The organism is Amycolatopsis sp. NPDC043885 (assembly GCF_056435685.1).
Genome location: NZ_JBWKEA010000029.1, coordinates 1 through 52,499, shown reverse-complemented (window position 1 = coordinate 52,499; position 52,499 = coordinate 1). Strand labels below are relative to the sequence as shown.

The window sequence follows — 52,499 nt, the reverse complement described above, 5'->3', positions numbered from 1 at the left end:
CAGCCGATGAGCGGCACCGATTCGACGTCGTGGCCCGGACCGGTCGACGGCGCCCCGTACACGGAACAGTCCCTGACCGCGCTGCGCCTCGCGCGGGCAGCGGTCGAGGCCGCCGACGCCGCCGCCGGACTGATCCCCACCGGACCACCCGGCCGGAACCACTTCCCCGGCCTCGGCCTGTCCGACGCCCTGACCGTCGTGGGCCGGGCGCGGGACGTGCTGGACGCGGCGGTCCTGACCGAGCGGGTCCACGGCACCGGCTGGGACGTCATCGCCGAGACGATCACCGCCGACACCGGCGAGCAGGTCACCGCCGAGGACGCCGAGAAACGATGGGGCCACCTCGAAACCGAGTGGGAATCCCAGCAGCGGCTGGCGTCCTTCCCCGGCCGGACCAGCATCACCGGGATCCCAGACGAGCTGCTCGACCCGGACTACTGGATCCAGCACGTCGACGCCTGGCTCACCCGCCGCCGTGAGGATCCGGACGCGCCCGGCCCGGGGCAGGTGTCGGATCGGATGCGGCGGATGGAGGCCTTCGCCGAGCTCGCCCACCAGTCCCGGCTGCGAGACCAACTGCGCGCTGGGAACCTCGCACCGACACCGGCGCTGCTCGCTCCGATCTACGAGCGCGAAGCCGAACTCGCCGACGCGATGGCCGCCGCCGGCCACGACAGCTACCGCGACCTCGCGGCGAAGGCACGCACCCGCGCCGCCGAAGCCCGCGCCCGCGCGACCAGGAAGGACCGCGACGATGCCTGAACTGCGTGAGGATGAGACGGTGCGGATCCTGATCCCGAACCACCCCGATCTGGGCAAACACCCCTGGCGTGCGTTGGATTTCGCCCACCACCTGCGGCACGCGACCGACCCGGACACCTACTTGCCCGGCGAGGATCCGTGGCGGCTGCCCACCGCGCTGACCGACCCCGCCGTCGCCGACGCGCTGGAAGCGATCCTGCAGCCCTCCTGGATCCGCCGGATCGACGACGACACCGCCTACGACGACCCGGACAGCCCGCTGATCACCTTCTCCACCGCGACCACCGCCGACGCCCTCACAGCCGGCGGCGTCAGCCGCATGGGGGTCTTCGTCGCGACCGCCACCCGCGACCAGCTGAACCTCCTCACCGCCGCACGCGCTCTGCTCACCGAGGCGAAAACCACGCCCGTACGCTCGCGCAGCCCCTGGCAGCAGGAGATCGCCGACTACGTCGACGCGATGGTCGAGGGCGAGGAGAACGACGAGATCGAGGCCTCCATCTCGTCGTGGTTCCTGATGTTGCGGCTGTTCGACATCGCCACCGCCGAGCACCCCGTCCTCGAGCACCGCCCCGACCGGCTCCTGGACACCACCGGCCGCCTGGTCCCCCAGCCCGACCCGGCCGGGACCTCCCCGGCCGCCGACACCGCGCTGCTGCTCGGCGTCATCGACACCACCGGCGGCCGCGACATCGCCCTCGACACCGCCGGCGCGGACGCGCTGCGCCGCCTGCAGACCGAATGGCACACCGCCATCTACGGTGCCGACTCCACCACCGGCAATGCAATCCTGAGCTCGTTCCTCTACTGAGCAATCCCCGCTCCAGCAAGGAGAATCGACGTGCACGAGTCCCCGGCGACCGAAGGCCAGGACCCCGGAGCGGCGACCGGGCACCGCGACTGACCACCGTCTGGCCTGAAACCCGCAGAATCCTGCGCTCTTCCGTGGTGAGGTTCTGCGGGGCATGCTCGCTTCGTGGCCACCTCGAGGCCGAGGCGTCGGCGCTGCGCCCAGTGCCGACAGCTTCTCCCCCGCGGCGCGAGCTCGCGCCGCCGGTATTGCTCGCCCGCATGCGTCGCTCGGGCTTACCGGGCTCGCCGTCGCGCCCAGCTCGCGGATCTCCGGCAACGTGGCCTGATCAAGGCCATCGCCATCACCGGCCCGCCCCCGCCGCACCGGCTCCGTGAGGCATACGAGCGTTGGTGCTCCTACGAGGAGACGACCCGTGACCTGGCCGCCTCGATCATGGACCGGGCGACCTGCCCGGTGTGCGGCACGATGGTTTGGGCCGGTGTGCGACGGCGCATCGATGCCCGCTACTGCTCTCCGGCCTGCCGCACCACGGCCTGGCGCCAGCGGCGATCTCGATGACGCACAGCCGTCACCACCAGCCGCGAACAGCGCCAGACCGTGACGGCTTCGCGTCATTCTGCCGCGCCAGGACAGGCAGCGACCGCCGAATGAGCCGCACCCACGGATCGAGCACTGGTCCTGGGTGGATCGGCCCCTTGGGTTCACGACGAGGAACCCTCACTTTTGCTGAACTCACGGAAGCTTGACAAATTTGTTGCGTTTCGCGCCCCTATGCCGATATTTCCGGTGTGACCGAGGCTGCCGCGCAGGAATCCGCACCCGAGGAGGTGTGGCCGCTGCTGCGCGCCTGGGTCGAGGAGATCAGGAACGAGCCGTTCTCCGACGCGGTGTCGCTGGATTCCCTGCGCGAGGCGTGGAACGCCCGCCAGCGCTCGCTGGCGGCGACGCTCGCCGAGGACATCACCAGCAACGACGCCGATCCACCTCCGTGGGTGCCGGACGAGACCTGGCCGTTGTCCTACGAGCACACTCGCCGTCTTCAGCACGGTGGCCGGATCCCTGGCTGGCATCCGCCCACCGCCGCCTGAGCAACCGCGTGTCCTGGTGTTGTCCAGTTTGTGTCGTGGAATGCCGGGCCTGGCCGGTGCGGCTGTGCTCGGTGCGGATCGGGCACGACGGCGACGCGCAGTGGTGGCATGAGCCCGGCCTGCTCGTCCACGCCGACGACGCCGATCGACTCCCCGATCTGGCCGAGGTCGCCACCGAGCTGGGCCAGGACCGTTTCGTCGTCACCGGCGCGGGCAACACGACCGCATACCGGCTCCGGGCCCCGGCGGGCGGTTAGACGGCGTGCCCGTCGACGGCCAGCATGTCCGAGCACCGTCTCGGCTGCCCAAGGGTCATGTCGGCGGGCAGCTGCTGGGCGGCCCAGAACGCCCGCGCCGTCACCGTGTCGTCGATCGTGGTCGTCGACCACCGGTAGCCGCGGCCCCGGACCAGCGCCGCGGTTAAAAGGACGGTGCCGATCCCCCGCCGCAGATACTCGGTATCCACGCGGATGTGTTCGACGACTCCCGCGCGGCAAGGTCCACACATCTGGACGTCCAGGTCCGCGATCGTGGTGCCCCACAGCTGCAGCATGATCTGGCCGACGCCGCCGCGCACGAGCGGCGGCCGCGCGGCCAACCCCAACGCGGCCGACGTCGCCGGCGCCTCGTCCCGGAACCGGAGATCCACCTCCAGCCACATCGCGCGCGGAAGCCGTAGCCAGAAGCACAACTCACAGGTCCCGGTCGGCAGATACAGCTCATGGTCATAGCCGCTGCTCCGCCCGGCGATCTCCAGGTCGTGCCCGTTGAGACACCGCCGGTGCCGCACCGCGGGCCGCACGACACAGCCGCCGTTCCCGAAGGGATTGTGCGGCGGCAGGACGGACATGCCCGCAGTATGCGCCACATCGAACACGGGTTCGAGTTATGGGGTGTCCGGTAGTGAACACGTCATAGCCGAAACGGACTCGTGTCGCTGATCGCGGTTCAGGCATCGATGGTGAAGCCGGGACGGTGGCTGTGCTGCTGTTCCAGGTCCGCGACACGGTCACCGAGTAGCTGATCGAACTCGGCGAGCTTGCTCCGGGCGACCCCCAGTGCGCGATGCTCGCTGGTGGCGTCGCTGTCCCAGCCAGCCTCGCGGGCCTGCGCGATCAGGTGGGCGATGTCGCGCTGGATCTCGTCAAGTTCGGTGCGGGAGACCGCACCGGCGCGGGTGCCGCCGCTGATGGCGGCGGAAACGACTGACAAGTTCCGGACCGCTTCGCGGACCTGGCGTGGTGTACAGACCTCGACGGCGAAGGGCTCGGCCTCGTGGAGCTGCAGATAGCGGCCGTAGCTTCGCGGTTCCTGCTCCGCCACTTCCGGCGGAAACGGCGGCTGCCATTCTCCAGCCCAGTCGCAGGCGTGCTGGTGGTTCCACACGGTCACGCGGAACCACAGCTCCTCCCACTCGTAGCCCTGGTCCGCGCGCAGGAGACCGAAGCGCCGAGCCAATACGGCGCGGGCGAGGTCTTCGGCGGTGGCGGCCCGCTCGATCCCGCCCGCATCGCGGTCCCCATGGACCGGGTGCAGTTCATACGACCAGCTACGGCCGTCGTCGCTGGTCTCGATCAGCCAGGTGTATTCATCGCCGCGGTCGGCGGGAAGGGTGCTGTGGGCCACCGGTCAAGTCTGACCCGCGCGCACCAGGAACGAACTCTGCGACGTCGCGATGCCCCACCAACGTGTGAGCTTTGACCTGTGCCGTTGACCAGCAACGACGGCTTCGCGCGTGATTCGCCCGCTCGGCCGCTGGCTCCCGCCGAGCGGGGCTGCGACCGTGGAGATCATGGCCGTGCCCGAGGAACCGCCGACGTTGTTCGCTCTCCCGTTCACACGCGACGCCGCGCGGGAGCCGCTGGGGCCGTTCCGTCGTCGACTGGCCCACCACCGGCCTGTCGAGCCCGTCGATCCGGAGACACCGGAGGCGTGGGCGGCCGCGCACGCCGGTGCCCGCGGCCGCGCTCCGTCCGGCAAGGTCCACCTGGTCACCGGCGACTGGCTGCCGGTGTGCGGGGCCGGGCTGAACGGCTGGGATCCGCAGAGCCTTCAGCCAACCGACGACGACGTCACCTGCGTACGATGCGGCGGGATCGAGCAGCGCCGCCACCCCGACATCCAGCTCGCGCTCTTCTGATTCCGGGCTTCCGATCGTGAAGATCGGGCAGAACGTGCAGGTCACGGCGGAAACTACCTGATCCGGACTTGCAGCCATCGACACGTCACCGTGACGGCACGACAGTCAGAGAGCATCCGAGAACACTGAGGGCCAGGCCGGAGTTTCGGCCTGGCCCTCAGTGTTGTGCCCACCCGCCCGGCGGGGGTGCCGGGCGAAGGGATCATGCCGTGTCGACGTCGGATGTGTGGGCGGCGGCCCGGCAGTCGGGGCGTGCTGCCGGACCGTCGTCCCGTCGTGCATCGCCGACGCGGCGGCCGAGCGTTACCCGTGGGCCAGTGGCCGGTCCGGGTTGTCGCGGACGGTGATGTGGACGGGGCCGATGTCGATGCGGGCGATCCCGATCGCGAGCATCGAGCCGGTCGCCAGCACGGTGATGGCCGCGGCGACGGCGACCGCACGCCGGGCTACGGTCCCGCTGGTCAGAATCCGATCGGCCAGGGTGAGCAGACCATGCCGCTCACCGCACCGCTCATCCGGTCCGACAGGGTGATTTCCGCCCTGTTGTTGATCTTCGTTCTGGGGTTCCTGCCGCCGGTCGCGCACAGGAGACGGGTCGCCGTTGGATGCTGGAATCCGCTTCTTGCGCGGACGTAACCTCACAGTCGTTCCTCTTCTCGATGTCGGGGGCCTGCCCGGCCGGCACGCTTTCCACGGCCGTTGACCGGCCGGGCAGGCCGTACACGATGACGTCGGCAGGAGGAACGACGACGTCCCCGGGGCTACTACCCCGGGGACGTTCACACCGGCCCTCCCACAGGCGTCACGCCAGAATCTAAAGCCGCCGCCTTCACATTCACCCTGGTCTCGCGGTGCTCATCGGCGGCCGGTACAGGAATCGCGAACAACGGCACGAACGGATACGACCGACCGATCACGAAGATCTGAGCTCATACACGTCAGTCGACGACGACGCGGCTTCAAAGATCTTGGACATTGCGCTACCTGGGTGAACATGGGCTCGAATCAATGTGGATCTTGATTCCTCGGCACGACGAGCGGCCGCACATCCACGATCAACGGGCGCCCGGCTAGCTGGTGGGCAGTACGCGGCGGCGGATAGGCGGTCGTCGGCGCGGGGGCCACCCGTTCGGGCGCAGATCCTCCCCAGCCCCGCCTCGTACCGTCGATCACGCGAGGGATCGGGGTTGTGTCACACGGTGACCGCGAGGAGGGATCGACGGTGCTGGTGCGGATTCAGCGCGGCACCGGCGCCACGGCGCATGGCCTGTCCGGCGCGGAGGAACGCGTCGTCGGGCTGCTGTCGTCGTGGACGGGCAAGTACCACCTGCCCGGACTGGCGCTGGTGAACGTGAACGTGCCGGAGAAGACAGCGGTTCGGCAGGTCGACGGGCTGATCTTCACCCCGGCCGGGCTGATCGTCGTCGAGGTGAAGGGCTTCGTCCGCCCCCAGCCGGGCACGCTCACCGTTCCGCCGAACGGCCCGTGGACCGTTGGCGGAGAACCGGCCGCCGTGCACACCCTCACCGGGCTCACCCCGGGCGATCAGGTCAAGGCCGGCGTGTACGCGGCGAAGGCGGCGCTCTCCGGGATCGGCGGTGCCGACGGCACGTTCGTCACCGGCCTGGTCGTGCTCGTCCCGCACGACCGCGGACTCCAGCTCGGCGACACCGGCCGGGCCGGGCTCGGCATCCACGTCACCCTGGCCACCCAGAAAGACCTCCGGCGCGTGATGCGCCGGATCACCAGCCGAACCAGCAGCTGGACTGCCGACGCGGTCCTGGCCGCCTGCCGCGTCCTGGCGCTGGGCCACCTCGCTCCGGAGCGCACCGAGCTGCTCGCCGAAGGCTTCCTCGACCAGCCACCGGCGCCAGTTCCGCCCCCGGTGCCACCGCCCCGCACCGCCAGTCCGGCCCCGGCCAGGACCCGAGCGGACTCCCCGGCCAGGACCGCCTCGACGTCGACGAACGCCTGGTCTCGCTCCCCCGGCCTGCCGGCGAAGCCGCCGCCGGACTTCGTCTTCGACCCGATCACCCCGCCCACGCCAGTGGCTCCTCAACCGCGAGCCGCCGTGCCACGGCGACCGCCCGCACACCCGGCGGCGAGGCCTGCGCCCGTCCCGGCTGAGCGTCCGGCGCGACGTCGACGTGTCCCGTGGGGGCTGCTGATCGCGCTCACCCTGATCTGCACGATCGGCCTCACCGCTGCGATCCTCGTCGACCAGATGTTCGCCGGCCGATGAACTCGCGGCAGCGTGTCCAGAGCTGCCTTCCTGGCAGTCAATGTCCGCTGAGATGACAATTGACCGCGTCCCGCTCAGCCGCCACTCGCCCGGCGGAGCGATTCGGCCGAGACTCTAAAAAATTTCTCCGACCACCGAGCTCGGATGGCTGCCCTGACCTGCACGAAGGCGCTACCTGCGGTTATCGGGATCAGCGGGGAAATCTTTCCCCCCACGCTGGGGGAAAGACTCGTTGAAGGCAGACCCGAATAACGACAAGCCACCCATTGGGGCACGTGCAGCCTCCGACCCCTACATGTAGTCTCCTGGCAATCGAGCTCCCCCTGGAGCGCCTCACATCATGTGAGGCGGGGCCCGCCCCCAAGGCGGAACCCCTTGCCGGACCTCACGGTGCGGCAGAAGGGAGCCGTGCCGTGAACGCTTACGGCCGCGGTGAACCTGCCCCTGGCAGACGCCGTAAAAAGCGGAAGAGCCCGCCCCGGAAGCCAAGAGCCTCCGGAGTCGAGCTCTACCTGATAGCTCTGACAGTGGCTGAACGTTTGTCGGCGTTGGCACACCACTGGCTGAGCTGAGTACCGCTGCGTGGCCGTCTCTCGTTGGAGCGAGAGGCGGCCACGTTGCTGCTTGTCCGACCCGAATAACCCCGGGTCACTCTGGACCATAGCTCAGTTCCGGACGAGAGTCGAAGCGTGGCCACCTCATCGTGTGGGACGCAACGCCCGGACCACCACATCTTGTAGCTGCCTCCGGCTTAGCGCTGCGGGTTCCGCTAAGCGCAGTGTCGCGAGCGCCAGCCGGACGCCAGTCCCACGGCCAACCCGATGCCCTTCTTTTTCTTTTCGGCAAGGGAGTCTGGGTAATCGTTGGCTCCCCGGCAGCGCCGTGAACTGCGGAAAGCCCTGCCACAGGGGGATCCAACTTAGGTGGATCCCGGAGAACGAGGCGGATCGGCAGGGTCGGCGGTACCCGGAGCGGAAGCGGTCCTCGACGTCGCGTGGCCTCGGTCATGCGGTGCGGAGCAGGTACTGGCCTCTCTCGGCAAACCGATTGTGATACCTGAGGTCGAGGAAGTATCACCGCCGATCTGGTGTGCTACTTAGCTTCGGCAGCGGTGGTCTACCGGCCCATGCCCATGCCGTGGCCGCGGTCTTGGCCGTAGTGCTGGTCGTAGCGGTGCGGGTCGTAGCGCTCGTCCTGACGTGTGGCGCGTTGTCGGGCGGCCCGGAGCGCGCGTTCGGCCTGCAGCTCGCGTTCGGTACTGCGGAAGCGGTCTTCGGCGTCGTGCTGGCTGTCGGGCATGCGAGTGCGGAGGTCGGCTTCGTCGCGCAGTTCGCCGAGGGTGGTGCCGGCGCGGTCGGCTGTGTGGCCCGCCCGGTCGGCCTGGCGGTGGAGGTCGTCGACGTCGCGCTGATCGGCGGCCTGGGCGGCGTGGCGGTTCCGGTCGTGGTTGTCGGCGGCGAGGCGGGCTTCGGCGCGGGCGCGGTGGAGGCTGCCGGGATCGTGGTCGTGCTGGGTGAGGGTGTTCATGCGGGTGCGCAGGTCGGCGGCGACGGCCTCGGCCTGGGCGGCGGCCTCGCGCAGGTCGGCGGCTTCCTCGTGCAGCCGGCCGCGCAGGCTGGGGCGGCGGAGGGTGTCCCAGCGGGTGAGCTGGTCGGCTTTCCGCGCGCGGTCGTCGGCGTTCGCGGTCGCGACGCCGGCTTCGGTCACGGCTTTCTGGTGCTCGCGGGCGAGGCTGTCGTACTGGGTGGCCAGGTCGGCGCGGGCGGTCAGGGCGGTGACGTGGGCGTCGAGGTCCCGCACCCGCGGCCCGGCGCCGGCGGCGACCTGCGGTTCGAGGTCGGCGAGGCGGCGCGTGATGGTCTGCTGGGCCTGGGTGGCCTTCTCGATGCGGCGTTGTTCGCGGGCGATCGCCTCGGCGAGGTCGTCGCTGGAGAGGGTGCCGTGCGGACGTTCCCGCCAGGCGTCCTTCCACTCCCGCTCCTGCTGCATCTTCTGGAGCCTCTCGGCCTCGATCCGCTCGACGAGCTCGGGGTGGGCGGCGATGAACTCCTCCCGTTGCGCCAGTAACTCCTGTTCCCGGTCGGTGTCCCCGGCGATGCTCGCGCTGGTCAGCCCCATCTGCAGGCCGGTGTAGCGGATCCGCAGGAGGAGCTCGGCCCCGCTGCTCAGGGCGGGCTCGGCGACCTCGGTGTTCTCGGCGGGGTAGCTGGTCTCGTGCTCGGCGCGCCAGCGGTCCATCCGCTCCCACATGGCCTCGACCGGTTCCTCGGCTGTCTCCTCGGCCTGGTCCTGTCTGGCCTGTTCGGTGGCGGCCAGGGCATGGTCGTCGACGTCGGCGGGGTCGTCGGCGAGCGGGGTGTGCTCGGTGGCGGTGAGGTGGCGGGAGACCCAGTCGCGGGCGGTGTCGGCGGTGGTGTGCGGGAGCAGTTCGGGGTCGTCGTCGGGGACGCCGAAGCGCTCGCGGTAGGCGGCGACCTGCCCGGCTCGGTGGATCCAGGTGTCGCGGTCGAGGGGGTCGAGCGGGACCGGTCCGAGGTGCGCGGCCCAGGCCGGGCTCACATCGGCGGCCTGTTCGCCGAGGTGGCGGACGCGGTCGGCGAGTTCGCGGGCCTTCTCGGCCAGCCACTCCTGCAGGTCGGCGAGCTCGCGGGGCGCGGTCGGGTCGACCGGTGGGGGTGCGGGGATCCAGCCGGGCAGCAGCACCGGCCGCTCCCCCGCCCCCTCGGCGCCGCCTGCCGTGGTGGGGAGGTCGGGTTCGAGGCGGTGGTGCAGGACCTGCGCGATCGAGTGGGCTGGGTCGGCCGGGTCGTCGAAGGGGCGCTGGGCGGCGCGGCGGGCGAGGACGTCGCCGGGGTCGGCGCCGGTGTCGCGCACCTGGTGCAGGATGTCGGCGAGCGCGGGCCACGCCGGGTCGAGAAAGATCTCGTCGGCGTAGGCCGGGAGCGCCTGGTGCACCCAAGTTCCGGCGTCGGCGAACGCGTCGGGACCACGGTGGACGTCGAGGGCGTGCAGGTAGGCGGGGACGGCGACGTCGAGCCGGAACGGTTCCTCCAGCGCGTTCCGTAGGTGCTCGGTGGCCGAGAGTTCGGCGCCTTCGCGGCGCAGGATCGCGGTCATCGCCGCCGCGGCCGGGTCGTCGTTGCGGTGCCGGTAGAAAAGCTCACCGGGCAGGGTTTCGGGTTCGCCGGTCTCGAGGATGGTGTCGGTGTCGAGGTAGGCGTGGTTCTCCTCGACACCGCGCGAGAGGGCGACGAGGGCGGCTTCGCGGACGGCGATCGGGGTCAGGTAGCCGCGGGAGACGTCGACGGTGAGGCCTTGGGAGCGGTGCACGGTGGCGGCGTAGCCGAGCTCCACCTGGGTGGCGACGTAGGGGGCGGGGAGGGTGATCTCGCCGCGGTGGCGGACGTGCCGGACGGTGAGGGAGCCGTCGTCGTGGCGGGCGGTGACGTCCCACAGGTCGCCGTTCTTGACATAGTCGGTGGGTCCGAGGGCGAGGCGGCGCTGGTTGTCGCGGGTGACGATCCGGTCCCCGACGCCGGCGGCCATGCCGTCGCGCAGCCGCACACCCTCGGGTTCGACCTCGCCGGTGGCGCGGCGGTCGGTCTGCGCCCGCCCGGACAGCTCGCGGACGACCTCGGTCGAGTCCGACATCATGATCGACGCCCGTCCGAGGGTGGTGTCGGTGTTCCAGTCGGCGTAGAGCTGGTCCAGCACGGCGGTCCGGGTGCCGCCGTGCAGGCGGCCGTGGCCGCTGTAGAAGCCGACCGCCGCCTTGTCGCCGACGCGCAGCTGCAGCACAGCGGTGGCTTCGGCCGGGTCGCGGAAGCGGTGCAGGTGGGTCAGTTCGGTGCCGCCGTGGTCGTGGTGCAAAAGCCGCAGCGCGCCGCCGGCCTCGACGGCGGCGAGTTGGCGGTAGTCGCCGACCAGGCGGACGACGGCGCCGCGTTCGGCGGCGATCGCGCGGACGGCGTCGAGGGTGCGGGTGCCGCCCATCCCGGCCTCGTCGACCAGCACCATGTCCCCGGCGCGCAGGTCGATCTCGCGGCCGTGGGCGTGCAGGGTGACCAGCCGGTGCATGGTGTCGGCCGCGACGCCGAGCTCGGTGCCGAGGACCTGGGCGGCTGCGGCCGAGGGAGCGAGGCCGATGATCCGGCCGCCGGTGGTCTCCCACGCTGTGCGGACCGCGCGCATCGCCATCGACTTCCCCGCCCCCGGCGGGCCGATCCCGACCGCCAGCGCTTTTCCGCAGGTGACGAACTGTTCCACCAGCTGCCGCTGCCCGGGATCCAGCGCCCGCCCGGTCCGGGCCTCGTGCGCCGCGATCGCCGCGTGCACGTCCCGGGCCGCGACGACCGGGCCGGTCGTGGTGCGGGCGGCGTCGAGGAGGCGCTGTTCGGCGTCGAGGATCTCGGTGCTGGTGTAGCGGGTCGCGCCGTGGCGCTGGTAGATCGATTCGCCGTCGGCGCGCTGCAGCAGCGTTGGCGGCGGGGTGACCGCGACCGACAGTTCGATGGATTCGGTGCCCAGCGCCGTGGCGACGACCTCTTCGGTGACCCGCTCGCGGTCGGCGGCCGAGGCGAAACGATGGGGTTTGAGCTGGCGGATCGCCTCGGACCGCACGTGATACACCGACCAGGTCGACCGGTGCCGCGAGACGACGTCGACCACTATCGCCGCCACCTGCCCGACCTTGACCGGCTCGGCGGCCGCGGCCGCGCGGCCCATCGTCGCGGCGAGAACCCGATCGAGGTTCCGGCCGGGCAGCATGCCTTCGGCCGCCGCCCGCCAGGCATCGCGCTGCTCGCCCAGAGTCGTGCCGGCGGTGGCCTTCTCCGGCCGGTCCTCCAGCGTGGCCTGCTGCGCGAGGCGCATCTGCACACTGCGCGACGGGGTATGGCCGTAGGCCCGCACGTACTCGCCGACCAGGCGCTCGTAGTTGTTCTCGACCTGGTTACGGCGGGAGGAGAACCCGGTGATCAGCTCGTCCGGGACACCGGCGATTTCCCGCACCGGCCGCTTCCCGTCGGGCTTGGGCACGTTCTGCCAGGTGACGCCCAGCCGCTCGGTCAGGCCGTGTTCCATGGCGGCGTTGTAGGTCTCCGACATCGACACCGCGACCCGGTGTACCTGCCGCGAGTCGATCGTCCGCCATTTCCCGTCGACCCCGAGCACGCGGTTCGCGACGACCACGTGGGTGTGGAGGTTCGGGTCGCCGCAGCGGGAATCGCGGTGCTGGAACGCGACCGCGACGAAGCCGTTCGTGTCGATCTGCCCGGCCCCGCCCGCACCGACGCGGGTGAACGCCGCCTCCTTCTCGCCGTAGGCGAGCGCCGTCCGCCACGCCTGCTCGTGAACCTCTTCGATGGCCTGTGCGACGTCCGGTTTCCCCAGCCCCCATAACACCGACGCGGATTTCGGCGGGGTGAAGACGAGATCGAAACCGGTGACGGGCTGATCGGCCTTGCCGAGCTCGTCGACGAGGAAGCGCCGCACCACCGCCGGTTCCGGCGGCGTACCGCCCGGCCCGGCCAGCATCTCCGCGGCGATCTTCTCCTTGATCTCCCGGCGCTCGGCCACACTCGGACGGCGATCATGGATGACCGCGAACCGGTCGTAGCCCTCCTGCACGGCGACCCCGAGCGGGCTCTTGCCGCCCTTCGGTGGCGCGAACCGCCGGCCCAGCCGGGCCCTGTCGATCGCCTTCGCGTACGGCATCCCGGCGTCGATCCAGCGGGCGACCATCGCGTCGGCGTCTGGGTGAAGACCCTCGCCGAACAGGGCACGCATGTGCTCCTCGGTGACCTGGCCGGACATGCCCAGGTCCGCGATACCCGACCCGACCCACTGGCCCGGCGGGGTTCCCGAGGCCAGGTAGTAGTCCGCCAGCGACTGCCCTGGCTCGCGCTCCATGTCGAACGAGGCGACCTGGTCGGTCAGGTACGTGTAGCCGTCGCCCGCGTGCAGGACGTGACACGTCATCGTCATCCGGGTCCCCCAACCCTTGCGGGGCCTCCCTACCCCTCAAGATCCACCGTACGCCCTGTCCCTGACCAGCGCCTTTGCATCCGCACACTTTAGTGCCAGAGGTGTGGTGTCGGCTAGGGGGCGCCGTACGGGCAAGTTGATCACCGGGCAGCACGTGGGCTGCGGCGTGCGGGCGTCAAGCACCAGGCACGGCGGTGCACGGTGCAGCGTAGCCGGTGCGATGGTCGGCATGGGTGCGGTTCGGGCGTGATGTCGGGAGCCGTACTTAACGTGGATGACGCCGCATTCCGACGGCCGCAACGATCGTTCTGCCCTGGAGGCCCCCCGCCGTGCCCAGTCCGGACCCGTCAACGTCACACCCCGCTCCGTCCGAGCCTGATGACAAGGGCGCCAACGTCCCTGGGCAGGTAGCCGGCGACGACCAGAACGAAGTAGTGGACCTGGAGTCTCTGCGAGAACTGAACCGCTCGGCGAGCGACCTGGCCGCAGCGGCCTTGTCGACCCTCAGCGGAATCCAGAAAGCGCACATCGACGTCGGCGAGCAGCTCAGAGAACAACTCCGCGACGTCGCTCGCACGATGACCCAGCAGGTGATGCCGGATTCACTGCGAGAAAGCCTGCGCGCCGCCAAGCAGTGGAAACAGACCGTCGAAGTGCCACTCCTGGACTACAGCCGCCAGTTCCGATTCCCCTCAGTGGATAGCTGGCTGCGGCCGATCGCCACCGAGATCGGCGAGATCCTCGCGCCCCTGCGCACGATGCACACAGATCTGCTGCGCGGCAAAGGCCCCGGCAACTGGGCCGAGCTCAGCGACGAGGAGATGACCGGCGTCCTCGACCTCGCCAAGGCCGGGCTGCCGGTCACCTGGGTCCCCGACGCCCAGGTGCTGAAGGCGCTGCTCGCGGCAGACGAGGATGACCGCGCCACAGTCCTCCTCTCCCACAAGGACGACATTCTGGCCAGCTGCCGTACCACCGTGGCGACCGTCGCGAACGACGATGGTGAGCTGCGCGAACTCGCTCTCGCCGTCGGCCAGGTTGTCGATGCGCTTGCAGGCGGCCACGACGCCGCGGCCCAGGCTCTCGCCGCGAACATCGTCGACACCCTGCTGCGGGTAGCGGTCGCCGAGCCGGTCAGGTTCAGGTACTACGCCAAGGTCAAGGAGACGATCAACGACATCCCCTACGTCTTGCTGCCGTGGGCGATCACCCACTGGCCGGTGCTCGAGGCGCTGAACAACTACGACGGCGTCGACGAGGCGCCCACCGTGTTCAATCGGCACGCCACGGCGCACGCCGTCGGCCAGGCTCAGTACTCACGTGCGAACGCACTCATCGCCACCATGCTCGCCACCTCGGTCCTGCGCGAGGCGCATCACGTCGAAGTCACCGTGCGGGACCTGAAGGACGAGACGAAGACGATGTAGGCGATGTGCCCTGTACGCGCTCTGAACTAAGGGCGATCGGGTGATCTTGTCGGGATTCGTGCCTAACCTGGGGTGATGGCGAAAACATCAGCAGCAGTGCAGACCCGGCGAATCGCCCGGGAGAGGATGGCGGCGCAGATCGAGGCTGCCCGTAAACGCGAGCAGGAGTCCATCGACCTGCTCACCGATGTCATGACCGCGCAGAAACGCCGGGATGAGGCGGAGAAGGACATGGCGGCCGGAATTGTCGGCCTGGCGAAGCTAGGGCACACGACCAGCGGCATCGCTGAAATGACTGGCCAGACCGTGCCCGAAGTCAACCGCCTTCGCAAACTCCCCAGCGACTCACCGCCGACGACGCAAGACCCGACGACCAAGCCGCCGATCCCGGAGCAGCCGACCAGCGACCGCATGCCGAGCACCCCTGATGGTGACGGTCAGAGCGAACTCGCGTTCCCCTCAGGCAGAGCCTGACCAGCTCATGCCGCTGATCGCGCGCCTGGAAGACGTCGGGATCGTGGACGCGACCGCACCTGATCTCGGTGTCACCGGCGCGGCGTGGGAGCAGCTGCATCGCGTGGTGAACCCGCGGCCGCCGCTGACGTGCGTCGGCTGCGGCCGCCGGGTGCACGCGAAGGTCAGCCCCGCTCCGCTGTCCCTGCGATATTTCGCGCACGACGCGGCCGCCGCCGGCTGCGCTCTGGCTGGTGAGTCCGCCGCGCACCGCGCGCTGAAAGCGGCGCTGACGGCCGCGGTGCGGCGCGCGGGCTGGCGCGCCGAACTTGAGGTGCCCGGCCCGGGATGGCGAGCCGATGTCCTGGCCTCCGCCTCGGACGGCTCCCGGCGGGTGGCGTGGGAGGCGCAGCTGTCCGGCATCAGCGTCGACGACATCTCCGCCCGCACCGAAGGCCTGCGCGCCGGCGGGCTGGAGGTCTGCTGGGTCGCCCGCCGCCGCGTGGCGTGGCTGGGACACGTTCCCGCCGTCCAGCTGTGCCCGGCGCCCGCCGAGCACGGCGTCGATGACCGGCTTGAGGTCGTCGATGGGCTGCACCGCTTCGTCCGTCGCTGGTGCGTACCGGCGACCCGCTGCGAGATCCGCGGCCGAAAGCGACCGTTCCCCGGCAGGTGTGTCGGCCACAACCGCTGGGAACGTGTCACCGGCATGCCGTTGGCGAGGTTCGTCGCATTGCACTGCGCGGGCCAGCTCGTCCGCCACGAGCCCCGCGCCGGGCTCACTCCCGCGCAGGAGAAGGAACGGCTTCGTCGCGGCCGATGGACCTGGACCGCCGAGCACTACGTCCAGGCCGAGGAGAACCGGCTTCCTGACCACCCCGTGACTGGCCCGGCACCGCCACGCGAAACGCAGGCCAGCAGGGACTGGCGTGCGCGGTGGCGTGCCGCCCTGCAGGCACGGGAAGCACGCATGGAAGCCCTGACAGAGCCCGTCATCAGCTACTTCGAGCGCACCCGCTCCGCCCGCCCCCATCTCGACCCCGGCGCCCGCCGCGACTACGCCGACGGTGTCCCGGTCTACCTCGGGCGGGAACTCGTCGCGATCGTCGAGCCGCTGGGCCCGCTCATCAACACGCTCCCGCCCGGCGTGCCGATCATCGTCGGCCACCCCGACGAGCTCCGGCGGATCACGGCGACTGTGCGCGACCCCGAGCGCACCTTCCTCCTCCTGGAGACACCAGACGAGGACACTCGCACCCGGTGAGCAGGGGTGATAGCTCTACGGACCTGCGAGTCCTATCAAGCCTGCCTGATGACCTGCGCCGGGACCAGGGTGATCAGTGCCGTGCAGGGCCGGCGGCCGGGACAGCGTCGACGATGTCGAACGCGTCGATGCGGACGACGATCTCGTGGGCGATAGTGCGTGGGAGAAGCTCGCTGTCCCAGCCGATCCACCCTTTCCGGCGGCGGCCGAGCAGCTCGACGGCGTCGACGGGGGTGTTGTGCACGATCCCGGACACGCCCCACACCGTGAACGCCCGCACGGTGAGCAGGGCCGATCCGGCCTGGCGCAGCGCGGGGCAGTAGCGGCGGGACGCGGGGACGCAATCCAGGCAGGTCGGCGGGGTCGGGGTGCACCGATGCCCGCCCTCGCCCATGTCGGCCATCTCCGGGGTGGGCAGCAGCCACGGCACCGCGGCCGGATCAAGGCCACGGCTGCAGACCTGACACGCCGGGCGCTGCATACAGTCCCGTTGCCGTCGTTCGTGGACGCGGCCCATGTGGGGCATCACCACCAGGTCCTCGTCGTCGACGCGGGGCTCGTTGCGGTACCAGAGCACGCCGCGTTCGTCCCGGTCGCCGGGCTGCTCGTCGGCGAAGGCGACCCGCCACACGCCGTCGGTCAGCGAGACCGTAGTGATCGGTTCGTATCCAGGCTCGCCGTCCCAGGGCACCAGGTACGGCACCGGCAGGCCCCGGAATGTCGGCAGGTCCTCCACGCGCGGCGGCCGCGCGGCCCCGCCGATGCCGGCGTTCACCGCTGGCCGGGGCGGGACTGCAGCAGGTGGTCGAAATTGTGTGTCTCGTCGAACGTGTCGCCGGCGCCGAGGGCGGCGGCGAACATCGCGTCGAAGTCCGGATCCGGCTCGGGTTCGGGGAGCGCGTCGACGGCGGCCTCCATGCCCGACAGCGCCTCCGCCTCGCTGCGGGCCGCCCGCTCGTCCAGGGCGCGGTGGATCGCGCGGCGCCCGCGCCTGTTGACGCCCCGGTCGACCACCAGCCAGCTGCCGTCGGTCCCCTGCTCCACGACGTACCGCGGATCGCTCGTCGCCACCTCAGCCCTCCCCCATCGCCCCTCGCGCCTGGCTCTCGTCGTCCTGTTCTACCGCCCACCCGGCCTGTCGCCGTCCCGGCGCGCCCACACCACGGTGGCGCAGCCGGGCTACCAGTTGTTCAGCCGCCATTCCAGGACGCCGGGTGCGCCGCAGTGGCGGCAGACCTCGTCGACGGAGAACGTCCGGCCCGGCTTGTCCTCGGAATGGGGGCCGTCGCACTCCTTTGAGCACACGTTCACCCCGATCCACTGCATGCCCCGCTCGTCGACGCGGTGGTAGGTGCGCAAGCTGTGTGTCATGACCGCGGGCCTTGCGTGTCGTTGATGCCCGCCTGCAGCGCCAGCAGCAGCGAGCGCGCGGGCACGATGATGTCGCGTTCGGGGCGCGGGGTCCGGTTGCCCGCCTCGTCCACGTCCACGAGCCCGAGGTGGACGTCGTCGCCGGTCACCGACACGCACAGCTCCTGCCCCGGCGGATCCAGGTAGCGGCCCTCGTCGCGGTCGCGGACGGTGATGTAGATGTCGGTGATCATGACGTTGATTGTGGCGAACCAGATCCGCCCCGGACAGGATCCGGAGTGGCGCGCGGGCCGGGCTGGGGGATCTCCGGGTCGTCCGGGCCGGAGTAGAAATCGCCCCGGTACTCCCGGCGCGGCACCGTCGGCATCCACACCGGGCCGGTGTCCTCGACCGGCGCCTCTGCCCGAACCTTCTCCAGCACCGCCTCGACGAGCTCGCCGTAGCGATCGCGCAGGTCTTCGGCGGGCCGGCCGGTCATGGTGGCGATCGCGGTCCAGGACATCCCCTGCGCCCGGTCGCAGGCCAGCGACATCTCCATCACCCGCTCGGCCCGCTCCAGCATCCGCTGGGCTTGCCCGGCGCGGCTGAGGCCGCCCTTGCTGAGCTTGCGGCGCGTGGTGTCGGACTCGACGTCCATCTCGCCCACCAGCGCCGACAACTGATCGGCCAGCGCGTGCTGGACCGGAGGGCGCTCCACTGCCCACATCTCCAGTGGGTCGCTGGCGGCGGGATCGGGGTGATCAGCACGGGGCATGGCCGGAATTGTGCCCGACCACAACCGACCCGGGAGGTTTCTGCCCTGGATCCCACTGTCGTGTGGCCGGTTGCGGAAGGAGTTGAGCAGGCTTGATAGGCGCAATAGATAAGAGATGCCTATCAAGCCTGCTCTATACCTCAGCCGCGCTACTTCTGAGGCGGGAACGCCACGGCGAAGAAGTCGTTCACGCGTTCCGCTGGAATACTGCCGTCGAGCAAAATGGACTTACGCAGGGACTTCTCGACCACCTCGGCCGGGATCTCCAGGGGCTCTTTGCCGGCGTCGCGGACGATGGCCCCGAACAGGCCTGATGCCCGTCCGGGTGCCTGCTCGATGAACCAGCCCAGCGCGTGGCCGGTCTGCCGAGTGAGGCCGATGTAGCCGGCCGTGGCCATCGTGTTGCGGACGTACTGCAGCTCCCACAGCACGCCCTGCTGGATCATCCAGGCCAGGTCGTAGACCGTGGGCGGACACCTGGGTTTCAGGGGTTGGTTTGCCGCATGCCGTACAGGCCACTGCTCGGATCGGTGATGTGGCTGTTGTGGACGCGGGAGCCGGTGTCGGTGAGTACCAGCGGGTCTTCTGCTGTTCCTTCGTGGCCGCAGGCTCCGCAGTCGTTGCGCTGGCCGTTGTGGTCGCGATCTTGCTGGCGTGTGCTGATCCAGGTCATGTGTCGGGACCTTTCCGTCGCTTCCTGGGGGTTTGAACAGGTTTGATAGGGCTGTTTTTGCTGATAGCTCTATCAAACCTGCTTGGCAGATCAGGTGTGCGCTGCGTCGCCGTCGGCGATGGTCAGAGCACGGCGAGCAGCGTGGCGGAGATGCCGAGCGCGAGGCCGTGGAGGGCTTGGTCCGCCAGGTACATGCCGTTGAGGCCTCCGCTGTTGAGGGCGGCGAAAGCCGGGGAGCCGGTGTGTTCGAGGAGCCACCGCACCGGCCATTTCCGGTCCAGGAGCGCGTGGGTCAACGCCGAGACCGCGAGGGCCGCGGCCACTCCGGCCGGCGACCAGTGCAGGGGCAGCACGAGCCAGGCCAACAGACCCAGGACGCCCAGGGTCAGGTGGTACTGGGCGATGTGGGCGAGATTCGCCGCCCATCCGCCGTGCCTGGTCGTGTCGCCGTTCGCGACGTCCTCGGGTGTCGGCGCGCCTTTGCGTGCGGCCTGCCGGTCGGTCTGGCCGGTGATGTGGTCGCCGAGGTTGTGCGCGATGTGGAGCACCGCCCAGCTGGCGGCGAAGGTGGTCAGGGTCGTCAGGTCGTCGATGGGCGTCATCGTGGTCGCCTCCAGGCGGGTGAGCTGGCCGGATAGGGGCCGCAGGTGTGCGGGTTCTGCGAGACGTGCGAGGCACAGCACATCTCGCGTGGGCACATGGGGTTAGAGCATCGCTTCGGCGATGTCGGGATCAAGCTCGCGGACGGTGGTGAAGCTGACGTCCCCGGCCTGGTGGACGTCGGCGAGCGCGTCGGCGTAGGGACTGGTGGCCGCGGCACCGAGGACGTCGCCGAGGCGGGCGAGGGCGCCGTCGGCGAGGTCGACCAGCTGCTCGCGGATCCGGTCGAGCTGGGCCAGGTGCTCGGCGAGCTGCCGACGGTCGAGCTGGCCGAGGACGGTCAGGTAACGGGCGGTGGGCACCGCGTCGACGGTGTGGCAGAAGCGATCGATGGCGGCGGTGACGGTGGTGATCACGGAGTCGGTCATGAGGTCCTCCCTGCTGGGCCTGTGGCGCCTGCGAGACCTATCAACCCGCTCGAATTCGGGTCTTTCTGGTGTCTTGAGCTGGGTGGATAGGTCTGTGAGACGCGCTAGGCCTGCTGGTGGTGCGTGGCGTGTGGTGTGAGGTCGAACAGCGGGACCATCTGGGACTCGTCGGCTTCGCGCAGCCGTCGGGCGCGGGTCTGGAGATGGTGATCGCGGTCGTGGTGGAGGTGGCAGCCCTGGCAGAAGGCGACGAGGTTGTCCTCGGCGCAGTGCTCCGGGACGTGGTCGCGGTGCGCGGTGGTCAGCACGACCTCGGACCCGGTTCCGGCCGCGGGCGTGCCGTGGCGATTGCGGCAGCGCCCGTCGACGGCCAGGTGGTGAGCGGGGCGGCCGCATTCACCGCGGCATTCGCAGCGGCCGCCGGCGCGTTCGAACCGGATGCGGTAGCTGATCATCGGCCAGTCGGCGGGGTAGCGGTGCCGGTTCTCCGGATGGATCGGCATGGCCACCTCACCCGGCCCGGCGTCGCCGATGCGCCCCTCGGCACCGCGTCCGCCCAGGTGGAGCGGCACTCGCGGACTTGCTAGACCTCGCAGGGTCACGGCAGATATCGAGGATCGCAAGGTCGCGAGGTGTGTCGGACGCGCGCGGGGCGTGCAGCCGTTTGAGGACGGTATCGACGAAGTCCGGCCGCGCGGCCGGGTGGCCGGGTGTGAGGTTGCTGGCCATCCAGGCCCGGATGGCGAACGGCGGCATGCCGGTGTCGTCGCGGGTGGCGATCTCGGTGACGAACGGGGCGGCGGCGTCCGGTGAGCAGCGCAGGAGCCCGGCCGCGTCGCGGATGAGGACCGCGCGGGCCTCGTCGGGGGTCACCGGACGCCTCCGACCTGGTCGGCCAGGGCGGTGAGGTGGTCGGCGAGCTGCTGCAGGACCTCGGCGGTGACGTCGAGGACCACGGCTACGCCGTAGAAGAGGGTGCTCATCGGGCCGTCACCCCGTCCAGCAGCGCGCCGAGGGCGTGCCTGACGGCCTGGTCGGTCCACGCGGCCTCGTCGTGGCCGCGGGCTTCGGCCCGGGCCTGGGCGGCGGCCTGCCGGAGGGCGGCCTCGGTAGAGGTGTCGACGGTGTCGGCGTGGACCTCGAGGTGGTCGGCGACCGCGGTGGCCAGGGCGGCGGCCGCGATGTGGTCGGATCCGGCCAGCGGCTCGGGCCGCAGCACCAGTTCGTGGTAGCGCAGGGCCAGGGCGTTGGCCAGGGCGAGATGGTCCGCGCGCTCGCGCGCAGGGTCGATCGAGTGAGACACTGGGATCTCCCTTTCGAGGGTGTCGGCCGATCCCTGGAGCCACGAGCTGGAATTCTGAAGCTCCCGGGGTCGGCTTTTCTGTTGCCCGCTCGGCGATGGCCACCGGCGGGATGGGTCAGCCGTCGACGTCCTCCTCACTCGCGGGCGGCTGGTAGGGGACGAGCCGCGCGACCGGCTTGTTCTCCGAGCCCCGGAGGATCACGTACTCCTCGCCACGCCACTGGACGTCGTCGAGCACGGAGGCCCAGTTGTCACGTGCGGCGCGGGACAGGATCTTCTTCATGACTCCGATGGTCCCAGTGGTACCACTGGTGGGCAATCCATCAAACGGGGCTAAAAACGCCTCTACCTGGCGTGATAGGCCTGATAGGTCACGCAGGGTTGCCGTCATTGCGAGTGACGCGAGGGTTGAAGTCCTTCGCAAGCCTCGCACCTGCGTTTACGCTGCTGCCCATGCTCATTACCGCTGCGATCAACCAGAAGGGCGGCGTCGGGAAGTCCGCTCTCGTCGCCGGCACCGCTGGAGCGCTTCTGGCTCGCGGCCGCCGGGTCCTCGCGATCGACCTCGACCCACAGGGCCACCTGACGACCGAGGCCCTGAAACTCAAAGAGGCCGCGAGCGGCGACAAGGCCGCGAACATGTTCAACGCGCTGCGCGGCACGTACAAGGGACAGCCGTCGAAGCTGACGGTCCGGCACTCGGTCCACACCGCCGCCGACGGCTCGGTCGGCGTCCTCGACGTGCTGCCCACGACGTTCGACATGTTCTTCCTCGACCGCGAGCTCTACGCCCGCACCTCCCAGATGGAGAATCGGCTCAGCTGGCTGATCCAGGCCATCGCCGACGACCTCGCGAGCCGGGACGCCGCCTACGACCACGTCCTCATCGACTGCCCGCCCGCGCTGAACATCCTCACGGAGAACGCGCTCGTCGCCACCGATGGCGTGCTCCTGCCGGTCCAGCCCGAACGCAGCTCGATCCGCGCGCTGCGGCTGCTGCTCGGGCAGCTTCGGGTCATCGAGGAGAGCAACCGGCTCGCCCAGCGCACCATCTTCGGCCTGGTCCCGTCGGTCTACCGGCGACCGCTGGCAGGGATCAACATCGCGATGTTCAAGAAGTTCGAGGCCATGCCGCTGGACATCCTCGCGCTGTTCCCCTCCGCCACGGTCGTTCAGCAGGCCTGGGCCACCGGCACCCCGGTCCCGCTGTTCCAGCCCGAATCGCCCAGCGCCCAGAACTACCACCGGCTGGCGATCCGGCTCGACGTCGCCGCCGGCCTGTCCCCAGCGTCCGAGTGGGACGCCCTGCCGCCCGTTTCCGAACTCACGAAGATCACAGAGGACACCACCGCATGAACAAGCCCCCTAGCTGGCAAGACGCCGTCAACGAAGACGGCGTGGACCCGCTCGTCGACGCGCTCCGCAACCGGGGCGGCGGCGGGAGCGGCGGCTCCGCGCCGAAGAACAAGAAGCAGCCCGTGCCCTCCAGCTCGGCGAGCGAACCCACCACCCGGTCCTGGTATCTCGCCCGCGAGGTCGCCGAGGAACTGAGTGAGGCCTGCGACGAACTCTTCTACGACCTGCGCGGGGCCATCCCCAAGCACGTCATCCTCAGCCACCTCATCCGCGAAGGCCTCCGGCACAAGGCCAAGGTCCGCGAGAAGCTGACCAAAATCGCCTCATAGTTCTGCGAGACCCCGCACACCTGCGAGCGCCGTGACCGAACCCGCTTCGGTCACGGCGCTCGCGCGTTCACCAGGCCTGCCCTGCCCGCGACATATGCGCCTCCGGCGAGCCCTCGCAGACCTCGCAAACCTTGTCGCCGAGCCCACCCGTCACCCCTCGGAAACCGGCGCCCCTGCCCCCTTGCCCCCTCTCCGGGCACAGGGGGGCAGACGTCGATCAGCCGCGGCCACAAGGCCGGGATTTCCACCTCTGACCGGGTCAGCCGCAGGGGGTCAGGTGCCCCCTCGGTGCCCGGGGCAATCGGGAGGGGGCAATCAGCGGCTCACCAGCGCAGTTGCCCCCTGTTGCCCCCCTCATTTGCCCCCCTGCCCTGGCCGCCCGGCCACCCCGGCGAAGGGGGCACTGCCCCCTCACCTGACCGGGCACCGTGCCCGGGGGTCACCTGCCGGGGGACACCAAGGGGGCAACCCCACGGGGCACGATCGCCACGGCCCCGGCAGCTGCCCCCCGGCCAACCCGGGACCGCCCGGGGGGTCACTGCCCCCTGCAGCGGCACCGCCGGCCGAGCACCCGCGCCGTCATTCTGACCCGGCCACTGCCGGGGTCACGCGGAGCGGACCCACCAGACCGCTGACCCCTCACCCCGCCCCGTCCCTGGCCGGGCTGACCCGCCTTGACCGCACCCCGGCCGAGGCCCGGCCTTAGTCGGTCTCGCTCGGCCGAGATGGGCTCCCGCGGCCCGGTCACCAGCCCGGCCGCCGACCGGTGCGGGAAGGCCTTGGCAGACCCGCCAGCCGGTCACCCTCTGTAGACGAAACAGGGGTTTCGCTGAGGGTTTCGTGGCGAAAGAACGGAGGTTTCGCTAGCATCGGCCTCGCGCGCGCACGCGACGCGCGCTGCGCGTTGGCCCTCCAACGACCCCCGAAGTCTTCCCGCGCGAAACCCGCACACACGCGCATGTGACCGACAGTCACCACTCACTCAGACCTGCTTCGGTCCTCCACGGCCCGTGAAGACGGCCGCGGCCCGCGGGCGCATCCCGTCCAGTGCCTGTTCGCGACGGTGATCAAGACCTGGTTGGCCGACACCAGCGAAACGATCTTCAAAAAAGCCAAGTCGTATAACTTGCTATACAGCTTGGCATTTTGAGGGCTTGAGCCCCCGTCTCGCGACCGCAGAGGCACGCGAGCAACAAAAACGCCGCAGAGACGGCCTCGGGGCCAGGAAATCCGCTCCAAGATCGCCTCCGCCGGGCCCGAATCGCGCCACAATCCACCGATGGCGCGGCTGCGACCGCAGCCCTGCCCGAACGCCATCGGATGCATTTCCGCTGGTAGAGGCCATTTAGAAGCGTGCAAGGTCGGTGAAGCGCCCATAGTGGAGCTGGTGCGCGACGGTCACTGTCGTCGTGGGCCCGAAGCGGTTCTTGGCGACGATGAAGTCGGCTTCACCGGCGCGGGGATCGTCACGGTCGTGGGCGTCGGGGCGGCTGAGGAGGATGACCATATCGGCGTCCTGTTCGAGCGAGCCGGACTCGCGCAGGTCCGACAGCAGCGGCCGCTTGTCCTGCCGCTGCTCGGGGCCGCGGTTGAGCTGGGAGAGCGCCACAATCGGGACCTCGAGCTCCTTCGCCAGCAACTTGAGCGAACGCGACATCTCTGAGACCTCGACCTGGCGGGACTCGGCGCGGCCGCCGGCGGTGAGCAACTGCAGGTAGTCCACGACGATCAGCCCGAGCCCTTCGGGCTTGGCGTGCAGCATGCGCGCCTTCGCGCGGATGTCGGTGACCGTCATGTTCGGGGTGTCGTCGATCATCAGCGGCGCACCGCTGATGCGGTCGTCCCAGGCCTGGTTCATCCGGTCCCAGTCGGCGGGAGTGAGGCTGCCGGGCTCCCGCATGTCCCCGATCCGCAACGGCGTTTCGGCGGCGACGATGCCCTGCACGAGCTCCGTGCAGCTCATCTCCAGGCTGAAGAACGCGGTCGGGACGCCCTGCTTGATGGCGGCCGCGCGGGAGAGGTCCCTGGCGAGCGAGGTCTTCCCGATGCCGGGCCGGGCCGCGACGATGATCAGGTGCCCTGGGTGCAGCCCGTTGGTGACGGCGTCGAGGTCGACGTAACCGGTGGACAAGCCCGGCTTGATCCGCCCAGACTGCACGTCGTCCAGGTGCGACGAGAACGCCGCACGCAGATCGCCAATGCGGGCCTGGCCGCCGTCCCGGCGGCCCTCGCTGACCTGGTCCAGGAACGACTGGGCCCGGGTGAGCAGGTCGGACGGGTCGCCGCCCGACTCGTTCGCCGCAAGCGCGGCCTGCGTCATCCGCGTCCCGGCCTCGTAGGCCCGACGGAACGTGGCCTTGTCCCGGACCTTCTCGGCGTGGTGCACCACAGCATCCGACACGTACAACGCCGCGACGAGGGTGTACAGGTACGGCGCCCCGCCGACCCGGCTGAGCTCGCCGCGGTTCGCGAGCTCGCGCTCAACGACCATCACGTCGTGCGGCTTGCCCTCGTTGAACAGGTCCAGCACGACGTCGAAGATCGCCGCGTGCGCGGGCCGGTAGAAGTCGGCGCTGCTGATCAGGCCCGTGACTTGGCTGATCACGGTGGCGCTGCGGGTTTCCATCAGGCCGCCGAGGACGACCTGCTCGGCCTCGTTGTCATGCGGGGGCTGCGGTGCGTACTCGGGATCGTGGTCATCGTCGCGGGCGGCCGGGCGGTGCGAGATCATGTCGGTGGACATGCGCGTTCATGCCTTTCTCGTGTGTCCATCGCCTGGTCCGCCCTGCACGGCTGACCAGGCACTTTTCACTTTCCGGACAGGGCTAGCTAGACGCCTGGGTCGACGTGCCGGGCTTCTGGAACCGCCACAACTGATCGGCGGGGAAGCAGTCCGGGCACGGCTCATCCGTGGCCTGGACGAACCGCTCGTTCCACGCCGCTTCGGCAGGGGCACGGCAGGTCCCGCACTTGGCCGGACGCACCGAAGCGTTGGGGACCACGGGCTGGTCGACAACCACGTCACGACCAGCCGGACGCTGCGCGGACGTCGGCTCCATGACCTCGGGAGCAAGGTCCAGCAACGGCAACGGATTCCGCGCCTCAGGCTCCGGAGTGATCCGCGCCAGCCAGGTCGGCAGGTTCGCCGCGCTGAACGCCTGCTCCGCGTACGTAACCGGGGATTTCTTCGCATCGGTTACCGCGGCCTGCCCGATCTGCCGGACCTGCTCCAACGTCAGCGAAGTACGCCCCATCGCGGCCAGGATCGCCGCCAGCAGCCTGTTCGTATCCCCCCGGGACAAACCCTGCTTCTGCCCACGAGCGGCGTACCAGGCCTTCACCGGGAACGACCGTGCAGCTTCCCGCACCTCCTCGACCCACGCCTCGTCCCTGCCCGTGGCGGGCGGCTCCGCCGTCCCGCCCGGCACGGGCTCCATCGAGATCGATCCTTCGATCTCTCCTTCGGAGATCGAAGATCGATCAGATCGATATTCCCCCCCTGCAGGGGGGATGGGCTGACCTGCGGAAACCCGTCCATCCCCCCCGGCGGGGGGTTGGGTCCCGAACTCCATCCCCCTCCCAGGGGGAGTGGGCTGACCTGCGGAAACCCGTCCATCCCCCCCGGCGGGGGGTTGGGTCCCGAACTCCATCCCCCTCCCAGGGGGGATGGGCTGACCTGCAGGTTGTCCGAACAGCTCGCGCTTGCGAATTCGGATGGTGCGCGGCTTGGAACGCTTGGTCCCGGTCCCGGCCGAGCGCTCGTGTGCGAACTCGGCCTCAGCGATGTCCTCGGCGATCGCGGCGTCGATCTCTGCCAGGGTCCGCGGCCCGCGATAGTTCGGCGGCGGCGACGGGAACACGAGGAGCTCGTTCTCGATCGGCCGCCCCTGCGCGTCCCGGCGAGCCTGCCGACGTCCCGTCTTCGGGTTGACCCCGCCATCCAGGATCCTGAGGAAACCGATCCTCTGGAGGTAGTCCGTCAGCCACTTCGCCTTCTCCGGCCGCTCAAACCCGCACAGCAGCGCCAGCCGAGTCGGCGAGAGCTTCACGGCCAGATCGCCGTGCACCCGCACGCAGGAGGCCATGAGGAACGCCACCGCAGTGCTGACCGTGTTGGCCGACGACGCCACGGGCGGCGGGTCAAACAAGATGCACGCGGTGACCCACAACGGAACCTCGCCCGATGTAGGACTCTCACCCCGCGAAGTGCCATGAGGAGAATCGGCGCCCAGGTCCGGCGGGAACGTGCCCCCGGCCTGGTTCATGAGCGCGGCATTCGCGGCAAGCAGGGCTGTTGGGCTGTAGTTCACGCCGACACCTCCACAGCGCCGAAACGCATGGCCGCAGTCCTGATCCGCCCCACGGGATCGCCATGTGGTCCGAAGTCGAACCACTCGCCGTGAGTCCGGTACTGGCGAAAGTGCGAGTGAAGCTGCTGCTCGACAGTGCGGCCGCCTTGAGCGCACCACAGCAGGTCCAGGGGCATCGGCGAGGAGTTGCGGAGCTGGCTCAGTCGCTTTGCCAGGTCTCGGGTGAAGCCGATCTTGAGACGTGTGTGGTCGTTCACCCCGATCACGTAGACGAAGGTCCCGCTGCCCTTGTCACCGCTTTGGTTGGCGAACAAGGCCGGGCGATGTCCGTCTTGCGCCTCGTCCAGGACCAGGTTGAGCTCGGTGTCAGTCCGGGGTCCGATGTAGGCGTCTGGGGGATCGATGGAGATCTGGAAGGTGTCGTGGTCACGTCCGCGGAGTGCGGCGGGGAGCACCTTCAGGAAGCCGATCAGCTCCAGGTAGTCGAACAGCCAGTCGAGCTTTTCTGGATGATGCGATCCGCAGCGTCGAGCGATGCTCGTCCGGTTCAGCTGGAAGGAAACCTGTCCGCCGACTTCCTCAACGTGGCTGGCAATGAAGGCCTGAACTGCAGGAAAGACAGTGTTGGCCACCGTGGTGGTGAGTTCGGAGCCATTCGCCCGTCGAGGGGGCAACAGCCGCACGCAAGCGGTGATCCAGATCGGAATTGAGGCGCACTCAGGGGAAGCGGGAGCAGGTCGCAGTGGTGGAACTACCACGTCTTGCGGGAAATTCACGTAGGTCTCCACATCGTTCGTGGAGCCCAGGGGTGATCTGCGGCTGATCTTTACTGCAATCACGCGAGGATGCAGTAAAGTACGAAATCGCCGGGAGATCCCCCAGGCTCTTTAGGACGCTCCGCGTGACTTGGTTGGCTGCCGTTCACGCGGGGCGTTTCTGCTGTTCACGGGCCGTGTAGCCAGGGTCCGGGGAGGGCTGATTGCCAGTCGGACCTGGGGCTTTCGGCCCAGTCTGTGGCTAGATCATGCGACCGCCGCCTCTTCCGGAGTGGCCGCGTCCAGCAGCTGGCGACCCTTGTCGCCGGCGAGCTCGACAAGCTTGTCGATCAAGTCCTCCGGCAGGACCCTGCCCAAGGGCTTGTCGTGGAAGGTCAAGGGAACGGCGTGGCCAGCGCGGAGCGCGCGGCGTAGCGCGCCGGGTCGCCGTTGCACGTTGGTCATCTCCATTGAGAGGCCTCCTTGATCATCGGTCGGGTGCAATCTAAACCAAAATGCGTAATTCCGCTGGGACGGGTGCAGCTCGGCGTGTCGCCGGGCGCGGATCATCTCGCATGCTTGCGAGGCCTCTCGCTTTGGATAGGCATGAGAGGACTGGTTGGAGATCTTCTACGCCTGCAGTTCGGGGCGCTATGAGTCTGACTTAGGTATACGATAAGTAGATGACTGCGGATACCTCGATGACGACGGTGAAAGTGACGGCAGCAGCGCGTGATCGCCTGGCCGTGCTCGCGGCCGAGAAAGGGCAGTCGATCGGCGCGTTCATCTCCGGCGTCGCCGAGCGTCTTCCGACCGCAGCCGAGCTCGACGAGCGAGACGAGCGCACGCGCCAGGCCTTGAAGAAGTTCGGGATCGCGCTGGCGATCAGCGAACGCGCCGAGGGCGAGGCGCTGTGGGCGGCACTGGACGCCGGCGACGACGACGCCCTCCTCAAAGACCCCGACGCATGAGGTCCTTCGTGCTGGACACGGCCGCGCTGGAAGCCCTCGGCGCTGGCAACAGGGTGCTCTCGAAGCTGCTGTACGGCACGCCTCGCGACGTCGACGACGTGGTCCTGGCTCTCTACCGCGGTCCGCGCCTCCTGGTCCCGGCGATGGCACTACTGCACGCGGGTCGCCAACGAACAGGCCTGACACGGCATGTGTCGGTGCTGGAGCCGCTGCGTGTCGTCCCGCTGGACGCCCCGGCCGTCACCGCGCTGTGCGAGTCGCTGGCCGACCTGGCGCCGGACGTCGGCCACGTCGTGCACACGGCGGCGACGCATGACGCCTCGGTGATCACGCCGAGGCCGGAGTCGTACCCGGAATCGGTCCGCGTCGTCCGCCTGCCGATCTAGACAGTCGGAATGCGGCGGTCGTCCCACGTGATCCGGCCGCCTTTGGCCTTCGCCCAGCTGAGTTCGCGCACCCCGACCCGAGCCAGAATCTCGGGTGCCCCAGCCGCGTCCTGTCGGGGACGGTGAAAGCGGGTGACCAGCGGAACTCCTCCGGTGACGTTCCGGCAATACTGCCCAGCGGAGACCCCGCACTTGGAGCAGGCCACTCCAGCGCACGCATTCCACGCCTGACGCAGTGCCGCATCGACGGCGGCCGGTTCGGCTGTGACCTTCTTCGGGCTGAGGCTGAAGTACTCCATGCTTCAAGGGGATCAGCAGACCGCACGCATGGCAACTGTGGCCCGGCTTAAGTTCTTGGCTCTTTCGGGTCGATTCGTTCGTGGCCAAGACCAGCGGAGATGTTCAGCAATTCCTCTGCTAGGACTCGCAGAATTACGAGATCTAGCAAGATGGCAATGGTCAACGGCAAGAACTGCGACACGGACGGCATTTAGTCAATCGCGTGTTGACTAAGGTGCGGTCAGGTCACACACTCAGTCGTGTTCGTCCGTTCGACGAGAGGGTCATGGGCACGATGAAGATCACTTTGGTGGCGGCGGTCTGCAACAACGGCCGAACCTGCCCGAACATCAACACGAGTGACCGGGGCACCGTGGTGGTCCAGGGCTACATCGCGGCCCGCGACAGCGTGCCCGGCTTTACCCTGTCCGCCTCCGACGCCGTGGTGGAAATCCCCGTCGGGCTCCTGCCGGACGGTCTGGTCGCCGCCGGCACCCGGATGTACCCGACCGGCCGCGGCACCCTGCTGGTCGTCGGCCCTCGGGTGGTTGACGCCGAAGCGCTCGCCGAGCTGCAGCTGCCCGAGGGCGAGGACGCCGTCGAGGTCGCGGCCGTGCCTGGAAGGATCCCTGCCCATGCTGGATGAGGAGCAGCTCGGCGCTTACATCGACGCCCGGTTCACCCGGCGGCTGTTCCGCCTGGAAACCCACGACTACCTCGACGTTGGCAGCGACGGCGACGACTTCCAGCGTTACCTCGCTGGGCAGCCCGGTCCGGACATGGCCCGCAAGAACGCCTGGCTGGACGTGCTCCGGAACGAGGTCGCCCAGGGTAAATACACCTACCGCGTGCACGTCGTGCGCTCCCCGCTCACCGACTACCTCCGGTTCGACTTCGAGTGGGGCTACGTCCACAACGAAGAGGCCGGCGAGCGGATCGGGATCCTCGACCTCGCCGAGCGCGACGCCCCGAGCGAGCTGATCGACCACGACTTTTGGCTGATCGACGACGAGCACCTGGTCCTCATGCACTACGACGACCGCGGCCGCTTCACCGGCGCCCAGCCCGTCGACGACGTCAACGAGCTCGCCCGCTACCAGGCCTGCGCCCAGGCCGCGTGGTCTGCCGCGCAGCCGTTCGGCGACTACTGGCGCGGCCACCCCGACGCCTGGCGAGACAGCCACCACGCCGCCTGACCTCGCTGATCCAGGAGATACACCGTGACCACGCCGACCCCGCCGCTGTCGACCGCGCTGCGCACCCTGCGCGAGGACTTCGGCATCAGCGGGAACGAAGCCGCGAAGCGAGCCGGGCTGTCCCAGAGCAAGGTCTCCCGAGCGGAACGCGGCGCCTTCGCGCCGAGCCCCGAGGACGTCGCCGCCCTGTGCCGCGTCTACAAGGCGCCGGCCACAGTCCGCAAGGAGCTCATGCAGATGGCCCAAGACCTCAAAGAAGCCAGCCACAGCGCGCGGATGACCCTGCAGCGCGGCGGCTGGTGGATGCAGGAACGCATCGGCAAAATCGAGCAAACCGCCGAACGGATCCGCGAGTTCTCCCCGTCGATCATCGTCGGCCTCGTCCAAACCCCGGACTACATCCGCGCGCTCTTCGGCGACTCCCTCCCTGAGGAAGACCTCGAGCGGACCATCCAGGCCCGACTGCTCCGCCAGGACATCCTCACCAGCGGCCGGACCATCGACATCGTCATGGCCGAAGGCGCTCTCCGCTGGTGCATGGGCAGCCCCGACGTCATGGCCGGACAGCTCGCCCACCTCATCGACATCAGCCAGGCCGGACACGTCAGGCTCGGGATCATCCCCTCCACCACCCCGGCGACCGTGCCCGCCCTCCACCCCTTCGCCATCTACGACTCCCGCGCCGTCCTCGTCGGCACCATCAACGCCACCGCCCTCATCACCGACGCCCAGAACCTGCGCGACTACGAGGACTACTGGACCGAGATCCAAGACCTGATCACCTGGGGCGACGACGCCCGCACCCACCTCGACCGCATCAGACAAGACTTTCTTCAGGAGGCCTGACCAGGCCTTTTTCGCGCACAGGCGTAGTCAATCTCGCATTGACTAGATGTTGATTGAGAACTCCAGAGTGGGCATGAAAAAGGGGTGGGACCAGGTGACTCCTGGTCCCACCCCGATGCAGTGAAGACGCTACCTACCTGTCGATGTCGCCGAAGAGCTGAACGGCGCTCTGGTCGGTCGATAGTTGGAGTCGGTAGACCTGGCCTCGTCGCAGTGTGGCCGGATTGAGCTGGGCAGGCCAGGTGTCGCCGACTGGTTTGCTGAAGGCCCCTTGGAGATGCCAGCCGTCGCCGGCGTCATGCAGTAGCGGCCTGTGGTGTTGGCTGACGCTTACCGGTGCGACGGTCGGGTCGTGGATGTCGGCGGTGTGGAGCGGGTTGGTCTTCCAGCCGTCGACGATCCGGCAGTACTCGTGGCCGAGCTGGTTCCCTGCTGAGTCGACTCCCGTGTACCCGTACAGGTCGACGGGCAGTATCTCGGCCGCGGACTTCCTCTCCGTGCTGGGCAGCGTGAGGACAGGCGCGAAGTCGGTGGCCGTGGAGATGTCGAGGTCGGGACGGGCGGCTTTGGACAGTTCGAACAGGGCACCAGAGTGGCGACCAGGTACGTCCACGGTGCGGGTGAGTGTCGCGCCGAGGCTGAGGTAATAGTTCTGCAGCTCGACGTTGGTGCGCCAGACGTCCCACCTCAGCCACAGCACGCCTCGGGTGCCTGCGTAGCCGGCAGCCCAGTCGATCAAGAGGGCGCCAAGTCCTTCGCCTTTGCGATCAAGGCGCGTGGCGAGCTTGGACAGGTAGAACGCGGGGGCTCGTCGCTCTTCGATGGTCCAGAAGTCACTATCCGCGACAGTGGTCAGCGTCAGGGTCGCTACGGGCTGCCCGGCCTCCGTCAGCAGCCAGGTCTCGCCGCGGTTGATTGCGTCGCGCATGACGGGTTCGAACTCGCGAGTGTTCCACTGGTTCGTTTCCCGGGTGCGCAGCCAGGCTGTTCGTGCGTCGAGCAGGGACATGACGGCCGGCAGATCCGAGATCGTCGCGCGGTGCATGAGGTACCGAGCAGAGGTCATTTCTCCACCTCGTAGGTCAGCTCCCAGCGGTCGGAAGGGAAGGCGCTCGCCATCAGGCGAACTGGCTGGCCGGATGCGGTGTAGCTGGTGCGGTCGTGCCGGATCACGGGAAGTCCGCTGGAGATCTCCAGCTCGGAAATCTCTCGTGCGTGCGGCCGGCGTGATCGGATGCTGTCGCGGTGGCGGACCATCTCGTGACCATGCTCGCGAAGGACATGGCGGCCACCGCGTTGGATGTCTGTGGGATCGGCGATCTCGGTGCCCTTGACCAGGTCAAAGGGGAAGTATGAGTCCGTGATGCAGTAGGGGACGCCGTCGATAGTGCGCATCCGGCGTCGCGCGAGCACCAGATCGTTGTCCGCCAGATTGAGCGCGGCTTTGATCGAATCCGACGGGACGATGGTTTCCACTCGGATGTGCTGGTAGGGCCGTCCGCCCTGAGCTTCGACGGCGTCGGTGAAGGCGTCGCGCCCGCGATCATCCGCCTCGAGGACGTACATGGGGAGCTCGTAGCGTGCGAGCCGGAACACCGATGTCCCGCGCCTGGTGTTCGACTGCAGGTACCCGTCCTGATGCAGGAGTCCCAGTGCGTCCCTGATGACGGTTTTGGAGACGCCGTACGTCTCGGCGAGCTCCTCCCGTGTCGGCAGTGGATCGCCGTGACGGAGTGTGCCGCTGTCGATCTTCTCGGCCCACTCGGCTGCAATCCGCACGTAGGCGGCTGTCTGACTACTGGATGCCATCGTCTCGGATCAGCCCTCTCAGCCTGCTGTTGACCTTGGTTTCCAAGTTTAGATGTATCAAATATATCCATAGGTCTTGCGTGATCCACAACAAGCGAGCTACCGTCGGTTCAACACATTCGACACATCAAAAACGTTGAACGTGTTGGTCGGTTCTCGCGGGTCCAATCCCCGGGGCGCCGCAATTCACGCGGGTCTGCGCCCGTGGTGGTTCGCTCCACTCCCCCGGTTCTCCGGTGAGGACTCCTCTGAAGACGCGAGGAGACGCAGAAATCTTCATAGGACCGCGAAACCTAGGTCCCTACGAGCGCGTATTTCCAGCCCGCCAGGACGGTAAGCCCGAGCGATGCGCGCCTAGGTATCCCCGAAGTCGAGGCGGTCCCTTTCTCTCACGTTCTTGCAGGTCAGACCGATCGATGCCTGCCGGTTGCCCACCCGTCACTTCCCCGGCGGGTGGGCCTCCGGGAGTCACCCACGAACGGAGATCGCTATGAGCGCCACCCTCGCCGAGTACGCCGCCGTGTTCACCCAGGTCGAGTTCGACCTGCTGTCCGCCACCGACGACCGGCTGCACGAAGTCTTCGAGCAGTTGGCGCTGCTCACCACCACGAAGGACGAGCGCGTTCACCGACAGCGCCTCGCCGAGCCGCGGTTCACCGCGGCCGTCGTTCCGCTCCCCGCCGGTGCCGACCACGACTATTTGGAGGAGGCAGCATGATCACCGAGCACGTCATCCGCGACGTCGGCCTGGCCGACCCGCAGCCCGTCCCGCCCACCACGGTCCCCGAGCCGGTCGGTTCGCCACTGCTGGCGATGGCCACGATCCTCACCGCTGGCCTGATCGCGCTGTTCGGCTCCCACGAGCCGACCCAGCTGGTGGCCGCGCTCGCCGGTCTGGCCGCGTCGTTCTGGCTGTACCGGGTGTTTCGGGCCCGGGGACAGGTGCAGCGATGAGCGCCCCGGCCACGGATTCCGTAGACCTCGGCGCGTTGCAGCACGACGTGATCGCCGGTGCGGTAAGCAAACAGCTGCTGGTGCACTGCGAGACCATCCTCTACCGCAGCGGCAACAGCGTGGATCCCGTTGGTCTCAAAGCGCGGATCGATCAGCTGAAGGCCGAGATCGCCGAGGAGTTCGACGTCCTTGTGCACATCCAGGACGCCTTGCGAGCCACCTGACCCGGCGCTCCGGCACCGGGGGACCACACGCTCTCCTCTGCGGAGGAACCCCGAGCGCGTGTGGTGCCCAGGCCACCGGATCCCCCTCGATCACCACCCGGCAGGATTTCCCCACCCGCACGAGAAGGAAGGACGCCCCGTGCCCGACGCGAAGCACCTCGGCCCGGCCGAGGACCAGCCCGAGGACGTGTTCGCTCAGCTGGCCGCTGAGCTGGAGAAGATGCCCTCCCAGCTCGACGACGTCAGGCCGGCCACGTCCCCACCCGCACCGGCCGAGACCGAACAGGCCGAACCGGAGCCGGAGTCGGTCGCGGCAACGCCCGCTCCCGTGCCCGTCCCGTCTCCCCCGCCCGCGCCGCCCGCGCCCGTCGCGGTGGCGCCGGTTCCTTTGCCGCAGCCGATCCCCCGCCCGGCCGATGAGCCACCGCCGGTGGAGGTGAAGAAGCCGGAACCGCCGGGAGAGAAGCACTTCCGTACCGCCGGGGCGCTCGGCGTCGGCTACTGGATGTCGGTCGGTGTCGGCGCGGTCGGTCAGATCGCGTCGTTCGGCTCGCTGATCGCCAGCGGCCTGGACGGCAAGATGAAGATCCTCGGCTACGTCGCGGCGGCGTTCGGTGCGGCGTTCGCCGAGATCACCATGATCGGCGCCGGATCCTCGTCGCTGAAACGGCGCTACGCGGGCGGGGCATGGAAGTCCTTGCTGCTGATCGCCTGCCTCGTCTGCGCGTACGCGACCATCCTTAACGTCCTGCACTGGGCGCCGATCCAGATCGGGTTGGCGGTGATGTTCGGCGGTGGCTCGCTGGTCGGGTTCGCCGCGCACACCATGGCCGAGCACCTGGCGGCCAAGGACTACGAGACGCAGCTCGCCGCGTACAACGCCGCGGTCGCCGAGCGGAACGCCAAGATCGAGGCACAGGCCGCGTCGCGGCGCCGCGCCGAGGAGAAGGCGTTGCGGGAGGCGGTGAAGATGGTTCCGCAGCCGAGCGCCGAGCCCGCACCGGCCCCGGCCGCGGCGGCGCCGGTGAAGCAGGCGAAGCCCGCGCAGGCCAAGCCCTCCTCCACCGGGGTCGTGGACAAGCAGACGGCGGTCCAGCTCGGCATCGCCCGCCAGGCCCGCACCCCGGCGATGCTCAAAGAGGCACTCGTCCAGGAGGGGCATGAGCTGCCCTCCTCGGACACCACGATCAAGAACTGGTGCCGCGAGATCAAACAGCACATCGGCCAGTAACAACCCCTGTTCTGGAAAGGAAAGCCCATGCCCGGTGCCGTCGTCGGAGTCCTTCTGACCCTGTGCACGATCCTCGCCGTCCTCAACCTGGCGCCCGAGGTCCGTAAGTCCTGGCAGGCCCGCAAGGCCCGCTAGCCAGTAGCACCTTTTCTCCGGTCCAGCACCGGGGGAACGCTCGCGGAGGTCAGCTCTCCCGCGGTTCGCGAGCGTTGCCCAGGCCCCTGGAACGGCCCGCCCGAGACGGCCGGACGCCGCGTGGTGAGCAGCCACACCTGCGCGACGTCCGGCGCCCACCCCGCGCAGCACGCCCCTCCCCCACGTTTGTGCTGCGCGGGAAACCCCGGTGGCCGAGCGCCGCATCCCCCGATGAAACCTGCCTGGTTTCAGCGCGCGCTCGGCCACCGGCCCTCACCTCACTTCTTCCCTCGTCTTCCCCGTTTTGTGTTGGCACGTCTGGAAAGGACCATCCGATTGGCTCGTGAACGCTACGAACTGCGCCTGGAACGCCTCGACGGCGGCCGGTTGCCGAACCGGGTCACGGAGCTCACCGAGTTCTTCGACCTCGACGACCCGGTCGACACCGAAACCACGCTGGCCAAGCACTTTCTGCCGCTGGCGTGTGTTGCCGAAGGCGAAGACCCCGGCGGCGACCGCGAGGAGATGCCGTGGTTGGCCCGCTACGTGCTGCGGATCTACCAGCCGGGCAGCACCCGGCTGGTGACCTCGTATCGCGGCTGGCGGGTGTAGCTGATGGCCGGTCACCGCAGGACGCGCAAGCCTGGGACACCGACCGCGCGCCGGCGTCATCACGAGAACTCGAGGGCGCTGCTGGCGGAGAAACTCGCCGCCACCGGTGACCCGGTCCAGCGCCTGGCGCACGGCTTCGACTACGCCCGCGCCGCCGCGGCGCGGGCCCGGCGCCGGGATCCCGGCGCCGACGTCACCGCGCTGGAGGCCGCGCTGCACGCGCTCGTCCGCGCGGGCGACCAGCTGATCCGCTGACCCCCTTTTTCGAACAGGTCCCCACCTCAGCAAAGGAAGTGATCCCGTATGTCCGCCGTGCACGAGCTGCCCCAGCCGACGCCCGCGTCCACGACGGACCAGGCGCGACGTCCGGTCCCGCCGGAAACCGACGTCGAGAAGACCATCCCGATCCCGGCCATCCGCCCCGACACCCACCTCAGCGTCGTCCCGCCGCCCGACACCACCGGCCCGGCCGAGGACGTCACCGGCGGTCCGGACGACGGCGGGTCGCCGGTCGACAGGGCGAGGTCCTGGACCGAGGGCGTCGCGAAGCCGTGGGCGAAAGACATGTTCGGCCCGCCGGACATCGCCACGAAGGACCGGCCGTCGCTGCAGAAACTCCGCCGCTACGGCAAGGACAACACCCAGACCCCGGACGTGCCGGTGCTGCGCGCGGCAAGCCAGGCCTGGTCCTGGATCGCGATGTACCACGCCGCCCGCGGCTACACCCGCGCGTGGCTGATGGAACGCCCGGTCCGCGCCGTCGTGTTCATCGCGCTGCTGATCACCGCGTCGCTGCTGCCCAGCACCCGGACGGTGCTGACGGTCCTGCTGTGGCCAGCGCACACCGCCATCGAGCTGCTCACCAACTACTGATCCACCCGACCGAAGGAGCCCTTCATGTACATCCTGTCCGCCCTCGCACTGTTCGTGTTCTGGATCCTGATCCGCAAACGCCGAGCGAAATGGATCCCCGACTGGTTCGCCTGGCTGATCTCCCCGCTGGTGCTGTTCCTGGCCACCACGGCGTTCGCGCTGTCGGACATCGGCGGGTTCCTCGGCGGGATCCTGATCTGGGTCATCGGCTGGCCGGTCACCTGGTTCGGCGGCAATCCCGCGATCCTGGTGACCATCGTCGCCGCGGCGCTGTTCGTCGGCACCGTGCTCGACATCGCCGTCGACCGGAAACCGGACGGCCTGGCCAAGACCGGCATCGTGCTGCTGCCCATGCTCGCGGCCGGATGCCTCGGCATCGTCGGGCAGCTTCTCGACGCGATCGTCACCAAGACCGGCGGCGTCGGCCCGCAGGTCATCGCCGCCATCACCGGCTGAGGCCCGGCCCGCGTGGCCAGGTCCTCAGCCCGCCCGAGCCCCGGGCGTCACCCACCGCGGGGCAGCCCTCACCGGTGTCACCACACGCCCCCGTCGCCAGGGGCTTTGCGTGTGGGCGGGTTCGACTCCCGCCAGGGGCGCGCACAGACCATCACCCCACCGAGCCGCAAAGGAGGAAACGTGCCGTGGAGCTGCTGTTCATCCTGATCATCAGTGCCTACCTGACCAAGCAGGCCGCGCAGGCCGTCCCCGACTCCATCGCCCTGGCCCGGGGCAAGACCCCGCCCAGCATCGAGAAATGGAAACTCAAGCACCCGGACAAGCCGATCAAGCCCGGGATGCGCGGCTACTTCGGCCGGATGCTCACCAACAGTGTCGAGGCCTGGGCCGACCGCTCCAACCGCAAACACCGGCGCCGCAAGATGCTGCAGGCCAAACGGCAGGAGCATGACGATTCCGAGTGGCTGCGGAAGAAGATCGCCCGCACCGACAAGCGCGCCGAACGCGCCGAGCGGTGGGCGGCGAAGTTCGGTGTCGCGTGGGACAAGACGAAGGCTCGCGCGACCGCCCGCCGGGACGAGAACGCCGCCTGGGACGCCAACGCAGCCCGCGACGAGGACGCGGCCTGGGACGCCAACGCGGCGCACGGCGCGGCCGCCGATGCCGGCTCCTCGTCGACGTCGCCCCCGCCGGGACCTGGCTCGGTCCCGCCGCCTGGAGCGATGCCGCCGCCCGGTTCTGTGCCGCACGGTGCAGGCCAACCCGGTGGTGGCCGGACCGCATCGGGCGGAGCGCCTCCGCCCGATGACCGTGACTACGAGGAGCCGATCGTCCACGACAGCGACGAATACCGCTTCAGCAACGGGACCTACCCCTTCGAGGACACGCCCCGCGACACCCGGTACGCGTTCGGGTTCGGCGGGCCGATCTTCGATCGCTCGCAGGGGCAGGCCCCGGAGGCGGACAAGCCCGGCACGATCCGCGCCGAGGGCGAGATCGTCCGCGACACACCGCCGACCCCGCCTGAGCCGCTGCAGCTGGAAGCCGGGCCCAGCAGCTCCACCGAAGTCCTCGACGCCGAAGTCGTCGAGGACTCCTCAGCCCCCGCCGGTTCCCCGGCGGGCAACCCCACCGCGACGACCATGGAGGACGCGAACATGAACGCCAGCGCCGAGATCACCAACCTGCCCGCGGCGAAGGCCTACACCGCGAAGATGACCGAGTACCTGGACCGCATCAACGGTGTCGTCGAGGCCCAGAAGGCCGAGATGGCGACGCTCGCCGCAGACCTCACGGCCGAGCTCGGCGACGCCGAGCTCGCGATGAGTTCCCTGCAGTCGCACGGATTCACTGGCGATCCGATCACCCAGTTCCAGCTGGCGAACGAGCAGCTGACGCAGATGCAGCAGGCCCTGCAGAACGCCGAGCAGGCTCTGAACACGCTGCCGGACAACGCGACCAGCGCGAAGGGCGCCTACGACAAGGCCGCGGAGGCCTTCGACCGTCAGGCCGGGATCGCCGAGCAGGTCCAGACGCAGGCCGCCACTGGCAACGTCGCCAGCGACACCGACTTCTACGCCAACGCCTGAGCAGCCGCGAATTCCTTGCGGTAGCGCCGAAAGAGGACACCACAGGGGCACCGGCCACCCGGCCGGTGCCCCATCTGGTGGGCGGGTCCGACTCCCGCCCGGCGCACTCATCCCATCCGGCCACCGACTGAAAGGACCCGATCATGGCCGACACCAAGACCGCCCCGGCCGCCGCGCCGGTGGCCACCGACCTCCCGCTCCCGCAGCCCACCCCGGCCGTCGAGACCGGGCCCCGGGGCGTGCTGGGCACGATCACCTCCGCCCGGGACAAGGTCACCGCGGCCAAGGACAACGTCACCAAGACCCGGAAGAAGATCCGGTCGCTCGGGTGGCGGACCCGCCGCGCGAGCTACCCCTGGTACGCCGCGGCCGCGACCGCCACGCTCGGCGTCGCCGGGTCGGTCGCCACCGAGTTCGCCGACGGTCCCGCCGATCTCGCGATCGCCGGTGGCACCGGTGCTGTCGCTCTCGCCGGTGGCTGGCAGCTGGCGAAACGGTGCTCTGAGCAGATCGAGAAGGCCGGCATGACCAGCCGTGTGCAGGCCGGGGTCGTCGCGTCGTGCGCCTGGTGCTTGACCACTCCGCTGACCGGGGCGAACGCCCTGGAGATGTGGCTCGCGCTCGGACTGGGCACTGTGGCGTTATCCGCGCGCTGGTGGCAGCGGATCCGCCCCGGCTACCCCGCCGGCACCGACCTCGTGCTGGCCAGCCCGACCGACCTCGTCCCGACGACGGAGCCGGACGCCGAGGCCGGCGCGGTCGTCACCGCGGCCGAGTCGATCCTCGAGGCCTGGAACGCCACAGTCACCATCCCGACCGGCCTCCTGCCCGGCGCGCAGCTGACCGACCCGCAGGTCGCCGATCACCGCGTGAGCTTCACCATCGCGCTCGTGCCGGGCAAGCAGACCGTGCAGGACCTGCGCAACCTGGTCGGCAAGATCGGCTCGGCGATTGGGTTCTTCGCCAAGGACATCACCTTCGACGACGGCGCCACGCCGACCGAGGCGACCATGGCGGTGCGGATCAGCGCCGAGGTCGACACCACCTACACCGGCCCGGTCATTCACGTCGAGGGCCAGGACATCTACCTGGAGATCGGCCCGTACATCGACGGTGAGGGCGCGACCCGCTACCACGTCGCCGGACCGAACTCGGTGAACAGCGGTTTCGTGCTCGGGTCGAAAGGATCCGGCAAGAGCCGGGTCCTGGAGCTCATCGCCGACGGGCTGCGCGAGCTCGGGTTCGAGATCTGGTGGATGGACCCCCAGGGCGGCGCGTCGTCGAAGGCGTTGAAGGACCACGCCGACTGGTCGCTGATGGGCCTGAACTCCGATGAAGGCGAGCTTGAGCTCGCCTACATCGGGAACCTGCTGCACCTGTGGCGGGCAGTGTGCAACGTGGCGAAGATCCGCGAGGCGGAGAACGTCGCGATGGGCCTCGACGGGTTCACCCACACCCGCGAGCGCCCGGCGATCATGGTGATGATCGACGAGTGCCACAAGGCGTTCAACGTGAAGAACCCCATCACCGGCAACACCTTCGGCTACGACTTCGGCGAACTCGACCGGGTCACCCGAAAATTGGGCATCGGGTTCATCGGCGCCAGCCAGATCTTCACGATGGACACCTTCGGCAACTCCGCGGCCCTGCGGTCGGGCATGATCACCGGGAACCTGCTGATCATGCGGATGATGGAGAAGAGCCACTGCGGGCTGCTGCCCGGCAGCGCGCCGTCACCGCTGAGCCTGCGCAAGGGCGGCGGCTACGGCTACGCCATCGACACCGACCGCGAACACGTCATGTGGCGGGCCCGCAACATCGGCGACCACGCCGCCGAATACCTGGCCGCCAAGCCGAAAGCGACCCTGGACGCGCGGGCCACCAAGGCCGCGGGCCTGGTCTACCGCAACCGGCACAAGACCGCCGCCCGCTACACCGAGAAGGCCCTCGCCACCCTGGAGGCCTTCGACGCGGCACCCGAGGCGACCGCGCTGACCATGCTCACCAGCGGCCCCCGCCAGGCGGAACAGGACACCAGCACCAGCGTCGGCGCGACGCCGGCGGCGAGTACTGGTGGCGGGCTGGCGTCGGTGCGGGTGCTGCCGGTCCGGCCCTCGGCCGGGAAGTCCACCGGCGGCGCAGTCGCCGCCCCCGAGGGCGTCCCCGCGGCCGATCTCAAACCCGGACCGCGGCGGGTCATGGAGCTGATGAGCGACGGGAAGGCCTGGCACACCAAGGACCTCTCAGCCGCGCTCGGCATCAGCGAACAGGCCGTGCGCGGGCATCTCCGCTCGCTCGGCGAGACCCGCCTCGACAACATCACCCCGGGCGTCTACCGCATCAAGTAGGCCAGCCGGACAAGCACCACCAGCAAGAACACCCCGAAAGCTTGCGAGGCCTGCGAGGAATATAACCCCTCGCAGGCCTCGCAAGCCGTCTCTATCGGAAAGGACGCCGCATGTTCGGCAGGAAACGCGCCACACGCACGATCCCCGCACCGGCCAGGACTCCCATCGACCTGCCCAGCCGGGACCAGGTCGGGGCGTACCCGGTTCCCGCCTGGGTCCAGGACTGGCCCGCGAACCTAGGCGACGACATCGTGACCGACCTGCTCGCCCTGCACGAGCGGCTGCTCACCACCGCCAGCCGCACCGAGCCGAACACGCTCTTTCTCAACGCCGCCGCCGTGATCCGGCGGCTGCTCGAACTCCACACCCGCTGGAGCCCGTACGGCGTCGACCTCGATCTGCGGAGCGAGACCCAGGCCGCGGTGACCGAGGTCCTCGGCGTGCTCCGCCACGACGCCAGGACCGGCGAGTGCGGGGTGCACACCGCCTTCCGCGCCGCCGGCGGCTGGGTCGATCACGCGAACCTGCGCGTCACCGCCATCGAGACCGAGAGCCGCCGGCGCCGGGACAGCGTCAAGACCCCGCCCGTCACACCCGCCGCCCGCCGCGCGGAGGACCCGGTCCCGGCCCACTGACCCCGGCCGGGGGCATAGCCGCCCTGGCCGCGCAGATCTCGATTCCTGCACAACCCAATCCCGTTGAGGAGAACCGCCATGGTCAACACCATCGATCCGGATCCCGAGTTCACCCACTCCGAGATCGGCACAGACATCGTCCTGTCGTGGAGCGAGCGCCCGAACCGGCCGCGCCATTCCTTCATCGTGAACCGCGAGACCGGCGAGACCACCGGCGGGGACGGGAGCGCGGTGTCCTCGGCTGACGGACGCGTTCTGCAGCAGGCACTCGCCTCGATCGGCAAGTCCGATCTCGGACGCGCGGTGTTCGACCGCTACAGCCGCTAAACCCGGTCCCTCGACCCGTTCCCTCCCGATCAACCGCCTGATCCGTCCACCCCGTGATGAAGGAGTTCGCTGATGACCAACCGACGGCCGACCCGCTCCCGCAGTGCCCGCCCGGCCCGGCCCGGTCCGTACCCGGTCGCCACCTCCAGCTACGACGACTACGCCAGCCTGGTCGACACCGGCGGTGGCCAGGAGTCCGGGAATTCCTGCCCGGCGCCCGACACCGCCCCGGCCGACAGCGGCGGCGCGTGCGCGTCCTGACCGTCCACCGCTCGCCTCGACGGCCCCGCTCCGGTCTCCGGGCGGGGCCGTCGCCGTCTCAGGAAGGCCCTCCGCCATGAAGCCGCTGCTGTTCTTCGCTGCGCTGACCTTGCTCTACCTGGGCTACTGCTGGTGCTACCCCTACACCGCCTGCGGCAACTGCGACGGCGGCAAACACCTCACCTCCGACGGCAAGTTCTGGCGCAAGTGCGGCCGCTGCAAGGGATCCGGCACGAAGATCCGCCTCGGCCGCAAGCTCCTCGGCGGCACCCGCGACCTGTAGCGCCACACCGCCACGCACTCTCTGCGAGACCGGATAGCCCTCGCAGGCCTCGTATTCCTCGCCATGTCCCCGACCAGGAAGGACGCTGCATGACCGGCACGATTACCCACCTCTCCCCCGAGACCGCCGCCCGGTACCTCGAACTCGCCGACCTCGTCGACGGGCTGGTGACCGCGATGCGCTGCAGCGACACCGACCTCAAGGACGCGCAGCTGCTCGACGAACTCGCCGAGACCGCCGCGGAGCAGGCCTCCCTGACCCGCGCGGCCGATGACGTCGACGACGCCCGCAAGACCGGGCTGCTGCCCGAGCTGGAACAGCGGCCCTATCTGCAGGCCGTGCTGGACCGCATGGCCTGCGCGGCCGACGACCAGCCCGGCTGGGTCCTGGCCCTGCGGCTCAACGCCGTGGTCGACCACGCGATCGACCTCGGCATCGGTACCCGGCTCGCCGAACGCCTCGCCCTGGCCGTCTCCCACCGTCCGGACGGGGAGAACGCCGCCGAGCACGAGGAAGCCGACGGCATCGGCGTCGACGAGCGCGACGCCGCCTGACCTCCCGCACATCCCGTTCACCACGCACAGAAAGGGGCATCCGCCCATGACGACCATGATCACCACCCCCGCCGCCAGCCCCGCGCTGGCCTGGGACCATTCCGGCAACATCGGCCTCGGCCAGCGTCTCGACGGAGCCGGGCCCGCGTGGTTCGACCTCGCCGACGATGTCCACGTCTCCAGCGGCGTGATCTCCGGCCCGAAGGGATCCGGCAAGAGCACCACCGTGCGGGCGCTGGTCGCCGCGGCCCGCGCCAGCCAGGCCGTGCCGGTCACCACGCTCTACACCGCTCCCTTCGGCGGGCTGGACAACCCGCTGCTCGCCCGGATCGCGAGCGTCCCGGTCCTGGGCGGCGCCCAGGACACGGTGATCGGCCTGCTGCGCGACGCGGCGGAGGTCCGCGCCGAGCTCCTGCGTGAGCGCGGCCTGGCCACCCTCGCCGGCACCGAGCTGCCGATCCTGCTCGCGGTCGTGGAAAACGCGGCGCAGGTCGTCGGCGACCGCCCGCACCGCTGGGCGCGGCTCGCCCGCCACGCCACGAAGCTCAACATCGCGCTCCTGGCCACCCTGGAGCGGGAGGACGACCCGACCCTGCCCACCGGGCAGCGGGCCCTGTGGCGGCAGCTGGCGGAGACGAACCGGATCCGCATGCGCGGCCACGGCACCGAGGCCGGCACCGCGCGGATCCGGGACGGCGCAGGGCACGAATACGACACCCGGGTCCCCTTCTTCCCCGACGGGGATCCCTGGGTGCACACCGAGATCGCGCCGGACGACCCGCTCGATGCGGCCACCGCCGCGGTGTTCGGCGACTACTACACCGCCCCGGCCGCGCCGCGGATGACCGGGAGCTTCGCGTGATCCCGGCGCTGGTGTTCATCGGTGCGGTCGCGTTCGCCGTCCTTGGCGTTGTCGCGCTGCTGCTGGCCTGGCAGATGTACCGGGCCGCGATCGCCGCCACCCCCGACGAGGACGACCCGCCCGGCACCGCCGAGCCCCCGACCCAGCCGCTCGACCTGCCCCGGCAGTCCATCCCGTCCCTCCTGGAGAGGACCTCCCATGCGTGAACTCATCGACCTCGTCGATCTCGATCCGCGGGCACGGCCACCGGCGTCGCCGCAGTGGCGGCTCAACAGCTACTACCGGGGCTGGCTTGATGGCGCGCAGTCCGCCGCCGAGGTCGTCCTGCTTGCCGCGGCCGCGTACGTCTTCTACCTGCTCGTGCTCGATCGTCCTGGGCAGTGGCTGTGGCCCGCCGCGACCGGCCGCAGTCCGCAGCACCTGCTCACCGGCGCCCTGATCGCCGTGCTGCTGCTGGGAATCTTCACGGTCGGGCGCTGCGCCATCTACGGCAACCTCGCCCGGACGCATCATCCCGAGGACCTGGACGTCGTCGAGCGCCACGAGCTGGACCGCGCCGGTCGCGCCTTGGTCCGCAACACCCGGCTGCTCCACTTCGCGCTGGCCGCACTGCTGGCCGCCCCGGCCATCCCGGACCTGCTCGCGGCCTGGACCGCCAACACCCCGGAGGCCTTCGGCGTGGCCGGACCGCAGCTGCTGCTGCGCCTGACCCCGGTCGCCGCCCTCTACCTGCTGCACCTCTGTGTCGACCGCGGCCTCGACGTCGTCGCCGACCACCTGGAACACCGGCAGGACGTCGCCCAGGACGCGGCGATCGAGGACGCCCAGCAGCGGCCGGGATTCACCGGCGCACCGCTCACCTGACCGACCACCGCGCGGAGGGCCGGGGCCACCAGGACCCCGGCCCTCCGGGTGGCTGCCCAGCCATCGACCTGACCGTCCAGAACAGGGAAGAACGTACCGAGATGATCATCAGTAGCGACACCGAAACCATCGCGGACAAGGCCGGCATCCCCGACAACATCGCCCAGGCGGTGGCCAATGATCTTGGCCACCTGCTCAACGACGGTGCAACCACCGTGGACGAGGCAGAAGCGTTTCTCGAAGGCCACTACAACGGCCAGGTGCCCGCAAGTGTCCGATGGGATGTCGTAGTCGATTGCTACATCAGACATCAGCGCAGCACACCCGAAAACCTGCTGTGAGAACAACAGACAGCTGACCGCCATCACCCGCGTCGGGGCCGGAACCACCAGGTTCCGGCCCCGACGCGCTTTTCTGGAGGTTCATTCATGGCCACGATCCACGCCCTCGCTCTCGCCGGTGTCCTGGCCGTCGCGCCGGCCACGTCCTGCGAGCCGCCCGCGGGCGGCACCGGCTCCCGCCCCGGCAGTTCGTCGGATGTCGAATACACCGCCTCCTGCGACGGCCAGGGCAACGCATTCGACGTCGAGCCGAACACCCCGGCCGCCCGCGCCGAGGCCCAGCGGCGCTGCGCCCGCACCCACACCATGGTCCGCGACGCGCCCTGGCCCAGCGGCTGGAAACCCGCCCCGATCCCCGAAGGAGTTGGCTGGTGACCACCTTCCGCTTGCTCATCGCGGCACCGGCGAGCGGGAAGACGGCGCTGTGCCGGAACAAGGCGATGGAGTTCGGCGAGGTGTACTCCCTCGATCGTGCCCGGGCCCAGCTCGGTCGCCACGCCCACGATCACGCCGTCTCGGCTGCCGCGGTCGCGGCCGTCCACGCCGAGATCGACGAGACACTCGCCGACGGCCTCGACGTCACCCTGGACGCCACCTCCACCGTCGCCGAGCACCGCGCCCGCTGGCTCGGCCTGGCCGCCCAGCACGGTGCCCGGCCGGTCGCGCTCGTCCTGCGCGCCGACCTCGACCTCATCCTCCAGCGGAACGCGGCGCGTGCCCGGCCCGTCCCGGCCGACGTCGTCGAGCGGATGTGGCACGACATCCAGCAGCTGACCATCCCGGCGCTGCGCGCCGAAGGGTTCGCCGAGGTCACCGAGCTCGACGGCTTCGGCCACCCGCTGCACTGATCCACCTTTCCTCCACACACGGGCCGGATCCTCCCGGCCCGCGCTTCCTTCTGCCCGCAATGAGGGGGATTTCCCATGCCCGCCACCACAAGCCCGAAGAACCTCGCCGTCATCGAGGAGATCACCGCCGCCGCGTTCCCGACCCCGGCACTGGCCCAGCGCACCAACGATCCCGCCGCCCTGACGCGGATCACGCGCTTCGCCGAGCACCAGGCCGCCATCGCCCAGGACCTGGCCGCCACCGTCGCCCACCGGCTGCACGACGTCCCCGGCGACGCCCAGCGCATGGTCAGCGCGACGCTCGACGCGGCACGCCACTGGCGCTACCAGCTCGCCCGCGACACCAATGAGGTCCGCCGCGGCACCGGGATCCCGCTCGACCACACCCGGTACCGGACCCCGATCACCGACCACACCACGAACTACGACCGCATCGGCTACGTCGGCCGTGTCCGCCACGGCGCGTACTGGGATCCCGCCTTCCGCCTCTATCGCGGAGGCGCCGCGACCCCGGCCTTCCACACGCTCGTGGAGGCCGGCCGCCGCGCCCTGGCCCGATTCGAGGCAGACGCCCCGCACGGCGCGGTGTTGCAGAACTTCGTCGAACTCGTCGACGGCACGCTCGTGCTGGGCAACCGGCTCCTGCGCGGCCACGCGGCGGACGCTGCGGCGACGGAGCTCGCCGCGCGGATCGCCGCCCGTGGCGGGGACGCCACCCGGATCGAGACCGGCGGTGCCCTGCTCTACACCGCGACCGCCTCCGAGGCCGACCGGGCGCGCCTGCACCAGGCCGCCGTCGACGCCTTCGCCGAGGCGATCACCACCACCGACCCCGCGGCCGCGCTCCGGCTCTGGGCCCACGGCGCCTACTGCCTCTACCAGGCCCCGCAGACGAAAAAGGGCTCCGACGCCGTCGCCCGCGTCGCCCTGGTCGCCTTCGGCACGCTCGCCCTGGGCCACGTTCCCCAGCTGCCGCACGACATCGACCTGCGCGGCTACGTCGACGGCCAGGCCGCGTTCACCCGCGACCTGCAGGCCCTGCAGCGGCGGCCGCGATGATGGGCCGCACCCACGCCGCCACCGGTGTCCTGGCCGGTCTGCTGCTCGGCCCCGCGATCGGACTTGAGGGCCTGGCCGAAGTCGGCCCGTTCGCCGCGACCTGCGCCGGATACGCGCTGCTGCCCGACCTGGATCACCCCAGCAGCACCATCACCCGCACACTCGGCCCGATCACCCGCGGGCTCTCGGCCGGGCTGCGGCGGATGTCCGCCACCCTGTACCGGGCCACCAAAGGGCCCCGGGACGAACAATGCGACGGCACCCACCGGCACGCCACCCACACCGTGCTGTTCGCCCTGGTGGTCGGCGCGGTGTGCTGGGCGACCACGACCGCGTGGGGCGGTTGGGCGGTGCTCGTCTGGCTGGCGTTCGGGCTGCTGCTGGCCTACGACCGGCTCGGCACGCTCATGCTGGTCCCGTTCGGCATCGCCGCGGCGAGCTGGTGGACCCAGGTCGACGGGCCCGCCGGACTCGGCCCGGCCGCGCTCGCCGCCCTCGAGGAGTCCGCGGGCTGGCTCGGCACCGCCGTCGCCGCCGGCGCGATCACCCACTGCCTCGGCGACGCGCTCACCGAATCCGGCTGCCCGTTCCTGTTCCCGCTCCCGATCGCCGGTGAGACCTGGTACGAGCTCCGGCCGCCGAGCCTGCTGCGCTTCCGCACCGGCAAGAAGGTCGAGAACTGGCTGGTGTTCCCGCTGGTCGTGCTCGGCTGTGTCGCCGCGATCCCCGGCGTCTGGCCCTACCTCGTCGAGGCGTTCCACAGTCCCGGCTCCGTCGCGACGGCGTCCCTGCCGCTCCTGGCCCGCTGATCACGAGCCTGGCCGATCCGGCGCGGCTCACTCGATTTCCCCCGCACACAACAAGAAGAGGAGTTTCACTTGTCCGCATCACCGGAAGCGACCACGACGCGATACACGGCCGACATGGTGCTGTTCACCGAACGCGGCGGCGTGCTGATGGTCCTGATGATCGACCGGCTCTGGGAGCCGCACCAGGGCAAAGCCGCCCTGCCTGGCGGGCACCTCGACCCCGGCGAGAAAGCCGAAGCGGCCGCCCGGCGCGAATGCCGCGAAGAGACCGGCATCGACGCGCCACAGGAGCTGATCCAGGTCGGTGTCTACAACGACCCGGGCCGGGATCCGCGCGGTGACTACTCCACCACCGCCTTCAGCGCGGTGCTGCCCGACGCGCCCGATCCCGTCCCCGACAGCGACGCCGAGGCCGCCGCCTGGCGACCGGTCCACAAAGTTCTCGAAGGCGACCGGATGGCGTTCGACCACCGCCGGATCCTCACCGACGCCGTCGCCGCCCAGCGCCACAACATCGCCGCCCTGCTCAACATCCAGCACTGAACCCAGCGACGCCCCCGCCGGGGCCGGACCTCACCACGAGGTTCGGCCCCGGTTTTTCGTTGCCCGCCAACCACAATCGAGGACGAAGACCATGCCCATCACCATTCACAGCGGCTCCGGCGACACCGTGCCCCGCCGGGACGACGAGCCGGACCTGGTCCAGCGGGTGATCGCCCGGCTCGGTAGCCACTTCCGCGGCCGCTGGGACCACGATGCGATCGACGCCGCGGCGACCGACGTGCTCGACGAGCAGGCCTGGGCCGCCGGCGACGTCCACACGCCCACACCCCGCGAGGTCGACGAGCTCGTCGCGGCCGTGAAGGCCCGCGGTGCGGCAGGTGCCGTATGAAGCGCCTCGCCACGATCACCCTGGTCGCCGTCGCGGTCCTCGCCACCGCCTGCGGCGTGCCCGCGGCCACCGGTGCCCAACCCGCGCCCGCGCCGGTGTCGGTGCAGGCCCCGGGTGATGCCGGGCAGCAGCTGGCCGCGCTCCGGGTCGCGCCCCGGGGCTCGATGGACGGCTACGACCGGAAGAAGTTCCCGCACTGGGACGACCAGGGCAATAGCTGCAACACCCGCGAGGTCGTGCTCAAACGCGACGGCAAGAACGTGGTGACCGGCCCGGACTGCGCGCCGACGGCCGGGACCTGGCCCAGCCCCTACGACGGCGAGACCTGGACCAAGGCGACCGATGTGGACATCGACCACATGGTTCCGCTCGCCGCCGCGTGGGTGTCCGGCGCGAAGTCCTGGGCCACCGAGAAACGCCGAGCGTTCGCCAACGACCTGACCCGGCCGCAGCTGCTCGCCGTGACCGACAACGTCAACCAGGAGAAGTCCGACAAGTCGCCCGACCAGTGGAAGCCGCCGCTGGTGTCCTACTGGTGCGCCTACGCCACAGCGTGGACGGCGGTCAAGCACCACTACGGCCTCACCGTCACCGGGGCCGAGAAGACCGCGCTCGGCGACATGCTGAAACGGTGCCGAAGGTGACTCCGTTCGCCGGGCTGGCCCGCCCGCTCACCGCCGGCCTCAGCCCGCACGCGCGGGACCTGATCGCCGACGAGCTGATGAACGTCGTTGTCGAGATCCGCAAGGAGGCCAACGCCTGGCGCGTCGCGAACTCGACCGGCATGGAGGCCACCATCGTCACCTGCACCGGGCTGGCCGACACCCTCGTCAAACGCGCCGAGGTCTACCGGAGCGGGCGATGACGGTCTACGTGGACGACTTCGCCGCTCCCGCAAGGGTCGACGGCCGGAGCGGGCACTGGTCGCACATGATCGCCGACACCGAAGACGAACTCCACGATTTCGCCGTGAGGCTCGGCCTGCAGCGCCGCTGGTTCCAGGACCCCCGTGTCCGGTCCTACAAGCGGCCGTCCCCGGCCCTGCCGGGCAGCTTCGCCGCCGAGACCTGGCACTACGACATCACCCGCTCCAAGCGCGACCTCGCGCTGCAGCTCGGCGCCGTCGACGTCGGCTGGCGCGACCTGCCCGACCTGATCAAGCACCGCATGGCCCACGGGACCTGCCGACCGGAGCAGCCCCGTGTGAGCAGTGCCGAAACCCAAGGAGGAACACCATGACCGCCACCCTCAAACCCCGTGCCCTCGCCAGCGATATCGCCGACGACACCAGCGCCATCACGGTTGACACACACGACTCTGGTCAGTGGAGCGTGTGGGATGACACCGATCGCTGGTGGGGCCTCGTGGACGCCACGGTCCTCGACGAACTCGCCGGCAACTTCAGCCTCTACGGCGTCGAGGTCAACCGACGCCACGACGGCGCAGCATGGGTCGCTGGCCTGAGCACCGTACCGGCGCCGCTGGTGAAGATCGCCCACGACGGTCTGCAGCTCGCGACCGCCACCGTAGCCACGGACCTGCCCGACGGCGCCCTTGGCGTGTGCCTCGCCGCCGAGCTGTCCGCAAGCCAGACCGTCAACGCGCTGCTCTTCTGGCTGGAAAAGATCACCGTGCACAACACGATGTTCAATGCCCAGCCAGACACCGCCGGCTTCGTTCGGCTCAACATCCGCGGCACCCTCCCGGACGGCACCCGCCTGGTCGTCGCCGGCCTGTTCCACGCTTACACCGCACCCAACGCCGTCCGGATCATCGGCGGAGAGATCGGCCGCCAGGACGTGCGCAGCCTGCTCACCCACCTGGCCATCTGCGCTGGTCGCAAGGCTTGCGGCCACTGATTCAGGGGACGTGACACTCCCCTGCTCGAAGGGCCCCTGGCGGTAAGCCAGCGGCTTCGGCTTCACGCGAACCCGCAGCCCCCGTTTGAGCAGTACCGAAACCCAAGGAGAAAACGAACGATGAACCTCAGTGACGCGATCGCGCTGGTGGCCAAGGACACCCGCGAGAGCACCGACGATTCGATGACCGACCGCGAGGCGATCGACTGCGCGCGCGGCGAGGTCACGGTCGAGGATCTGGAGGTCGTGGACGACGCCACGTTGCGCGAGGCCTACGAGGTCGTGCTGGCCGCCAGCGCGGACGACGTGGCCCGAGCCCTGCGGTAACCCCCGCCCCGACTCAACACCGCATCGCGGACGGCACCCGCCGTCATGCAGAAAGGATGACCAGCATGTCCGCCGACGAACGGTGGGAGAACCTCCTTCGCGAGCAGATCAACAAGCTCGCGCGCGGACCCCGGGACTGGGTCGCCCTGGTCGAACTGCGCCCCCGCCTCGACGGGCGGGGTGCGAGCCGGGCCGCCCAGGACGAACACCTCAAACGACTCTCCAAAGCGGGAAAGCTGGAGCTCGTGCCCGAGAGCAACCGCAAAGCCCTGAAGGCTCCCGACCACGACGCCGCCATCGACATCGGCGGCGAGGCCAACCACCTCGTCATGTGGAACGGCGACTGACGAGCAACGCCACGAAAGCCCTCGGCCGATGTCGGCCGGGGGCTTTCGTGCGTTCAGGGCACTTTCGCGGCCGCAGCCCAGGGGCTGCTCCATTTCAGGGGTTTCCGTGGACACGCCCACCACGGTTCGCTACTGACCGCGCATCTCTGCCTACCTTGTGCGCATGACATCGAGGTGGGGACGAACTGTGGCCGCCGCAGCGGCCGGTGCGGCGCTACTGCTGGTCTCGGCGTGCTCGTCGTTGACCTGGGACCAGAAAGTCGAGGAA

The 52,499-nt window shown here is 69.7% G+C and carries 73 protein-coding genes and 1 pseudogene (1 of these 74 running past the window's edge); 49 read left to right on the top strand and 25 right to left on the bottom strand.

From position 1 onward, the window contains the following. From AC069I_RS42865 to AC069I_RS42840, 6 genes are all read left to right on the top strand, one after another. Window positions 1–10 carry the 3' end of a hypothetical protein gene (locus AC069I_RS42865; RefSeq protein WP_478267950.1) on the top strand. Its footprint begins 782 nt before the window's first position, so the window shows 10 of its 792 coding nt (coding positions 783–792); the start codon falls outside the window, past its left edge; its stop codon occupies window positions 8–10. Continuing rightward, on the top strand, window positions 7–762 hold the full coding sequence (locus AC069I_RS42860; RefSeq protein ID WP_478267949.1) for a hypothetical protein: 756 nt from the start codon (window positions 7–9) through the stop codon (window positions 760–762). The genes AC069I_RS42865 and AC069I_RS42860 overlap by 4 nt, the downstream gene beginning before the upstream one ends. Next, window positions 755–1,573, top strand: a complete 819-nt coding sequence (locus AC069I_RS42855; protein WP_478267948.1) for a hypothetical protein — start codon at window positions 755–757, stop codon at window positions 1,571–1,573. Before AC069I_RS42860 ends, AC069I_RS42855 begins: the two co-directional genes overlap by 8 nt. 165 nt (window positions 1,574–1,738) lie before the next feature. Further along, entirely contained in the window at window positions 1,739–2,134 is a 396-nt protein-coding gene (locus tag AC069I_RS42850; RefSeq protein WP_478267947.1) for a hypothetical protein, read from the top strand. Between the two features lie 230 nt (window positions 2,135–2,364). After that, a complete protein-coding gene (locus tag AC069I_RS42845; RefSeq protein ID WP_478267946.1) occupies window positions 2,365–2,664 on the top strand; it encodes a hypothetical protein in 300 nt (99 codons plus the stop codon). Window positions 2,665–2,699: 35 nt separating this feature from the next. Beyond that, window positions 2,700–2,921, top strand: coding sequence for a hypothetical protein (locus AC069I_RS42840; RefSeq protein ID WP_478267945.1), 222 nt, complete (start codon window positions 2,700–2,702; stop codon window positions 2,919–2,921). Here the strand turns inward: AC069I_RS42840 and AC069I_RS42835 are convergent. Next, window positions 2,918–3,514, bottom strand: a complete 597-nt coding sequence (locus AC069I_RS42835; protein WP_478267944.1) for a GNAT family N-acetyltransferase — start codon at window positions 3,512–3,514, stop codon at window positions 2,918–2,920. The genes AC069I_RS42840 and AC069I_RS42835 overlap by 4 nt on opposite strands. A gap of 98 nt (window positions 3,515–3,612) precedes the next feature. Beyond that, window positions 3,613–4,290 (bottom strand): hypothetical protein, encoded by a 678-nt coding sequence (locus tag AC069I_RS42830; protein ID WP_478267943.1) that lies wholly within the window; start codon window positions 4,288–4,290, stop codon window positions 3,613–3,615. 166 nt (window positions 4,291–4,456) lie between these two features. Between AC069I_RS42830 and AC069I_RS42825 the strand changes: the two genes are divergently transcribed. Next, entirely contained in the window at window positions 4,457–4,804 is a 348-nt protein-coding gene (locus AC069I_RS42825; protein ID WP_478267942.1) for a hypothetical protein, read from the top strand. Between the two features lie 303 nt (window positions 4,805–5,107). On the opposite strand, the gene AC069I_RS42820 is transcribed toward AC069I_RS42825, so the two are convergent. Next, window positions 5,108–5,446, bottom strand: a complete 339-nt coding sequence (locus tag AC069I_RS42820) for a hypothetical protein (RefSeq protein WP_478267941.1) — start codon at window positions 5,444–5,446, stop codon at window positions 5,108–5,110. A 547-nt stretch (window positions 5,447–5,993) separates the two neighbouring features. On the opposite strand from AC069I_RS42820, the gene AC069I_RS42815 reads away from it, so the two are divergent. Continuing rightward, on the top strand, window positions 5,994–7,046 hold the full coding sequence (locus AC069I_RS42815) for a nuclease-related domain-containing protein (RefSeq protein ID WP_478267940.1): 1,053 nt from the start codon (window positions 5,994–5,996) through the stop codon (window positions 7,044–7,046). Between the two features lie 1,116 nt (window positions 7,047–8,162). On the opposite strand, the gene mobF is transcribed toward AC069I_RS42815, so the two are convergent. Next, a complete protein-coding gene (gene mobF, locus AC069I_RS42810; RefSeq protein WP_478267939.1) occupies window positions 8,163–13,031 on the bottom strand; it encodes a MobF family relaxase in 4,869 nt (1,622 codons plus the stop codon). A gap of 434 nt (window positions 13,032–13,465) precedes the next feature. Here mobF and AC069I_RS42805 point away from each other — a divergent pair, with 434 nt between their 5' ends. From AC069I_RS42805 to AC069I_RS42795, 3 genes are all read left to right on the top strand, one after another. Continuing rightward, on the top strand, window positions 13,466–14,458 hold the full coding sequence (locus AC069I_RS42805; RefSeq protein ID WP_478267938.1) for a hypothetical protein: 993 nt from the start codon (window positions 13,466–13,468) through the stop codon (window positions 14,456–14,458). Window positions 14,459–14,533: 75 nt separating this feature from the next. Continuing rightward, complete coding sequence (locus AC069I_RS42800; RefSeq protein ID WP_478267937.1) at window positions 14,534–14,932, top strand: hypothetical protein; 399 nt, start codon at window positions 14,534–14,536, stop codon at window positions 14,930–14,932. A 7-nt stretch (window positions 14,933–14,939) separates the two neighbouring features. Next, complete coding sequence (locus AC069I_RS42795) at window positions 14,940–16,175, top strand: competence protein CoiA family protein (RefSeq protein ID WP_478267936.1); 1,236 nt, start codon at window positions 14,940–14,942, stop codon at window positions 16,173–16,175. Between the two features lie 73 nt (window positions 16,176–16,248). On the opposite strand, the gene AC069I_RS42790 is transcribed toward AC069I_RS42795, so the two are convergent. From AC069I_RS42790 to AC069I_RS42730, 13 genes are all read right to left on the bottom strand, one after another. Next, window positions 16,249–16,950, bottom strand: a complete 702-nt coding sequence (locus AC069I_RS42790; RefSeq protein WP_478267935.1) for a hypothetical protein — start codon at window positions 16,948–16,950, stop codon at window positions 16,249–16,251. After that, window positions 16,947–17,246, bottom strand: a complete 300-nt coding sequence (locus tag AC069I_RS42785) for a hypothetical protein (protein ID WP_478267934.1) — start codon at window positions 17,244–17,246, stop codon at window positions 16,947–16,949. Before AC069I_RS42785 ends, AC069I_RS42790 begins: the two co-directional genes overlap by 4 nt. A 108-nt stretch (window positions 17,247–17,354) precedes the next feature. Further along, window positions 17,355–17,546, bottom strand: coding sequence for a hypothetical protein (locus tag AC069I_RS42780; RefSeq protein ID WP_478267933.1), 192 nt, complete (start codon window positions 17,544–17,546; stop codon window positions 17,355–17,357). Beyond that, the gene (locus tag AC069I_RS42775) at window positions 17,543–17,779 is read right to left on the bottom strand and encodes a hypothetical protein (protein ID WP_478267932.1); all 237 of its coding nucleotides are present in this window, start codon (window positions 17,777–17,779) and stop codon (window positions 17,543–17,545) included. Before AC069I_RS42775 ends, AC069I_RS42780 begins: the two co-directional genes overlap by 4 nt. Next, on the bottom strand, window positions 17,776–18,300 hold the full coding sequence (locus AC069I_RS42770; RefSeq protein ID WP_478267931.1) for a hypothetical protein: 525 nt from the start codon (window positions 18,298–18,300) through the stop codon (window positions 17,776–17,778). The genes AC069I_RS42775 and AC069I_RS42770 overlap by 4 nt, the downstream gene beginning before the upstream one ends. A gap of 149 nt (window positions 18,301–18,449) precedes the next feature. Continuing rightward, a complete protein-coding gene (locus tag AC069I_RS42765; protein ID WP_478267930.1) occupies window positions 18,450–18,746 on the bottom strand; it encodes a hypothetical protein in 297 nt (98 codons plus the stop codon). A gap of 38 nt (window positions 18,747–18,784) precedes the next feature. Continuing rightward, a complete protein-coding gene (locus tag AC069I_RS42760) occupies window positions 18,785–18,973 on the bottom strand; it encodes a hypothetical protein (RefSeq protein WP_478267929.1) in 189 nt (62 codons plus the stop codon). A 122-nt stretch (window positions 18,974–19,095) separates the two neighbouring features. Further along, the gene (locus AC069I_RS42755; protein ID WP_478267928.1) at window positions 19,096–19,575 is read right to left on the bottom strand and encodes a hypothetical protein; all 480 of its coding nucleotides are present in this window, start codon (window positions 19,573–19,575) and stop codon (window positions 19,096–19,098) included. Between the two features lie 102 nt (window positions 19,576–19,677). Next, window positions 19,678–20,001, bottom strand: a complete 324-nt coding sequence (locus tag AC069I_RS42750; protein ID WP_478267927.1) for a hypothetical protein — start codon at window positions 19,999–20,001, stop codon at window positions 19,678–19,680. Window positions 20,002–20,105: 104 nt separating this feature from the next. Beyond that, window positions 20,106–20,573, bottom strand: coding sequence for a hypothetical protein (locus AC069I_RS42745; RefSeq protein WP_478267926.1), 468 nt, complete (start codon window positions 20,571–20,573; stop codon window positions 20,106–20,108). Beyond that, the gene (locus AC069I_RS42740; RefSeq protein ID WP_478267925.1) at window positions 20,512–20,874 is read right to left on the bottom strand and encodes a hypothetical protein; all 363 of its coding nucleotides are present in this window, start codon (window positions 20,872–20,874) and stop codon (window positions 20,512–20,514) included. Before AC069I_RS42740 ends, AC069I_RS42745 begins: the two co-directional genes overlap by 62 nt. 106 nt (window positions 20,875–20,980) lie before the next feature. Next, on the bottom strand, window positions 20,981–21,304 hold the full coding sequence (locus tag AC069I_RS42735) for a hypothetical protein (RefSeq protein ID WP_478267924.1): 324 nt from the start codon (window positions 21,302–21,304) through the stop codon (window positions 20,981–20,983). Between the two features lie 115 nt (window positions 21,305–21,419). Next, on the bottom strand, window positions 21,420–21,587 hold the full coding sequence (locus AC069I_RS42730; RefSeq protein WP_378412449.1) for a type II toxin-antitoxin system Phd/YefM family antitoxin: 168 nt from the start codon (window positions 21,585–21,587) through the stop codon (window positions 21,420–21,422). A gap of 170 nt (window positions 21,588–21,757) precedes the next feature. Here AC069I_RS42730 and AC069I_RS42725 point away from each other — a divergent pair, with 170 nt between their 5' ends. Together AC069I_RS42725 and AC069I_RS42720 are read left to right on the top strand one after the other, a co-directional pair. After that, entirely contained in the window at window positions 21,758–22,660 is a 903-nt protein-coding gene (locus tag AC069I_RS42725) for a ParA family protein (RefSeq protein ID WP_478267923.1), read from the top strand. After that, window positions 22,657–22,989 (top strand): hypothetical protein, encoded by a 333-nt coding sequence (locus AC069I_RS42720; protein ID WP_478267922.1) that lies wholly within the window; start codon window positions 22,657–22,659, stop codon window positions 22,987–22,989. Before AC069I_RS42725 ends, AC069I_RS42720 begins: the two co-directional genes overlap by 4 nt. A gap of 1,345 nt (window positions 22,990–24,334) precedes the next feature. On the opposite strand, the gene dnaB is transcribed toward AC069I_RS42720, so the two are convergent. From dnaB to AC069I_RS42700, 4 genes are all read right to left on the bottom strand, one after another. After that, window positions 24,335–25,732 (bottom strand): replicative DNA helicase, encoded by a 1,398-nt coding sequence (dnaB, locus tag AC069I_RS42715; protein ID WP_478267921.1) that lies wholly within the window; start codon window positions 25,730–25,732, stop codon window positions 24,335–24,337. A gap of 82 nt (window positions 25,733–25,814) precedes the next feature. Then, window positions 25,815–27,299 carry a hypothetical protein gene (locus AC069I_RS42710; RefSeq protein WP_478267920.1) on the bottom strand — a complete coding sequence of 495 codons (1,485 nt, stop codon included), beginning with the start codon at window positions 27,297–27,299 and terminating at the stop codon, window positions 25,815–25,817. Then, complete coding sequence (locus tag AC069I_RS42705; RefSeq protein ID WP_478267919.1) at window positions 27,296–27,982, bottom strand: GIY-YIG nuclease family protein; 687 nt, start codon at window positions 27,980–27,982, stop codon at window positions 27,296–27,298. Before AC069I_RS42705 ends, AC069I_RS42710 begins: the two co-directional genes overlap by 4 nt. Window positions 27,983–28,321: 339 nt before the next feature. Then, the gene (locus AC069I_RS42700; protein ID WP_435374365.1) at window positions 28,322–28,525 is read right to left on the bottom strand and encodes a hypothetical protein; all 204 of its coding nucleotides are present in this window, start codon (window positions 28,523–28,525) and stop codon (window positions 28,322–28,324) included. Between the two features lie 230 nt (window positions 28,526–28,755). Here AC069I_RS42700 and AC069I_RS42695 point away from each other — a divergent pair, with 230 nt between their 5' ends. Then, window positions 28,756–29,025, top strand: a complete 270-nt coding sequence (locus tag AC069I_RS42695) for a hypothetical protein (protein WP_478267918.1) — start codon at window positions 28,756–28,758, stop codon at window positions 29,023–29,025. Further along, on the top strand, window positions 29,022–29,411 hold the full coding sequence (locus tag AC069I_RS42690; RefSeq protein WP_478267917.1) for a PIN domain-containing protein: 390 nt from the start codon (window positions 29,022–29,024) through the stop codon (window positions 29,409–29,411). The genes AC069I_RS42695 and AC069I_RS42690 overlap by 4 nt, the downstream gene beginning before the upstream one ends. Here AC069I_RS42690 and AC069I_RS42685 read toward each other — a convergent pair. Then, complete coding sequence (locus tag AC069I_RS42685) at window positions 29,408–29,710, bottom strand: zinc finger domain-containing protein (RefSeq protein WP_478267916.1); 303 nt, start codon at window positions 29,708–29,710, stop codon at window positions 29,408–29,410. The genes AC069I_RS42690 and AC069I_RS42685 overlap by 4 nt on opposite strands. A gap of 266 nt (window positions 29,711–29,976) precedes the next feature. On the opposite strand from AC069I_RS42685, the gene AC069I_RS42680 reads away from it, so the two are divergent. Genes AC069I_RS42680 through AC069I_RS42670 form a run of 3 tightly spaced genes read left to right on the top strand, consistent with a single transcriptional unit; the run spans window position 29,977 to window position 31,732 of the window. Next, window positions 29,977–30,336 carry a hypothetical protein gene (locus AC069I_RS42680; protein WP_478267915.1) on the top strand — a complete coding sequence of 120 codons (360 nt, stop codon included), beginning with the start codon at window positions 29,977–29,979 and terminating at the stop codon, window positions 30,334–30,336. Further along, complete coding sequence (locus AC069I_RS42675; protein ID WP_478267914.1) at window positions 30,326–30,886, top strand: DUF6879 family protein; 561 nt, start codon at window positions 30,326–30,328, stop codon at window positions 30,884–30,886. The genes AC069I_RS42680 and AC069I_RS42675 overlap by 11 nt, the downstream gene beginning before the upstream one ends. A 24-nt stretch (window positions 30,887–30,910) precedes the next feature. Further along, complete coding sequence (locus AC069I_RS42670; protein WP_478267913.1) at window positions 30,911–31,732, top strand: helix-turn-helix domain-containing protein; 822 nt, start codon at window positions 30,911–30,913, stop codon at window positions 31,730–31,732. A 133-nt stretch (window positions 31,733–31,865) separates the two neighbouring features. Here AC069I_RS42670 and AC069I_RS42665 read toward each other — a convergent pair whose 3' ends face one another. The 3 genes and pseudogenes from AC069I_RS42665 to AC069I_RS42655 all read right to left on the bottom strand — a co-directional run. Continuing rightward, complete coding sequence (locus AC069I_RS42665; RefSeq protein ID WP_478267912.1) at window positions 31,866–32,798, bottom strand: N-acetyltransferase family protein; 933 nt, start codon at window positions 32,796–32,798, stop codon at window positions 31,866–31,868. After that, the gene (locus tag AC069I_RS42660; RefSeq protein ID WP_478267971.1) at window positions 32,795–33,298 is read right to left on the bottom strand and encodes a GntR family transcriptional regulator; all 504 of its coding nucleotides are present in this window, start codon (window positions 33,296–33,298) and stop codon (window positions 32,795–32,797) included. The genes AC069I_RS42665 and AC069I_RS42660 overlap by 4 nt, the downstream gene beginning before the upstream one ends. Window positions 33,299–33,337: 39 nt before the next feature. After that, window positions 33,338–33,541 (bottom strand): annotated as a pseudogene (locus AC069I_RS42655) (GntR family transcriptional regulator); the annotation flags it as partial. A gap of 490 nt (window positions 33,542–34,031) precedes the next feature. Here AC069I_RS42655 and AC069I_RS42650 point away from each other — a divergent pair. The 31 genes from AC069I_RS42650 (at window position 34,032) to AC069I_RS42500 (ending at window position 52,231) form a co-directional block, all read left to right on the top strand. Next, window positions 34,032–34,259, top strand: coding sequence for a hypothetical protein (locus AC069I_RS42650; RefSeq protein ID WP_478267911.1), 228 nt, complete (start codon window positions 34,032–34,034; stop codon window positions 34,257–34,259). Further along, window positions 34,256–34,495 carry a hypothetical protein gene (locus tag AC069I_RS42645; RefSeq protein WP_192747037.1) on the top strand — a complete coding sequence of 80 codons (240 nt, stop codon included), beginning with the start codon at window positions 34,256–34,258 and terminating at the stop codon, window positions 34,493–34,495. Before AC069I_RS42650 ends, AC069I_RS42645 begins: the two co-directional genes overlap by 4 nt. Then, window positions 34,492–34,719, top strand: coding sequence for a hypothetical protein (locus AC069I_RS42640; RefSeq protein WP_478267910.1), 228 nt, complete (start codon window positions 34,492–34,494; stop codon window positions 34,717–34,719). Before AC069I_RS42645 ends, AC069I_RS42640 begins: the two co-directional genes overlap by 4 nt. A 139-nt stretch (window positions 34,720–34,858) precedes the next feature. Continuing rightward, complete coding sequence (locus AC069I_RS42635) at window positions 34,859–35,950, top strand: hypothetical protein (RefSeq protein WP_478267909.1); 1,092 nt, start codon at window positions 34,859–34,861, stop codon at window positions 35,948–35,950. A gap of 471 nt (window positions 35,951–36,421) precedes the next feature. Further along, entirely contained in the window at window positions 36,422–36,697 is a 276-nt protein-coding gene (locus AC069I_RS42630; protein ID WP_478267908.1) for a hypothetical protein, read from the top strand. 3 nt (window positions 36,698–36,700) lie between these two features. Next, on the top strand, window positions 36,701–36,952 hold the full coding sequence (locus AC069I_RS42625; RefSeq protein ID WP_478267907.1) for a hypothetical protein: 252 nt from the start codon (window positions 36,701–36,703) through the stop codon (window positions 36,950–36,952). Window positions 36,953–37,000: 48 nt separating this feature from the next. Continuing rightward, a complete protein-coding gene (locus tag AC069I_RS42620) occupies window positions 37,001–37,570 on the top strand; it encodes a hypothetical protein (protein ID WP_478267906.1) in 570 nt (189 codons plus the stop codon). Between the two features lie 24 nt (window positions 37,571–37,594). After that, window positions 37,595–38,026, top strand: a complete 432-nt coding sequence (locus tag AC069I_RS42615) for a hypothetical protein (protein ID WP_478267905.1) — start codon at window positions 37,595–37,597, stop codon at window positions 38,024–38,026. A 185-nt stretch (window positions 38,027–38,211) separates the two neighbouring features. Then, complete coding sequence (locus AC069I_RS42610) at window positions 38,212–39,615, top strand: hypothetical protein (protein ID WP_478267904.1); 1,404 nt, start codon at window positions 38,212–38,214, stop codon at window positions 39,613–39,615. A 143-nt stretch (window positions 39,616–39,758) separates the two neighbouring features. Beyond that, window positions 39,759–41,963 (top strand): sigma-70 family RNA polymerase sigma factor, encoded by a 2,205-nt coding sequence (locus AC069I_RS42605; protein WP_478267903.1) that lies wholly within the window; start codon window positions 39,759–39,761, stop codon window positions 41,961–41,963. A gap of 110 nt (window positions 41,964–42,073) precedes the next feature. Beyond that, window positions 42,074–42,598: a hypothetical protein gene (locus AC069I_RS42600; RefSeq protein ID WP_478267902.1), complete on the top strand. Its 525-nt coding sequence runs from the start codon at window positions 42,074–42,076 to the stop codon at window positions 42,596–42,598. A gap of 78 nt (window positions 42,599–42,676) precedes the next feature. Further along, window positions 42,677–42,925, top strand: a complete 249-nt coding sequence (locus AC069I_RS42595) for a hypothetical protein (RefSeq protein WP_452071798.1) — start codon at window positions 42,677–42,679, stop codon at window positions 42,923–42,925. Window positions 42,926–42,997: 72 nt separating this feature from the next. Further along, window positions 42,998–43,186: a hypothetical protein gene (locus AC069I_RS42590; RefSeq protein WP_478267901.1), complete on the top strand. Its 189-nt coding sequence runs from the start codon at window positions 42,998–43,000 to the stop codon at window positions 43,184–43,186. A gap of 76 nt (window positions 43,187–43,262) precedes the next feature. After that, window positions 43,263–43,469, top strand: coding sequence for a hypothetical protein (locus AC069I_RS42585; RefSeq protein ID WP_219154639.1), 207 nt, complete (start codon window positions 43,263–43,265; stop codon window positions 43,467–43,469). Between the two features lie 89 nt (window positions 43,470–43,558). Further along, window positions 43,559–44,023 (top strand): hypothetical protein, encoded by a 465-nt coding sequence (locus AC069I_RS42580; protein WP_478267900.1) that lies wholly within the window; start codon window positions 43,559–43,561, stop codon window positions 44,021–44,023. Window positions 44,024–44,069: 46 nt separating this feature from the next. Next, a complete protein-coding gene (locus tag AC069I_RS42575; RefSeq protein WP_478267899.1) occupies window positions 44,070–44,885 on the top strand; it encodes a hypothetical protein in 816 nt (271 codons plus the stop codon). Further along, on the top strand, window positions 44,882–45,091 hold the full coding sequence (locus tag AC069I_RS42570; RefSeq protein WP_478267898.1) for a hypothetical protein: 210 nt from the start codon (window positions 44,882–44,884) through the stop codon (window positions 45,089–45,091). Before AC069I_RS42575 ends, AC069I_RS42570 begins: the two co-directional genes overlap by 4 nt. After that, window positions 45,084–45,749, top strand: a complete 666-nt coding sequence (locus tag AC069I_RS42565) for a hypothetical protein (protein ID WP_478267897.1) — start codon at window positions 45,084–45,086, stop codon at window positions 45,747–45,749. Before AC069I_RS42570 ends, AC069I_RS42565 begins: the two co-directional genes overlap by 8 nt. Before the next feature lie 101 nt (window positions 45,750–45,850). Further along, a complete protein-coding gene (locus AC069I_RS42560) occupies window positions 45,851–46,090 on the top strand; it encodes a hypothetical protein (RefSeq protein ID WP_478267896.1) in 240 nt (79 codons plus the stop codon). Window positions 46,091–46,177: 87 nt separating this feature from the next. Beyond that, on the top strand, window positions 46,178–46,465 hold the full coding sequence (locus AC069I_RS42555; protein WP_478267895.1) for a hypothetical protein: 288 nt from the start codon (window positions 46,178–46,180) through the stop codon (window positions 46,463–46,465). Beyond that, on the top strand, window positions 46,462–46,938 hold the full coding sequence (locus AC069I_RS42550) for an AAA family ATPase (protein WP_478267894.1): 477 nt from the start codon (window positions 46,462–46,464) through the stop codon (window positions 46,936–46,938). The genes AC069I_RS42555 and AC069I_RS42550 overlap by 4 nt, the downstream gene beginning before the upstream one ends. Before the next feature lie 75 nt (window positions 46,939–47,013). Beyond that, the gene (locus AC069I_RS42545; protein ID WP_478267893.1) at window positions 47,014–47,997 is read left to right on the top strand and encodes a hypothetical protein; all 984 of its coding nucleotides are present in this window, start codon (window positions 47,014–47,016) and stop codon (window positions 47,995–47,997) included. Continuing rightward, the gene (locus AC069I_RS42540) at window positions 47,994–48,806 is read left to right on the top strand and encodes a metal-dependent hydrolase (RefSeq protein ID WP_478267892.1); all 813 of its coding nucleotides are present in this window, start codon (window positions 47,994–47,996) and stop codon (window positions 48,804–48,806) included. Before AC069I_RS42545 ends, AC069I_RS42540 begins: the two co-directional genes overlap by 4 nt. A 69-nt stretch (window positions 48,807–48,875) precedes the next feature. Then, window positions 48,876–49,349 carry an NUDIX domain-containing protein gene (locus AC069I_RS42535; protein WP_478267891.1) on the top strand — a complete coding sequence of 158 codons (474 nt, stop codon included), beginning with the start codon at window positions 48,876–48,878 and terminating at the stop codon, window positions 49,347–49,349. A gap of 91 nt (window positions 49,350–49,440) precedes the next feature. After that, complete coding sequence (locus tag AC069I_RS42530; RefSeq protein WP_478267890.1) at window positions 49,441–49,698, top strand: hypothetical protein; 258 nt, start codon at window positions 49,441–49,443, stop codon at window positions 49,696–49,698. Beyond that, window positions 49,695–50,342 (top strand): HNH endonuclease family protein, encoded by a 648-nt coding sequence (locus AC069I_RS42525; protein ID WP_478267889.1) that lies wholly within the window; start codon window positions 49,695–49,697, stop codon window positions 50,340–50,342. Before AC069I_RS42530 ends, AC069I_RS42525 begins: the two co-directional genes overlap by 4 nt. Continuing rightward, the gene (locus AC069I_RS42520) at window positions 50,330–50,563 is read left to right on the top strand and encodes a hypothetical protein (protein ID WP_478267888.1); all 234 of its coding nucleotides are present in this window, start codon (window positions 50,330–50,332) and stop codon (window positions 50,561–50,563) included. The genes AC069I_RS42525 and AC069I_RS42520 overlap by 13 nt, the downstream gene beginning before the upstream one ends. Next, on the top strand, window positions 50,560–50,937 hold the full coding sequence (locus AC069I_RS42515) for a DUF4031 domain-containing protein (RefSeq protein WP_478267887.1): 378 nt from the start codon (window positions 50,560–50,562) through the stop codon (window positions 50,935–50,937). The genes AC069I_RS42520 and AC069I_RS42515 overlap by 4 nt, the downstream gene beginning before the upstream one ends. Then, the gene (locus tag AC069I_RS42510; protein WP_478267886.1) at window positions 50,934–51,557 is read left to right on the top strand and encodes a hypothetical protein; all 624 of its coding nucleotides are present in this window, start codon (window positions 50,934–50,936) and stop codon (window positions 51,555–51,557) included. Before AC069I_RS42515 ends, AC069I_RS42510 begins: the two co-directional genes overlap by 4 nt. Window positions 51,558–51,677: 120 nt before the next feature. Next, window positions 51,678–51,884: a hypothetical protein gene (locus AC069I_RS42505; RefSeq protein ID WP_478267885.1), complete on the top strand. Its 207-nt coding sequence runs from the start codon at window positions 51,678–51,680 to the stop codon at window positions 51,882–51,884. Window positions 51,885–51,949: 65 nt separating this feature from the next. Then, window positions 51,950–52,231 (top strand): hypothetical protein, encoded by a 282-nt coding sequence (locus AC069I_RS42500; protein WP_478267884.1) that lies wholly within the window; start codon window positions 51,950–51,952, stop codon window positions 52,229–52,231. The last annotated feature ends 268 nt before the right edge of the window (window positions 52,232–52,499 follow it).

What these genes read in the sequence shown, in the direction of transcription:
- AC069I_RS42760 (WP_478267929.1), bottom strand. Translation starts at nt 18,973, where the DNA reads ATGACCTGGATCAGCACACGCCAGCAAGATCGCGACCACAACGGCCAG.
- AC069I_RS42680 (WP_478267915.1), top strand. Translation starts at nt 29,977, where the DNA reads ATGGGCACGATGAAGATCACTTTGGTGGCGGCGGTCTGCAACAACGGC.
- AC069I_RS42555 (WP_478267895.1), top strand. Translation starts at nt 46,178, where the DNA reads ATGGCCACGATCCACGCCCTCGCTCTCGCCGGTGTCCTGGCCGTCGCG.
- AC069I_RS42855 (WP_478267948.1), top strand. Translation starts at nt 755, where the DNA reads ATGCCTGAACTGCGTGAGGATGAGACGGTGCGGATCCTGATCCCGAAC.
- AC069I_RS42800 (WP_478267937.1), top strand. Translation starts at nt 14,534, where the DNA reads ATGGCGAAAACATCAGCAGCAGTGCAGACCCGGCGAATCGCCCGGGAG.
- AC069I_RS42625 (WP_478267907.1), top strand. Translation starts at nt 36,701, where the DNA reads ATGGCCGGTCACCGCAGGACGCGCAAGCCTGGGACACCGACCGCGCGC.
- AC069I_RS42725 (WP_478267923.1), top strand. Translation starts at nt 21,758, where the DNA reads ATGCTCATTACCGCTGCGATCAACCAGAAGGGCGGCGTCGGGAAGTCC.
- AC069I_RS42675 (WP_478267914.1), top strand. Translation starts at nt 30,326, where the DNA reads ATGCTGGATGAGGAGCAGCTCGGCGCTTACATCGACGCCCGGTTCACC.
- AC069I_RS42525 (WP_478267889.1), top strand. Translation starts at nt 49,695, where the DNA reads ATGAAGCGCCTCGCCACGATCACCCTGGTCGCCGTCGCGGTCCTCGCC.
- AC069I_RS42565 (WP_478267897.1), top strand. Translation starts at nt 45,084, where the DNA reads ATGCGTGAACTCATCGACCTCGTCGATCTCGATCCGCGGGCACGGCCA.
- AC069I_RS42545 (WP_478267893.1), top strand. Translation starts at nt 47,014, where the DNA reads ATGCCCGCCACCACAAGCCCGAAGAACCTCGCCGTCATCGAGGAGATC.
- AC069I_RS42650 (WP_478267911.1), top strand. Translation starts at nt 34,032, where the DNA reads ATGAGCGCCACCCTCGCCGAGTACGCCGCCGTGTTCACCCAGGTCGAG.
- AC069I_RS42605 (WP_478267903.1), top strand. Translation starts at nt 39,759, where the DNA reads ATGGCCGACACCAAGACCGCCCCGGCCGCCGCGCCGGTGGCCACCGAC.
- AC069I_RS42580 (WP_478267900.1), top strand. Translation starts at nt 43,559, where the DNA reads ATGACCGGCACGATTACCCACCTCTCCCCCGAGACCGCCGCCCGGTAC.
- AC069I_RS42510 (WP_478267886.1), top strand. Translation starts at nt 50,934, where the DNA reads ATGACCGCCACCCTCAAACCCCGTGCCCTCGCCAGCGATATCGCCGAC.
- AC069I_RS42645 (WP_192747037.1), top strand. Translation starts at nt 34,256, where the DNA reads ATGATCACCGAGCACGTCATCCGCGACGTCGGCCTGGCCGACCCGCAG.
- AC069I_RS42700 (WP_435374365.1), bottom strand. Translation starts at nt 28,525, where the DNA reads ATGGAGATGACCAACGTGCAACGGCGACCCGGCGCGCTACGCCGCGCG.
- AC069I_RS42515 (WP_478267887.1), top strand. Translation starts at nt 50,560, where the DNA reads ATGACGGTCTACGTGGACGACTTCGCCGCTCCCGCAAGGGTCGACGGC.
- AC069I_RS42685 (WP_478267916.1), bottom strand. Translation starts at nt 29,710, where the DNA reads ATGGAGTACTTCAGCCTCAGCCCGAAGAAGGTCACAGCCGAACCGGCC.
- AC069I_RS42695 (WP_478267918.1), top strand. Translation starts at nt 28,756, where the DNA reads ATGACGACGGTGAAAGTGACGGCAGCAGCGCGTGATCGCCTGGCCGTG.
- AC069I_RS42585 (WP_219154639.1), top strand. Translation starts at nt 43,263, where the DNA reads ATGAAGCCGCTGCTGTTCTTCGCTGCGCTGACCTTGCTCTACCTGGGC.
- AC069I_RS42575 (WP_478267899.1), top strand. Translation starts at nt 44,070, where the DNA reads ATGACGACCATGATCACCACCCCCGCCGCCAGCCCCGCGCTGGCCTGG.
- AC069I_RS42595 (WP_452071798.1), top strand. Translation starts at nt 42,677, where the DNA reads ATGGTCAACACCATCGATCCGGATCCCGAGTTCACCCACTCCGAGATC.
- AC069I_RS42540 (WP_478267892.1), top strand. Translation starts at nt 47,994, where the DNA reads ATGATGGGCCGCACCCACGCCGCCACCGGTGTCCTGGCCGGTCTGCTG.
- dnaB (WP_478267921.1), bottom strand. Translation starts at nt 25,732, where the DNA reads ATGTCCACCGACATGATCTCGCACCGCCCGGCCGCCCGCGACGATGAC.
- AC069I_RS42690 (WP_478267917.1), top strand. Translation starts at nt 29,022, where the DNA reads ATGAGGTCCTTCGTGCTGGACACGGCCGCGCTGGAAGCCCTCGGCGCT.
- AC069I_RS42640 (WP_478267910.1), top strand. Translation starts at nt 34,492, where the DNA reads ATGAGCGCCCCGGCCACGGATTCCGTAGACCTCGGCGCGTTGCAGCAC.
- AC069I_RS42825 (WP_478267942.1), top strand. Translation starts at nt 4,457, where the DNA reads ATGGCCGTGCCCGAGGAACCGCCGACGTTGTTCGCTCTCCCGTTCACA.
- AC069I_RS42660 (WP_478267971.1), bottom strand. Translation starts at nt 33,298, where the DNA reads ATGTACGTCCTCGAGGCGGATGATCGCGGGCGCGACGCCTTCACCGAC.
- AC069I_RS42500 (WP_478267884.1), top strand. Translation starts at nt 51,950, where the DNA reads ATGTCCGCCGACGAACGGTGGGAGAACCTCCTTCGCGAGCAGATCAAC.
- AC069I_RS42620 (WP_478267906.1), top strand. Translation starts at nt 37,001, where the DNA reads ATGTCCGCCGTGCACGAGCTGCCCCAGCCGACGCCCGCGTCCACGACG.
- AC069I_RS42770 (WP_478267931.1), bottom strand. Translation starts at nt 18,300, where the DNA reads ATGCCCCGTGCTGATCACCCCGATCCCGCCGCCAGCGACCCACTGGAG.
- AC069I_RS42835 (WP_478267944.1), bottom strand. Translation starts at nt 3,514, where the DNA reads ATGTCCGTCCTGCCGCCGCACAATCCCTTCGGGAACGGCGGCTGTGTC.
- AC069I_RS42505 (WP_478267885.1), top strand. Translation starts at nt 51,678, where the DNA reads ATGAACCTCAGTGACGCGATCGCGCTGGTGGCCAAGGACACCCGCGAG.
- AC069I_RS42600 (WP_478267902.1), top strand. Translation starts at nt 42,074, where the DNA reads ATGTTCGGCAGGAAACGCGCCACACGCACGATCCCCGCACCGGCCAGG.
- AC069I_RS42795 (WP_478267936.1), top strand. Translation starts at nt 14,940, where the DNA reads ATGCCGCTGATCGCGCGCCTGGAAGACGTCGGGATCGTGGACGCGACC.
- AC069I_RS42530 (WP_478267890.1), top strand. Translation starts at nt 49,441, where the DNA reads ATGCCCATCACCATTCACAGCGGCTCCGGCGACACCGTGCCCCGCCGG.
- AC069I_RS42665 (WP_478267912.1), bottom strand. Translation starts at nt 32,798, where the DNA reads ATGACCTCTGCTCGGTACCTCATGCACCGCGCGACGATCTCGGATCTG.
- AC069I_RS42590 (WP_478267901.1), top strand. Translation starts at nt 42,998, where the DNA reads ATGACCAACCGACGGCCGACCCGCTCCCGCAGTGCCCGCCCGGCCCGG.
- AC069I_RS42780 (WP_478267933.1), bottom strand. Translation starts at nt 17,546, where the DNA reads ATGACACACAGCTTGCGCACCTACCACCGCGTCGACGAGCGGGGCATG.
- AC069I_RS42765 (WP_478267930.1), bottom strand. Translation starts at nt 18,746, where the DNA reads ATGATCCAGCAGGGCGTGCTGTGGGAGCTGCAGTACGTCCGCAACACG.
- AC069I_RS42775 (WP_478267932.1), bottom strand. Translation starts at nt 17,779, where the DNA reads ATGATCACCGACATCTACATCACCGTCCGCGACCGCGACGAGGGCCGC.
- AC069I_RS42755 (WP_478267928.1), bottom strand. Translation starts at nt 19,575, where the DNA reads ATGACGCCCATCGACGACCTGACGACCCTGACCACCTTCGCCGCCAGC.
- AC069I_RS42720 (WP_478267922.1), top strand. Translation starts at nt 22,657, where the DNA reads ATGAACAAGCCCCCTAGCTGGCAAGACGCCGTCAACGAAGACGGCGTG.
- AC069I_RS42750 (WP_478267927.1), bottom strand. Translation starts at nt 20,001, where the DNA reads ATGACCGACTCCGTGATCACCACCGTCACCGCCGCCATCGATCGCTTC.
- AC069I_RS42615 (WP_478267905.1), top strand. Translation starts at nt 37,595, where the DNA reads ATGTACATCCTGTCCGCCCTCGCACTGTTCGTGTTCTGGATCCTGATC.
- AC069I_RS42560 (WP_478267896.1), top strand. Translation starts at nt 45,851, where the DNA reads ATGATCATCAGTAGCGACACCGAAACCATCGCGGACAAGGCCGGCATC.
- AC069I_RS42860 (WP_478267949.1), top strand. Translation starts at nt 7, where the DNA reads ATGAGCGGCACCGATTCGACGTCGTGGCCCGGACCGGTCGACGGCGCC.
- mobF (WP_478267939.1), bottom strand. Translation starts at nt 13,031, where the DNA reads ATGACGATGACGTGTCACGTCCTGCACGCGGGCGACGGCTACACGTAC.
- AC069I_RS42730 (WP_378412449.1), bottom strand. Translation starts at nt 21,587, where the DNA reads ATGAAGAAGATCCTGTCCCGCGCCGCACGTGACAACTGGGCCTCCGTG.